Genomic DNA, 53750 nt, shown 5'->3' with positions numbered 1-53750 from the left:
GAACCGCGCTAGACAATTAGCCGGGTTTGCCGGGGGCACGGCATTGTTTGAGGGATTTTACAAAGTCAGGTTTCAGCTTGGCGCTTCGGTCGGCCGCAGCGTGATGTATGCGCGCGATAGCAAGATGCTGGGCGGCAATTCGGCCTTCGCCCATATCGGTACTTACGAAAAACGCGACGACGGCGTCGATATCGTGATCCAGACCGTGCGCCACAATCCGGACCCGAATTACCGCGCGATGGCCGGTACCGACGATGCCACCCTGCTGGCGAAGGGCAGGGCAGACGGCAGCCTCTACCGCTTTGAAGGGGGCTTGAAGGAGTTGCCCGGCGTGGCGTTCCATTCGGTGATGACGCCGCTCGAGCAGGAGGTCATCCCGATCGCCGGCAGCGTCGGCGAGGGCGGCATCGTCAACGGCCTCTATTCCATCCACGTTCGCCTGCTCGACGGCGTCGAGGGCGGCCTGACCGGCGTGATGCTGCTCAATGACGGTCGCATCCTCGGCGGCGACGCATCCTTCTACTATCTCGGCACCTACACCTCGGAGAATGGCCGCTGGAAAGGCCAGATCCTCAATCAGGAGCACACGCCCGCCATGGGCGAGAACCCCATCTTCGGCGGCCATGAAGTCGGCATCGGCTTTTCCGGTTCCTGCGATGAGCAAGGCGCGCTTTTGGAGGCGACCGCGCTCGCCGGCAAGCGCAGCCTTCGCATGACCGCAGTGCTCAAGCTGATGCGCCGGGTATAGTGGCCGATGGCTGATGCCGTGCGCATGCTCTCGACGCTGGCGTTGAAGGGCGCCGTGCAAGCCCTGGCCGGCCAGTATCAGGCGGCCGGAGGCGTACGCATCGACGCCGATTTCGCGCCCACACTGGCGCTGTTGGACCGGCTGCGGGCGGGCGAGGCCGCGGACGTCGTCATCCTGACCCGCGAGGGACTGGACGAGGTCGCGCGTGAGGGGCGGGTGGTCACGGAGACTTGCGTGGATCTGGCCCGCTCCTTCGTCGGCATCGCCGTGAAGGCCGGGGCGGCCCATCCCGATATCACGACCGAGGCGGCGGTGCGCGCGACGCTACTCGGCGCGCGCTCGGTGGCGTACTCGCGGCTTGGCGCCAGCGGCATTCTGTTCGCAAAGCTGATCGAACAGCTCGGCATCGCCTCCGACATCAATGCGAGGGCGCTGATCATTCCGCAGGGCTTTACCGCTGAGAAGCTAGTGACCGGCGAGGCCGATCTCGCCGTCCAGCAGATCAGCGAATTGAAGCAGGTCAGGGGCATCGAGGTGGTTGGACCCATTCCGCGCGAACTGCAAACGCCCGCGGTGTTTTCCGCCGGGCGCATGGCGGCGACGAAGAAGCCGGCCGAGGTAGACCGGCTGCTGCGATTTCTTGCGTCACCTGCGGTCGCACCGGCATTGCGCGAGAGCGGGCTCGAGCCTTGAATTTGGCGGCACGCCGACGCAACCTGCGCCTCATGAAGGGGGATGTTGCGAGGCCTGCTGATTGTTGCTGTCGTCTGGGCCGTGGCGCCGACGCCGGCGGCTGCGCAATCAGCCGACCTCGTGCTGTGCGATCGCATTGCCGCCGACCCGTCCGATCCCGACCGGCCGGCCGGCGTGAGGGGGACAAACGAGATCGCGGCTTCCGATATTGCTACTGCCATCAGATATTGCAGGATTGCCGCGAACGCGTCGCGGCGCGCGATGTATCAGCTTGGGCGTGCCTACGCCGCCAACGGGCAAGCGGCCGAAGCGATGGCGGCTTGGCGCAAGGCGGCCGACAAGGGGTCGACTTCGGCGATGGTCGAACTCGGCGTGCTCTACGGAACCGGCACCGGCGTTGCGCGCGACGAGGCGCAGGCGCGAAAGCTGTTCGAGCGCGCCGCTCAGGCCGGCAATCCGCGCGGCGTCAGCAATCTCGCCGCGGTGGGCGGCGGAGGCGCCTCATCAGACCCGGCGCGTGCGCGCGAACTGCTGTCGAAGGTGGCCGAGACAAATGCCGAGGCGCAGTATCAGCTCGGCATGATGCTGGCTGAGGGCAATGGCGGAACGAAGGACGATGCGGCGGCTCGCGCGCTATTCGAGAAGGCAGCCGCGCAAAACCATCCGGCTGCCCTGGAGCGGATGGGCGCCTTCGCGCAGGCGGGCCGCGGCGGCTCAAAGGATGCGGAAGCTGCCAAGGCCTACTATCAGCGCGCCGCCGCACTGGGCGATGAGGATGCGAAGAAAGCGCTGGAGCGGCTGCGCTGTCCCTACGCGATCAAGGACAAGCGCGGAAACCTGGTAACGAATCTATGCTTCTGAGGCGGCCGACCATCATTCCCGGATCAACACGACGCCGGCGATGAGGAGGACCGCGCCCGCTAAACGCGCGGTGCTGAGGGGATGCGGCGTCAGCCCGAACGCGCCGAAATGGTCGAGCGTCACGGCAGCGAGCACCTGGCCGGCAATGACCAGCGCAAACAGCGTCGCTGCGCCGAGCGAGGGCAACAAGAGGATCGCCAGCAGGATGAACGCGGCGCCGAACACGCCGCCGGACCACGCATACCACGGCACATCGGCCATTGTTTTCCAGGACGGCACGCGCTCGCGGAGTGCGATCACCGCAACGATCATAGTGATGAGACCGACGGCATAGCTGACCAGCCCCGCCCATGCCGGCGACGAAAGCGCCGTGCGCAGGTTGCCGTTGAGCACCTGCTGGGTCGCGACGCTGACGCCAGCGCAGAGGGCAAGGAGATAGAGGAAGAAATGTTGCACGTGAGCCCCCCGTTCATTCCATGCCGGCCGAACGATCCCGGCATTGCAAGGCAAGACAACGCGAATAGCCGGAGCGGAACAAGGGGACCGCTAGGGTCATTATTCGGACGGGACTCGCAAAAAAAGCGGTGCTGGCCATGATCCGAAAATTATCATCGGGCGAATACCGGCTCTATTCCCGCAAAATCAATCCGAAAACCGGCAAACGCCGTAATCTCGGAACCTTCAAATCGCGTGCTGCGGCGGAAAAGCACGAACGCGCCGTGCAGTATTTCAAACGGCATTGAAACTGCGGTAAAACGCGCGCTGGTTCCATCGTGGCGGTGGTGCTAAGCCCGCCGGACGGTTCGATATTGCAGGACATTTTCGTTGCTGAACGGGCTTTACAAGGTCGAGTACGGCGTGGACGACGCGTTCGGCCGCAGCATCATGTGCATGCATAATGGCAAGCTGTTGGGCGGCAATTCCGCCTTTGCCCATCTCGGCACCTACCAGGAGACGGCTGACGAGATTGTCGGCGAGGTCATCACCCAGCGCCACAATGACGATCCCTACTATAAGCCGCTGATGGATACCGACGTCGCCGCCATCAGCGTGCGCGGCAAGCTACAGGGCAACAAGATTCGTTTTGAAGGCAGTGCCGCGCCGCGGCCAGGTGCCTTGTTCTGGGCCGAGTTGACACGGCTCGACGACGAGGCGCTGCCGCCGGTCGGCACCGTCGGGCCGGGCGGCATTGTCAACGGGCTCTATTCCCTTCAGCTCCGCGCGCTCGATGGTGTCAAAGCCGGCTTGTCCGGCGTCATGCTGCTGCTGGACGGCCGCATCCTCGGTGGCGACGCCTTTTTCTACTACCTCGGCTCGTATTCCTCGGCCGACGGCCGCTGGAAGGGCGAGATCCTGAACCAGGAGCATACGCCGGCAAAGGGCGAAAACCCCGTGTTCGGTGGTCATGAGGTGGGCATCGGCTTTACCGGCACCTGCGACGAAGCGGTGGCTGAGCTGGAAGCCATTGCGCTCGCGGGGAAGCGCAGCCTGCGGCTGGCTGCCACGCTGAAGCTGATGCGGCCCGCTTAGCCGCGCTTGCGCCGAGCGAAAAACCAAACGGTGAGGGCGACGGGCGCGCCCAGCGCCAACCAGGAAAAATAGCGGCCGGGCCCCTCGGACAACAGCGCGCTTAACAGCCCAGCGACCGACAGCGCGCCGATCAGCAGCGGGCCACCATAGACGGTCCGCCAATTGCCGCTGGATCGCAATTTGCGGGCGTCGGTCATTCGGACGGCTGCAACAAAGGCTGCCCTGCGAACGCGTGGCTGCGATGCTTGCGCCGTTTGACGACCCACAGATAGAGCCCGCTGACGATGACGACGATAGTCATGATGTCGAGCAGGGCCCAGATGATCTTCAGCGGGATGCCGCCATAATCGCCGAAGTGCAGCGGTTGCGACACCAACAGTGCCTTGAGATATACCGGAAGATCGCGCGCGTCGGAGACTTCTCCGGTTTCGCCATCGAGCAGCACCGGCTTGAGCAGACGCGATGTCAATGGCGTGTCGCCACGCATGAACACGGCGAAATGATGCGAGCTCGTGAACGGCGTGCCCGGGAAAGCAACGAACGAGACGTTCATGTCCGGCGCGGTTTTGCGTGCATTCTCAAGCGTCGTGTCGAGGGAGGCAAGGTGTACTGGTGGCGGCTTGCCGGCATAGGGTTTGACCATATCGGCGAGCTCGGTGGCCTTCCACTGACTCAGCATCACTTCCGCAAGCGTGTTGATGACGCCGGTGGTGCCGACCACCAGCGCCCATGCGATGGTCACCGCGCCCAGAAGGTTGTGCCAGTCGAACCAGGCGATGCGGCGTGACTTGTCCCGGAGGGTGCCAAAGCTCAAGCGCCGCGTGAATGGCCAGTACAGCACCACGCCGGAGACGATGGCGACCAGGAACAGGAAGCCCATGGCGCCGAGGAACAGTTTGCCGGGCTGACCGGCAAACATATCGACGTGGAGTTTGAGGAATATCAGCATCGGGCCGCCACCGACCGAGCCGAGCGGCTTGGCGGTGTGCGCATCGTATGCCCTGAGCGTTGCCGCATCCGGATCGCCATCAACCTTGTTGTTGGTGAAGGCGATGATGTTGTTCGGCTCGTCCTTGTCCCACAGGATATACTGCAGGACGCGACCGGGATCATTCGCAAGTGCCGTGCGGGCGATCTCGTCGATGCTCCGTTTCACCGCGCCCGGCTGTGCGATCTCGGGCTTCGGATCATAGCCGAGCAGCTCATCGATCTCGTGATGAAAGATCAGCGGCAGACCGGTGACGCACAGCAGCAGCAGGAACAGCGTCGATATCAGGCTGCTCCAGGTGTGGACCACCGACCAGATACGAACTGTCCTTGCCTTCAGGGTAGCCTCCCTGCCGATTGCAAGTTGTTACCATTTGTAGGCTAGGCTTGCCGTCACGCGACGGCGATCGCCGTAGAAACAGGAGGTCTCCGACGCGCAACTGGCGACATAAGTTTTGTCAGCGATATTGATAACGTTCAATGCCGCGCGCCAGTTTTGCCATTCGTAATGGATCGTCGCGTCACCGAGCACCACCGAAGGAACCACAAGTGTATTCGCGACATTGGCGAAGGACTTGCCGACGTAGCGCACGCCGCCACCAAAGCCAAAGCCCCTCAACGGTCCCTCCTGGAAGGTGTAGTCAGTCCAGACGGATCCAACCTGCTGTGGCGTGTTGGTCGGCGTCAGGCCGAGCAGCGCCGGATTCGCGTCCTTGCTGATAAAGAGATCGTAAGTGGTGAACGCGCCAACCATTTTCAGGCCAGGTGCGAGATTGGCTACGGCCTCCAACTCGAGACCGCGCGATGTGACCTCACCGGTCTGGTTCTGAAGAACCGGCGTGATGCCCGGGACTGTCGTCGGCGCGTTTTGCCGCTTCAGATCGAACACGGCAATGCTGAAATGGCCGTTAAAGCCGTTAGGCTGAAACTTCAATCCGATCTCGGCCTGCTCGCCGGTTTCCGGCAGGAACAGCTGGTTCGAAGCGTTGACGCCGATGATCGGATTGTAGCTGGTCGCGTAGGCGACATAGGGAGCGAGGCCATTGGCGAAATTGTAGATCAAGCCGGCACGGCCGCTAAACTTGCTGTCCTCGCGGCTGATCAGCGTGGCGCCCGTCGGGCGATCGCCTTGGCTCGTCGATACCCAATCATTGCGGCCGCTCAACACCAGCGTGAAACCGCCGAACTTGATCTGGTCCTGAATATAGGTGCCGAGTTGATTTTGGGTCAGGAGGAAATTACGGAACGGAGCGCCCGTGAACGGTATGTCGCCGACACCGTAAACCGGATTAAACGCGTTGATCGAGGGCACGCCGCCAAAGGCAAAGATCTGATAGTCGTCGATCCGATAGCTTTTCAGATCGAGGCCAAACAGCATCGTGTGCTGCACGGGGCCGGTGTCGAAACGATACTCCAACTGGTTGTCCAAGTTGCCTTGGTTGGCGGTGTTCTTCGCATACCAATTGTAGCGACCAATGTCGCCGGCGGCGATATTGGTATAGCTGTTGCCGACGAAACCGCGATAGGTGAGGTCAACATGCGCGTAGCGGGCATTCTGCCGGAATGTGACGCTGTCGGAGAGGTTGCGCTCGAATTGATAGCCGATCATCTCCTGTTCGCGCTTGAACGTATCGACACTAGGGTCGCCGACGAATAGTTTTGTCGGGATGCGGCCAAAGGGTGCATCGACCACCGTTCCGACATAGGGCAGGAAGTTAATGCCGCGCGTATCTGTCTTCGACGCTGAAGCCAGCACGGTGAACGTCGTGTCTGCATCCGGCCTGTAGGTGACGGACGGCGCGATGAAATAGTTATTGTCGGGCGTAAAGTCGACTTGCGTGCCGCCGTTCTGGACCTGGCCGACCACACGATAGAACAGTTTTCCGTTCTCCGGTTGGGTCGCAACCGGGCCGCCAAAATCGAAGGACAGATAGGCGTTGCCGAAATTGTTCACGCCGGTCTCGAGATAACGGATCGGCTCTGTTGGAGGCATCTTGCTGACGGCATTGACGATACCGCTTGGGCTGGAGCCGCCATACAGCACGGCGGAAGGACCGCGCAGCACTTCGACGCGCGCGAGATTGAACGGCTGCAGCTTCCAGCTCGCATAGGACGAGTAGAATAGCTGGAGACCATCGAGGAACAGGCCGACATCGTCCGACTTGAAGCCGCGGATCAGGAACCAGTCGTTGCGCGTATCGGCGCCGAATGTTCCGGCGACAACGCCCGGGGTGTAGCGCAGGATCTCGTCGAACTTGCCGGGCTTCTGGTCGCGAATTTGCTCGCTGCCGATCACCGACAACGACTGCGGCGTCTCCATGATCGGCGTGTTGGTCTTGGTGCCCGCCATCGAGCGGCCGGCGACATAACCCTGGACGGCGCCGCGCGGGTTTTCGACGAAGCCGACGCCGCGTTGCGGCTGCGGTCTGTTGGATTGCGCTGCCTGCGTTGCACGCCTTGTTTGCCGCCGCTGCGGCGATGCGGCGCGACGGCGAGCCTCCGGCGATGCGACAACGACGGGGGGCAACGACTGTGCCCCGGATGACGGCGAAGAACTTGACTGCGCGAACGTCGAGTGTGGCCATAGCGCCAATACGGACACGGTCGCCAACGCGGCGATGCGGAACAAATTTCGAGACTTCAAGGTTCACCCCAAACCTGCGAGCACTCACGTCGCGCTTTCAGGAAGTTCAGCAGCGCAACTTGGTGACGCATACGCGAGGGATTACGATTCCTCTAATGGAATGGTTCTTAGAGAGGCTCTTAGAAAACTTCCAGCAAACGCGCGATGATTGATTGATCCGGCACCGACAGTCGGAAGCTGTGACACCGGAAAAGGCTGCAATGCTGGTTCCACGGCGTGCGCGATGCGCCCGACAATGCCCGCAATTCTGGAGCGCGTATTGCCCTCGAACAGGAACAGGTGTTCTGCCTGAGGCATTAACAGCCTGAGCTGATGTTAGAAGAAAGCAAGTTCCGTCAGCGCATTTCAAGAGTGGCCGTCGGCCACTTGACGGCGAGGCTTATACTTGGAGATACCCGTTCAGCCATGACCCGAAATCGCGAGCCCAATGGCGTCGAGCCCGAGAAGTCGGAAGACGATATTCAGCGAGAACAGCTCGGACCGCGCGGTGTGCCTGGCGCCCCCGATCCTGCGAGGATGACGCCTCAACGGGAGAAGAAGACGCCAAAGCACATCGATCCCGGACACACGGCATAGCGCGAAGCGGGAACGCTCGCGTTCGGGGCGAAGAAACCACACGGCCTGCCCATCAGGCTAGTTCCCGAACGCGATCTGAACTCCCAGATTGGATTCAACCGATCCAGGAGTTCTGTCATGCCCGACCCTACCGCAGCTATCCTTCCCTCGTTATCCTCCGCCCTTGCCGATGTCATCGCCCGGACAAAGTCTGCGATCGTCTCGGTGCATTCGCACCGCTCACGGGCCTCGGGCTTCATCTGGAAACCCGGCCTGATCGTGACGGCGGATGAAGCGCTGGCCGACGAAGGCGAAGTCTCAGTCAAGTTTGCCGACGGAACGACGCAGTCGGCCAAGATCGCAGGACGCGATCACACTACCGACATCGCGCTGCTGCGGCTCGATACCAAGAGCGATGCCGGTAATACTGTCTCCAATACTGTTTCCGTCGCGCTCTCGCCGTCTGTTCCGGATCTGGGCTCGCTGATAGTCGTGGTCGCTGCCGAGCATGGCGTTCCTGCTGCGGCGCTCGGCGTTGTCTCGCTGATCGGGGGCCGTTGGCGCAGCCTTCGTGGCGGTGAGATCGATGCCAGGATCGAGCTCGACGTGCGGCTGCGCAGTAATCACGAGGGAGGACTTGCCGTCAGCGCTTCCGGCGAGGCGATTGGCATGGCAGTCCAGGGGGTGCGACGCATTCTCGTGATTCCCGGTGCGACGATCGAGCGGATCGCGGGAAGGCTTGAAACCCACGGCCGGATTGCACGGGGCTATCTCGGGGTCGGATTGCAGCCGATCAAGCTCGATGATGGCGTCGGTGCGATGGTGATGAGTGTCGACAAGTCAGGTCCCGCGGCCGCCGCCGGTATCTTGCAAGGCGACGTGATCGTCGGCTGGAACAACGAGAAGCTGACCGGCGTACGCTCGCTGATGCAATCGCTTGGCCCGGACAGTATCGGAACGGTCGTCGACATTACTATTCGCCGCGCCGGCCAATCGGTGCAGGTTAAGCTCACGGTCGGCGAAAGGGCAGAAGCGTGAGCGAAGCGGCCTCACCGGTCATTGTGGTTGCTATCGAGATCGCCGATCCGGTGCTGGCGGACAGGCTCGCGTCGCTGCTCGGCGCCGTGTCCGGGCTTCGTCTGGCGGCGCCCGGAGAGGCAGCGACGGTCGCGCTCGTGTCACGGGACGCGCCGACGGTAGTCGACGCGCCCGATATCGATCTCACGCCACGCGAGCGCGACGTACTTGTCCTGATGGCCGAAGGCGCATCCAACAAAGCCATTGCGCGACAGCTCGGAATATCCGTGCACACCGCCAAGTTCCACGTGGCTTCGCTGCTCGCCAAGCTCGATGCAACCGGCCGTACCGATGCGGTAGCGCACGCCGCGCGACTTGGTGTGATCAACCTGTAAATCTCCGCGCGTGCTCGACCGACAAACTCTCGTCTTATCCGCGGCCCCTGTTTGCGGCGTGGTCTTTCAACTGCTCGGTTTGGGACCATTTGCTGTCCTGGCCACGATCGCGCGAATGCTCGGCCTTGTCGCGGTTGGAAAGCACCGTGTTGTCGCCAATCAGGTCGTCCTGCACGTCCGTCATAGCGCCGGTCCCGGCGCCTTTGCCCTTCGCGCCAGGGCCGAGATGCTTGCCGTCTCCGTGTGCTCCACGTGTCATGATACTATCCCTCTGGCTTTTGAGGCTTGTGGCCCGACTGGCCCGGACGATTGTGCTTGTTGTGCTGGCTTTCCTGGTTGAGGCCGCCGCGGCTTACCGGAAATTCCGATTGGCGTGCTCCGCGCTTGACGGTTTTTGCACCACCAGTCTGTTGCGTGCGCGCGATCTCCTCCTCCATCTGTCTCGCGTCGGGGACATCAGGCCTCCTTTCAAGGATGCGCAATTGCTGCTCGTGCGTCTTCTTACCCTGCAGCGGCATTCTGCGCGGGCCGCTGTCCCGATCGTTTTGCGGGGGTCCGCGGCGTCGGTCGCGAACCTCCGCCTTGTCGATACCACCTTGCGGATTGGTATCATTCTCGATGTCGCCCTCGAAAGTGTTGGCGCCTTCGAACTCCTCCAACTCGTCTGGCGTCACTCCTGCCATCGTCGTCCCCTTCGAGCCTCCGATCAGCGGATTGCGAACAAGATCGACGTTAGTCGGCCGATTCAGTTTCACGTGCTTGGTGCTCATGGCTTAACCTTCGAAGCGGGGTGAGTGCCGCCGCCCTTTCGTTCCGGATGATGAGTGTGATGGGTATCGTGTTCGCCACCGCCGCCGGAAACGTGGCTGTGGCGGCGTTTCGGATCGTCAGCCGGTGGTTTCTTAACGTGAAGCGGCTCCTTGGCGTTCTCATGGGAAGCGCCCGGGCCGCCTTGGCGAATGCTCGCGGGCGTCTTGGTTGATGTCGACATGGTGCTCGCTCCTGGACTAGCGATCCTGCTGATAGCCCTGATGAGTCGTGTTTTGGGCGGTGTTGCCCTGTTGGCCCTGCTCACGGGGATTTTCAACGCGGCCGTGGCCCTTCCGAACTTCATGGGCGTTGCCGGATTTGGGATCGCCGGTACCCTTGTGGCTTTGATTGTCCTGCGGCACGGGCGGAGGTCTGGTCATTGCTGGCTCCAGTTGTTGATTGCCTTTGTGCTGCAAGACAACGCCCGGCGAACATCAGGGTTCTTGTCGATGTTCGGAACCGCGATCAGATGCCGCATCAAGCCGCCGATGAAACCCGGTTGTTACCGGGCCACAACGCCTGAACGTCTTCCGGAAGCGCGTGGCGCACCTTCTCAACCTGATTGGGATCGACATGATGGTTCAGAACGCGGAACACCGCCTGCGCTGCATCCTTGGCATCGACCGGTTTCTGCGAACTAAGTTCTTCCGAGATGATGGAGAGAAACTCATCTGCCGATCGCCACGCCTTCGGCGCTTCACTCGGCCGCCATTGGTCGTAATAGGTGCCGCGCACCAATAGCGGAAGCTGCGCGCCCAAATGTGCGGCAAGATTAACTGGAACCCGGTCGCGGATGGTTCGCAACACCGAACCCAGAATATGCCATGCCAGCTTGCGATCGCGCGGCAGCGTTGCCATCACTTCGTCCAACCACGTGTTGGTGATCTGGAGCGTTCTGTCGAATACTTCGAGACCTGTTGCGCTCATGGGAACTCTCCGTCAGTTCAATTGGAGATGACGGGCTAACGATGCTGGTACAGATCGGTTCGCAGCGCTTGAAGGTTTTACGGCCCACACGCGAGTTCATTCGGCCACCCCATTATGTCTCCTGGATGTTATGTCTCCTGGGATGCAGTTGCAGCGACAGTCCAGAACGCCGTCAGGTAGCGCTCGCTTGTTGCGGCGGGAATATTTCGGAACCGCTTCCACAAGCACGCCAGATGTCCTAAGCAGCGGCCACATCGATTTCCTCCGTTCAGGGCCCAATGATCCGTCTCGATAACGTCAGCAAGCAAGTCGGCCACCAGATCCTCTTCATCGAAGCCTCCGCAGCCCTTCAGAAGGGCGAGAAAATCGGCCTCGTCGGCCCGAACGGTGCGGGCAAGACCACGCTATTTCGGATGATTTCAGGCCAGGAACTACCCGACGAGGGCCAAGTCTCGCTCGATCGGGGCATTACGATCGGCTATTTCAGCCAGGACGTCGGCGAGATGTCGGGCCGCAGCGCCGTAGCCGAGGTGATGGACGGCGCCGGGCCTGTCAGCGTCGTGGCAAACGAGCTCAGGGAGCTCGAGGCCGCGATGGCCGATCCGGATCGCGCCGACGAGATGGAAGATATCATCGCGCGCTACGGCGAGGTGCAGCACCGCTTCGAGGAGCTCGACGGCTATGCGCTTGACGGCCGGGCCCGCGAGGCGTTGTCGGGCTTAGGCTTCAGCCAAGAGATGATGGAGGGCGATGTCGGCGCGCTTTCCGGCGGCTGGAAGATGCGGGTCACGTTGGCGCGTATCCTCCTGATGCGGCCTGACGTGATGCTGCTGGACGAGCCGAGCAACCATCTCGACCTTGAGAGCCTGATCTGGCTCGAGCAGTTCCTGAAGGGATACGAAGGCGCGCTGTTGATGACCTCGCATGACCGAGAGTTCATCAATCGCATCATCAACAAGGTCGTCGAGATCGACGGCGGTACGCTCACGACATATTCCGGCAATTACGAATTCTACGAGCAGCAGCGCGCGCTGAACGAAAAGCAGCAGCAGGCCCAGTTCGAGCGCCAGCAGGCCATGCTGGCGAAGGAGATCAAGTTCATTGAGCGCTTCAAGGCGCGCGCTTCGCATGCGGCGCAGGTGCAGAGCCGGGTGAAAAAGCTCGACAAGATCGAGCGCGTCGAGCCGCCGAAGCGCCGCCAGACGGTGGCGTTCGAGTTCATGCCGGCGCCGCGCTCGGGCGAGGACGTCGTCAGCCTGAAGAACGTCCACAAGGGCTATGGCAGCCGCACCATCTATCAGGGCCTCGATTTCATGATCCGCCGCAAGGAGCGGTGGTGCGTGATGGGCGTCAACGGCGCCGGCAAATCGACGCTGTTGAAGCTGGTGGCGGGCTCCGCCGAACCCGACGATGGCACTGTGGCGATCGGCGGCAGCGTCAAGATGGGCTACTTCGCCCAGCACGCCATGGACCTGCTCGACGGTGAACGCACGGTGTTCGAATGGCTGGAAGATTCCTTTCCGCAGGCGGGACAAGGTTCGCTCCGCGCGCTCGCGGGCTGCTTTGGTTTCTCCGGCGACGACGTCGAGAAGAAGTGCCGCGTGCTCTCGGGCGGCGAGAAGGCACGGCTGGTGATGGCAAAAATGCTCTACGATCCGCCGAATTTCCTGGTGCTGGACGAGCCGACCAACCATTTGGATCTCGCGACCAAGGAAATGCTGATCAATGCGCTGTCAGAGTTCGAGGGTACCATGCTGTTCGTGTCCCACGACCGGCATTTCCTGGCGGCGCTCTCCAACCGCGTGCTCGAGCTGACGCCGGAAGGCATCCACCAGTTTGGCGGCGGTTACACCGAATATGTCGCGCGCACCGGGCACGAGGCGCCGGGGTTGCGGAGTTGATGCGGAGCCGTCACATGCGCTCAAACGTATCGGCGTTAGTGCTGATTGAACGCCACCAGTTTAGTTTTTCCTTTTTGCCGGGTGGACCTTCTCCCGACGCCCGGATCGCACTGTCAACGACAACGAACCACATTGTTTCCATTTTTCCATCGCGCAGCAGGCCGGTGTAGGAGACCGCGGCATCTCCCGCCGCCGTTTCACCGCCGGCGACAAAACTGATGCAATCGCCCTGATGGATACCGACGACGGGAATTTCCTGTCCGTAGAATCCGCTGTCCCTAAGCGCGGTTTTGAAGGTGCCGCTGATCCTGCGATTGGCGTCGTCGGTAATGTCAACGATGGAGCCGTATTGATTTCGCCATTTGCCTTTCCACGTCATGGGTGCATTCCCTTCCGCTAATGCCGGCTAACGACAACAAGTGACGGATGTTCCGGCTTGCACGAGGTGGGTTCCGCGTTCTGCACCAACCCCACAAATGCTATTTGCGCGCGAGCGGGGCGATGGCCTCGATCTCGTTGGTCCAGATCCCAGCCGAATAGTTTTGCGGCAGCCTTGCAAACTGCTCTGCCGTATCTATTCCGGTAGAGAATTCACCGCCGCGGTACGGGCCGAGCACGAAAACCTCGCTGTTGGCTGCCTTCATGCGGTTGAGGAAGCGGTCGGGCCAACCCCACATCCACGGCGCGACATTGATCGGCAACATTACCATCGCGTTGCTGCACGCTTTCGGCACGATGCCGGTCCAGCCATAGCCGATGTAGCCGAGCAGGCAGCTCTTGATGGTCGAGCGCGAGATGGTTCGGACATCCGGCAGGCGCCGGCGCACGATCTCGACCGGCTCGTCGCCGCCATAGACCATGATCTGCACCCGGCGTTCGCTGGGAAGCTTGTTCAGCACGGCTGCCAGCTTCTCTCCCTCGGACGCGTCCCGGCTCTTCACGTTGATCAGCAGCCGCTGTTGCGGAAAGGTGGCCAGCACCTCGGCGAGTCTCGGCATCCGGCCGATGCCCTTGCCGCGAAACGGAAAGGTCTTGCCTCCATCGGCTGTATAGCCATGGCCGATATCGAGCTTCTTCAAATAGGCCATGGAGTGTTCGCGCGTGACGCCGTGTCCGTTGGTGCGGCAATCCAGCGTCCAGTCATGAAACACCGCGAATTCACCGTCGGTCGTCGGGTGAACGTCGACCTCGACGATATCGGCGCCAGCGGCAAAACTGGCCCGCATCGAGTCGATCGTGTTCTCCAGGTATTGATGCGTTGACGGCAGCATCTGCGCTGCCGTGCAGGTGTCGTTCTTCAGCTCGCGCTCGTTGAAGCGCTGGGCAATGCCGCGGTGCGCGAGCAGGACGGGTTTGCCCTCCCGATGGGCGGCGAGATGATTGGTGTTGTTGAGGTAGATGGCTGCGCCAAGGACGGCGATCGCCGCCGCCGCATATTTCAGTTTCTTGTTCAAGGCTCGCCCCGTGTAAGAGGCGCACTGGCTAGGCACAATTTCTGGTCGATTTGCGGCAGCGGATGCGGGGAGGCGCGGAACACATGGCGCTGCGCATCGCGCGGCTTCTCAGATTGCGAGCCGGATAGGGATTCGTCCGTTATGTCGGGTTCGCCGATTGAAGAGCGAATTTACGCCGCGCGCACCTCCGAGAGGAAGCGGTTGACCTGCCCGGCGAGATCCTTGGACTGCGAGGATAGTTGCTCGGCCGCGCCGAGCACCTGATTGGCGGCAGCGCCGGTATCATCAGCGGCCTTCTGAACGCCCGTGATGTTGGAATTGACTTCCTGGGTGCCGCGCGCGGCTTCCTGCACGCTGCGGGAGATTTCCTTGGTCGCGGAGCCCTGTTCCTCGATCGCGGCGGCAATCGCGGTTCCGATCTGGTCGATCTCGGCGATCACGTTGGCGACGTTCTGGATCGCCGTCACGGTCTGGTCGCTTGCCGCCTGAATGGACGCGATCTGCTCGGAGATTTCGGTGGTCGCCTTGGCAGTCTGGCCGGCCAGCGATTTGACTTCGGAAGCGACGACCGCAAAGCCGCGGCCGGCATCGCCGGCGCGCGCGGCTTCGATGGTCGCATTCAGCGCCAAGAGGTTGGTCTGCGCGGCAATGCTCTGGATCAGCGTCACGACGTCGCCGATCTTCTGCGCGCCCTCGGCGAGCGAGCGGGCGGTCTCGCCGGTGCGCCGCGCATTATCGACAGCGCGGGCGGCGATTTCGGTCGATTGCGCGACCTGGCGGCCGATCTCGGAGATCGAGGAGGTCAATTCTTCGGTGGCGCTCGCAACCGTCTGCACGTTGGCCGAGGTCTGCTCGGAAGCCGCGGCAACGATCGCCGCCTGGCGGTTGGTGGCGGTCGCTGTCGACGACATCGACTGCGCGGTGTCTTCCATGACGGACGAGGCGGCCGAAAGTCCGCCCACGAGTTCGGTGACCTTGGCTTCGAACGCGCGGGTGAGTTCGTCGAGCACCCGGGCGCGGCGCATCTTGCCGTCATTCTCGGCGGCCTTTTCTGCGGCAAGACGTTCCGCCTCGATCAAGTTGTCCTTGAAGACGCGCACGGCTGACGCCATCGCGCCTATCTCGTCGCCGCGGCCGGCGCCGGCGATTTCACCTGAAACGTCGCCGCTGGCCAGCCGCGACATGGTGGCGGTGAGGTCGACGATCGGCCCGCAGACGCGGCGACGCACCATCACGATCAGCGCGGCGCTGGCAGTGGCGACGGCGATCAGACCTGCGAGCGCGATCAGGAAGCTGAAGCGCGCGGAAGAATAGGCGGTGCCGAGGATGTGCTCGGCGTTGTCGTAGAAGGCGTTGCGGACGTCGACGACGGCGCCGAGGCCCTTCTGGGATTCGGCGTAGAAGAAATCGACATCGTGCTCGTATTTTCCCGACGCGGCGCCTTCCTTGACGAGTTTCAGTTCGTTACCGAAACGACCGACATAGGCTTCGTTCATCTTTTCCAGCGCCGTGACCACGTTGGGCGGCGTCGCCAGGTTGCCGCGCAACTCCTGCAGCGACATCAGGATCTGGTCGGCGCGCCCTTGAGAGCGGGAATATTCCATCTTTTCGGCTTCGGTGGCGGCGCGCTTGGCGCCAACGAGATTCTTGTGAATGCTGGCGTTGTAACCACCGACGTCGCGCAGGTTCCAGGCGATATTGGCATAGACGGCCTGCCGGTAGGCATCGCCGTCGAGCTGCGCCATGCGGCGCACCTGCTCGTCGAGCAGCTTGGTGACGGCGGCGTTGAACACGGCATTGTCGGCGACGATCTTTCTGGCGGCATCCTTGCGCGCTTCGGCCGGGCCATCGATCGCCTTGTCGATGGCGTCGCGCAGGGCGTTGAATTTCACGTTCAGCTCGTCGATGCCGGTGCCGATCGCTGCGGCATCGTCGAGCCCGCCGGACAGGTTCTTGCGGACCGCGTTCATCTTGTCGCGCGCGGCGTCGGTGTTCTTGCGAAGTTTTTCGTTGAGTTCTTTCCGGATCGCCGGATCGACCGCGGGCGGGCCGTACAGGATGTTGGTCGAGAAGCCGCGCTCGGAGTTCATGTAGCGCGGGATGTCCCCGACGGCGCGCACCACCTCCAGCCGGCTCTGCGCGACCGAGACCTTGTCCATGGTCTGGTACTTCGAAACTGCCACATAGACGGCGAGCCCGCCGCCGATGGCGGAAAGTGAAACGATGGCAGCGGTGAGCAGGGTGCCGATTTTCATGGAGTTTCAGGCCATTTTGCGCTGGTACGGATATGCGGACCACCAGTATAGGTGGTGCAAATTAATCCAGGGTTTACGGTTGCGCGTGTCATACCGGCCCGTTCCAGTTGGTCTTGGTGATGGCGCGTGGCCGCGGCCTTAGAGACCGAGGAGAGAGGAATGAAGATCGTCATCATCGGCGGTACAGGTCTGATCGGTTCGAAATTGGCCCGTTGCTCGCCTCGCGCGGTCACGAGGTGCTGCAGGCGTCTCCGAGCAGGGGCGTCAATGCCGTGACCGGCGAGGGGCTCCAACCGGCGCTCGTGGGCGCCGACATTGTCGTCGACGTCTCGAATTCGCCCTCGTTCGAGGACGAGGCGGTGCTGCACTTCTTCGAGACCGGAACGCGCAACCTGATCGCGGCAGCTAAACAGGCCGGTGTACGGCACTGCATTGCGCTGTCGATCGTCGGTACCGACCGACTCGAGAGCAGCGGGTATTTCCGCGCCAAGCTGGCGCAGGAGCGGCTGATCGAAAATTCCGGGCTGGCCTACACGATCCTGCGCGCCACCCAGTTCTTCGAGTTCGTCGGCGCGATCGCGGATTCCGGACGCAGGGATGGCGAGGTCCACGTTTCCAGCCAGTTGATGCAGCCGTTGCTGTCGGACGAGGTGGTTGTTGCGCTGGCCGACGTGACTCTTGGAGAGCCCGCCAATGGCATACGCGAGGTCGCGGGTCCCGAAGCGGCGCCGCTCGCGGATTTCGTCGGCCGCTGGCTCCGCAAGCAGGGCGATGCCAGCAAGATCGTGGCGGGTGCGGACGTGCCGTATTTCGGCGCGCCACTCGCGTTGCGCACGCTGGTGCCGGACGACGGCGCGCGCATCATGCCGACGCGTTTCGATGATTGGCTGGATGGGGCTGTCAAAACGGCCTGAGCTGCCCGAGGTTTATCATTTCCACGAAGGCGGCGTGTTGAGTACGCCGCGCTCCATCCACGTCATTGCGAGCCAACGGGTCGCGCGAATGCGCGCCTGATGACAGGCTCCGCGAAGCAATCCATCTTGCGCATGAAGTGACAATGGATTGCTCGCTGCGCTCGCAATCACGGGGAGATAGCGACGCCCGCCATTGTCATCCCCGAAAGGCGGGGATCCAGTACGCCGCGGCTTTTCGGTTCAATCACTGGCGTCCCTGGAATACTGGATCACCCGCTTTCCGCCTTCGTTGAGCTTCGGCGGACAAGTCGCGGGTGATGACGACTGAATATCATATCGAGCGGCCTTCCCGCGGCGGTTTGCGCCGGAGGTCTGGCCGCATCAGTCACCAGCTAAGCACTCAGCGCGTTTCCTCGGCCGCGTTCTTCGATGCGGATTTCGGCTGCGGCGCCTTCGAACCCGTTTCCTGACAGGGCAGTTGCGTCCATGAGCCGTCGGCCGCCTGCTGATAGGCATGGCAGGAGGCGGAGGCGGGCGCTTCGCTCGTCTTTGCCGGTTGGGAATTCGTGTTGGAGTTCGTGTTAGAGTTCCTGGCGAGCGTCGGCGCTGCCAAAGTGAGGAGGGCGGCCGCCGAACCGAAGAAGATCGCTTGCCCTAACCGCATGGGAAATTCTCCTTTTCTCGAAGAGATGCCTTTTTCCTAAAAAGGATTGTGGAATTTTTTGGGAATGCTGATGGACGTACCGGCATTTGCTTAACGTTCCGCAAACGCCTGACGGCCGCCGACGCGCCGCAGCGCAGGACGGATTCTGTTCTCGAGCGCAGGAACCAGTTTCTTCGGCCGTGCGTTGGCTTGGCATCATGCCGAAGGCACGGCCTCCATGCGTCGGGAAAAGTCTTTCTTCAATGCACTGCTCACCCATTTCCTGATGGGCGTGGCACTTGGACTATCGCTGGTCCTGTTGCTCGGCCTCATCGATGCCTTCCATGTCAGGGACCTCGTCGCCAAGAGCGACGCACCTGTTCAGACAACGGTGATGCTGGTGACGACCTACGGGCTCATGTTCGGCATCGGCGCGGCGCTGACAGGCCTGGTGCTGACGCTGGAAGACGAGAGCTGAGGTCGGACGGGCCGCCCGATCAGCGGCGCAGGCGGGAGATCGTGCCGGCGGTGATCTGCATGGCGACGCCGACCACCCATCCGGCCATGATCATCCAAATCCATGCCAAATGCGGATCGTGGCGCAGCACGATGACGCCGACGCAGGCGAACGCCGAGAACGCAGCAAGGAAGGTCCCGAGCGCGCCGAGCAGTTCCGGCGTGTCCACTTTGCCGACCCAGGCGTCATCGGTAGGCTGGCCATCCGATGCGGTGAAGGGCCGGGGCGGCGTATCGATGCCGAGATAAAAGCCGAGGGCGCCACCGATCATCATCAGCAGCAGGAAAGCCTGATTGGTGAGTGCGGCGTGGCTCGTTCCTACCAGAGCCGCCACAAACAGCCCGCTTGCCGCGCCAGCCATGGCAAGCCCAAGGCGTTCCAGGACATGGGCGACTTTCCGAACGCGGGTTTGCATGACAGTGAGCCCGCCGGTTATGGAAGGGAGCTTAGGACGGTTTCAGGCAAGGTGGAAGCAACTTAGCGATGCAGATGGCGCGCCGAATTGATACAGCGCAAGATGCGGTCGGTCTGTAGAATTGGCGATGCCTGCTTCGATGGGAGACACGAACATGAGCCTGTTGGGTATGCCATTCGATCCTGCGCGCGAGGCGGCGCTCGTCACCGGCGCAGGCAACGGGATCGGCCGCGCGATTGCGCAGGCGCTGGTGGGCGAGGGCGTTCGTACCGTGTTTGCCGATGTGAACCGGGACACGGTCACGGCGGCAGCCAAAGCATCGCCGCGTCCGGAGCTGGCGGTGCCCTGGGTCGGCGATCTTGCCGATCCCGCCGCGCGCGAGGCGCTGCTGGCGCAAGCCGCGTCTGCCGTCGGGCGCGTGACGCATTTCGTGCACAGCGCCTCGCCGCCGCGGCGCGAGGCCGATCATGTGCTCGGCGTCACCACGGAGATGTGGGCGCAGATGCACGCGGTGAATCTGGACGCCGGATTCCACCTCTCGCGCGAACTGGCGCGAAAGCTGATCGCTGACAAAACGCCCGGCTCGTTCCTGCTGCTGACCTCGCTGCACGCCGGCACGCCGCGCAACCTGCCGCATTACTCGACGGCGAAGGCGGGGCTTTCGATGCTGGTGAAGGAATTGGCCAAGACGTTCGGCCGCTTCAACATTCGCGTCAACGCGCTGGTGCCGGGTGCGATTGCGGCCGGCGGCTTCGTCGCCGATCCCGCGCTCGCAAGACACATTCCGCTCGGCCGGCTCGGCCAGGCCGATGATCTTGCGCCGCTAGCGCTGGCGGTGCTGTCGAATCGGATATCAGCCTACGTCACGGGCGCGGCGATCGTGGTCGATGGCGGGTTGTCGCTGACCAACTGGTTCGAGCCGCCGGAATTGGGGGATTTGTAATTCTTTGGGCGTAGCCCGGGTGGAGCGCAGCGTAACCCGGGATCAGTCCATCCGTTGTGAGATCGTTCCCGGATTGCGCGGAGCCTGTCATCGGGCGCGCATTCGCGCGACCCGTTGGCTCCATCCGGGCTACGCAAATACTAAATGGCGCCGCCCTGATGCTTCGCGTGCCATTTCGGGCCGGGGCCGCGCATGTAGTGCAACTCGGGGCGGTAGGGATTGCGGGCGATGTCGATCAGCCCGAGCCATCGCGCGGCGATCAGATTCAGATATCGGAGAAGCGGTTGCATGGCCAGCATGGCGACCTCTCAATGCGGCCCGCCGAGCACGGACGAAAACGGCAGGGCGAAGATTTCGTCGTCGAGATCGTCGCTGACATGCAGCGTCCAGTCGCGCCAGTCTTCCGGACCCTGCGCCGTGATCAGCGATTGCACGACACGGGTGGCGTGGTCACGCGCCTCGGCCAGATTTCCGACGGCAAGGCCACGCTGATCGATGCGTACGCCTTCGGAATTGGAGCAGTGGAAATAGACTTGTGCCATGTCCGACTCCCGCGATTGCGATTCACGCCGAAAAAATAGCAGGCGGAGGAGCGACTTAATATTCGGGGAAATTGCGGACGGGATAATACGGGAGGTATCGCGACCACAGGTGGAACCGGCCAGTCAACTTGTCTGAAAATTATCGGTCATAGCGCGAGGAACGGGACTTTCGGTTCGGCCGTTTTCATCAGGAAGCCGCCACGATTGAATCGCTGCGGCGAGGACTGATGCAACCCCGGGAGAGCGACATGATGTCGGAAATGCAGATCCACACGATTGCACGCCAGATGATGGAGAAGCACGGCCTCACCGCGATCGCGCAAGCCGCACACAATGCGCAGGCTTGCGAGAGCAAGGGCGATACCGAGGAAGCCAGGGAGTGGCGTCATATCGAAGACGCCATGAAGCTGATGCGAGGGCCGCATCAGAGCTAGCGAACCCGTCGCGGATGCGGCGCGGCGCGCAGCATCCAGGATACCCCATTACTTACCGTAGCGGCATCGGCGGGCGGACCACCGGCTCGCCGTCATCCGCCATGGTTTGCTGCGGCGGTGCAGGCGGCAGCGGCGCGGGGGCGGCGGCTGGCGGTGGAGGGGGGACGTAAGCGGCTTGAGCCGGCGGATAGTAAGCCGGCTTCGGCTTCCGGACCGGCGCGACAGGCGCATTCGCGGTTCGGGGCGGCGGCGGCGCGGTTGTGACCCTCGGACGAAAATTCTGTTCGGGTCGGACCTCAGCAGCCCTTGCTTCGGAAGCTTTCATTTCGCCAGCCTTGGCAAATTCCCGCGCCATTTGCGCCTGGCTTGCCTTGAGCTGCGCGATGGTGGCTTTGAGCTCCTCGACCTGCTGGCCCATCGCGGCGAGATCCTGCGCCATCGATTGCAACTGGGTCGATTCCGCGGAGGGAGCGGCAGCGGCGGTCGCGACGGGTTCGGATTGAGCCGGTGCTGCCGTTGCCGCCGGCTCCGCAGCGGCCTGATCTGTTGCGGCGGCGGGTGCGGCCGGCGGTTGCTCGGCCACGGCGGGCTTGGCCGCCGAAGGCAAGGCTGCCAGCACGAAGGGCGGCGCCCACTCGACGGCCATCGCCTTGGCCTGATCGCCATAATGCTGCCAGCCGGCGGCAGCAATGGCGCCGACAAGGGCCAACAGCGCCATCACCAGGCGCTTCGCCCATTTGGCCACTGGCCGCTCGCCGGCGAGTTTTAGGCCATCCAGCTTGATCTCCTCGCCCGGCCTGATGTTGTCGACCTCGACATCACGCATTTGGACATCGCGCAGGTCGGTGGCGCGAAACGTCGGTTCGACCTGCGGGGTCGGCGCGCTGACCGAAATCGCGGGCGCGACGTGAATCTGCGGCTTGGCCGCGGCTTGCACTTGCGGTGTTGCGGCGGCTTGCACTTGCGGTGTTGCGGCGGCTTGGACTTGCGGTGTTGCCGCGGCTTGGACTTGCGGCGTTGCCGCGACTTCGACTTGCGGCGCGACATGAACCTGCGGCGCTGCCGGATGGACTTGCGGCGCTACGGGAGGGGTGGCCGGATCGTGGGCCAGCGGCGGCGTCTTGTGGGCGTGCGCGGCCAGCACCGTTTCAATCGCAAAAACGTCGTGCGGATCAGCCTCTTTCAGTGTCGGCGTGGATTGCATTGGCGGTCCCTTACTCAGTCCAATGTCGCCCGGATAGGGGCGGCGAGCTTGCTCTGCTGTGTGGAAAACCTCTGCCCAGGCCGCCACACGGCCAGCGAGGTTTGACTAAAGCAAGGCGATCTCGTGGTGAGGTTGGGGCCGCGGTTGCCCCCCGCGGGCTGGAACCCGCGCCGTGAGATCATACGACAGAGTCGGAGCCTGGCATACGCGCCTGCTTCGATGCGCTTGGCCAACTCGATGGCGCCGGCAGGGCCGTGCTGGACGGCGTTTTTCCCGCGATGATCTGGGAGGGGAAGAGCGATCCCGCACACGACCGCCGAAAGTTATTCGCCGATGCCAACGGTCTGCGCTTCCTGTCAACGGCCGGCGATCACCTCGGAATGGTGTTCGGCCATGGCGCCGAAAGCGCGAAAGGCATACGCAGGTTTCTGGACCTGGCGCAGAACGCGTCGGGTGCGCGGTCGGCCGCGCCTTAGGGGACAGCGCCTGCGGTGCCTGCCCGATGCCTGGCGTGCCACTTTGGACCGGGGCCGCGCATATAATGCCGCTCGGGACGATAACGATCGCAGGCGCGTTCGATCAGGCGGTGCCAACGCGTCATGATCGCATCCAGGCGGTAAAGCAGCATGGCAGCCTCTCAGTGCAGCTTGCCGAGCACGAAGGCGAAGGGCAGGACGAAGATCTCATCGTCAAGATCGTCGCTGACATGTACGACCCAGTCGCGCCAATCTTCGGCGTCGCGCCCCATGATCATCGAGCGGACGATGCAGGCGGCGCGGTCGCGCGCTTCGGCGAGGTCGCTGACGGCTTCGCCGGATCGATCAATCCGGACTTCCCGGGAGTTTGAGCAGTGGAAATAGACCTGGGTCATATCGGCCTCCTGTTGCAGGCGATCTGCATTGTTGGTTGCAGGATAGCCGGACAAGGTTCTGGCACTCTGTGATTGAGATCACGGTCGCTGCTTAAGATTTTATTAAGACTGGAGTGGTCAGACTTTAGGCATGGAATCGCAGCGGAACCGGACCTCCCGAGCCGGCAGTTGCAAGAGAAGGCCGGCGGCGTAACGCCCGCCGGCCTTTTCTCTTTGCGACCTGCAGCAAATCGCCGCCGATATTCACGGCGCTGTGAATTCTCCTCCGGAACCAGCATCTTACCTCGCCCGTTCGCTCTTCATGTTCACATGGAGAATGAGCGATGACGAAACTGACACTGCTCGGCGCGACCGCCATCCTTGCGATGGGGCTCGCGACGCCTGCGCTGTCGCAGGAAGCTACCCAGGAGCCCGGCATGATCGGGTTCAACTACCCGAACTCCGATTATCTGCTCGGCGGATACGGCGTGCGCACGCCGAGCCGCTATGACTACAGCTACTACTACGGGCCTCGCGCTTATTACGGCCCGCGCGTGTACTATCGCCCGGGCTATGTCGCCGGACCGGTCGGTTTGGCTGCCGGCGTAACCGCCGGAACCGCAGCCGCGATCGCGGGGGCGCCGTTCGTCGATTCATACGCCTATTATGACGAGCCCGGTTATTGGTAGAGCCGGAGTAGCAACAACAAAAAAGCGGCCGCAAGGCCGCTTTTTTGTTGGCTGCTTGGCCCTTCATCGGGTGGCTGCGGCGTAGGACGACAGCAGCGCGAGGAAGATGATCGTGTTCAGCACGGTCGCGCCAAGGACGAGCGCGAGGCAGGTCATCCTCAATCTATGCGGCAATCCGGAAAGATGCAGCTTTGTCCGGACATTATCAGGAGTCAATGAAGCTCGATCTTAGGTGTCGCGCGCGGACTTCAGGTTCATTCGAGGCGGCTCGGCCTTGCATGAGAAAGGCCCGCATGGTTCCAGTGTCATCATCCTCCAATGTCTTGAGGTTTGAGGTCTCATGAGCAACCGCATTCTCGTCCTTTACGGCTCCTACCGTTCCGACCGCATGGGCATTCGTCTTGCGCAGTTCGTCGTCGAGGGGTTTCGTGCGCGTGGCGATGATGTCGAATTGATCGACGCCAAGGCGATCGGCCTGCCGATGCTGGACCGGATGTACAAAGAGTATCCGAAAGGCGGCGCGCCCGCGGCGCTCGAAGAACTTGCGGGAAAGATCCGCAGCGCCGACGGTTTTGTGTTCGTGACCGGCGAATATAATTGGGGTATGCAGCCGGGGCTCAAGAATCTCACCGACCATTTTCTGGAAGAATGGTTCTGGCGGCCGGCGGCGATCGCGAGCTATTCGGCCGGCCGCTTCTCCGGCGCACGCGCCGCGCTCGCCTGGCACGGCACGCTTTCGGAAATGGGCATGGTAGTGATTTCGAGCTCGGTCGCGGTCGGGCCGATCGCGCAGACGCTGAGCGAAGACGGCAAGCCGATCGGCGAGGGCGGCAAGGCGCTGGCGCACGCGTTTCCGCGCTTCGCTGACGATCTCGTGTGGTGGATGGAGGCGGCACGGGCGCAGCGGGAGCGCAAGAAGCCGCCATACTGAGAGGCGCCTCGAATGAAGCGCAATGTTGGCGAAAACGCACCCACTTTTCGCCATGGCTGGACAGCAGATTGCGAATTGTCTGCCATCTCCCGCCTTTCTTGAGCTGCGGCAGGCAGCTCGTCCAATTGCTTCATGCATGGGTAGAATTGATGTCGCCAACGAAAGCGCGCTGCGGCCTGCTTGTTCTTGCGTTCATGGCCGCGCTCTCCGGCCCGGCTGTCGCGCAGAATCTCGATCAAGGCAAACCGGCGTCGAAGCTGTTTGCCGAAGGTTGCGCATCTTGTCATCGCAGCCCGCGCGGGCTCGCCAAGGGCCGCTTTCATCTGACGCTCTATCTCTTCCTGCAAAAGCACTATTCCAGCGGCGCGAGCTCGGCCTGGGCGCTGACCTCCTATCTGGAATCCATCGATAGCGGAAAGCGCGTCGCGGCGAAGCCACAGGCAGCCTCAGCCGCGTCGCGATCCTCAATGCGTCCACCGGCGCCAGTACCGGCGCGATAGGCCGCGCGCGCCGCCATCGCTTGCTCACGGCAACGCTGCGAAATCTCCCCGACGTGGCCATCTTTTCGACTTTTGCCGGCATAGCATCATGAGCATGTGTGGTGGCGGGGAGTAATGACGATGGTAGTGGCTGAACTTCAGACCAAGGTGGAGAAGTACGAGAGCCGGGCTGGCAAGTGCGAAGCAAAGGCCAAGGAGGCCACGGACAAGGCACAGCAGGCCTTCTACGAGGGGCTGGCCGGCTACTACGCGAGCCTGGCAACGGATTTCCGGAAAATTCTCGAGAAGCGGACCGCGTAAACGGTACGTAGGGCGGATCAGCGAAGCGTAATCCGCCGATCGGTCGCGAACCAGCGGCGGGTTACGCCTTCGGCTAATCCGCCCTACGCTCTAGAGATGGCATACGCGCGTTCACGCGCCGCCGATTGCGCGGGTGATCACTCCGCCGCCCCCGCAGTTCGGGCAGGGAGCGCCGCCGATGCGGCCCTTGCCATGACATTCGGGGCAGATGTCGTCGCCGGTGCCAGGCGTTCCGGGAGCTGCTTCATCGCCGGGATTGAGCATTGAATTCGCCGCCTGCATCTGGGCGTTCGAGCGCTTTTTTGTGCTTTGCGAATTTTGCGCTTTGTTCCGCATGGTGCGTGCCTCAAGAGATTTGCGACAACGCCGTTGCGGGGAGGAGGTTGCGAGAGATGCGCAACCTTCGCCGCTGCGAAAGCGTTGGCATGGCATGACGGAACATCCGACGATGCACCCCATGACGGGCTTCAATCCATCCGAGCCCGCCGTCCTGCACGACCGTGCGAGCGACCAGATCATCACCTGGATCGGCGATGAGGCCGACGACTTCCGCCGCTCCAGCCGCGCGCGCGACGACGGCACGGTGGCGTGGCGGGAATATGTGTTCGATGGATGGGGGAATGTGATGGGTGGGTGAGAAAGCGCGGACCAGTATGCGCGTCATGTAGCCCGCTACTGCCGTTGGCGCGATATCTCCTTACCGCGCTCCGCGAGCTTCACCATCACCTGCAGGGCCTGATTGGTCGGCGTCGCGATGCCGAGCTCGGCGCCCTTGCGCACCACATAGCCGTTGAGAAAGTCGATCTCGCTGGGCTTGCCGCGGGCGAGATCCTGCGCGGTGGAGGACATCTGGTTCGGCATCATGGTGGGGATGTTCAGGATATGCTCGATGAGGTCGTCTGCTATCGAGACGCCGCTTGTGCGAGCGACGGATATCGCTTCCTGCACCGCGCTTGTGACGACATCCCGCGTGCCTGCGACGTCCAGCATCGGTCCGTAGGAAATGCCGGCCACCGCAGACAGCGCGTTGAAGGCGCAGTTGATGATCAGCTTGCTCCAGAGCGTTTGGTCGATATCGTTGGCGATGGTGATGCGGACGCCGGTGGCCTGAAGCATCTCGGCCAGCCCTGCGCTCGCGGCCGAGGGGCCGATGGCGAGGTCGCCGCCGCCGTGATGCCTGACGTGGCCGGGTCCGGCCATCTCGCTGCCGACATAAACGACGACAGGAATGACGGCGTGGCCGGTGACGGCAGAAAGACGCTGCGCATTGTCGACGCCGTTCTGCAGGCTGAGCACGGATGTGTCCGGCCGCAGGTGTCCGACGAGCGAGCGTCCGGCGGCTTCGGTATCGGCCGATTTCACGCAGACCAGCACCAGATCGGGTGCGGCGAGGGCCGTCGTGTCGGTCGCGGCTTTGGCGGGCAGGTATTCCCTAAAACTCTTGGTGTCGAGCAGCAGGCCATGGGCGTTGATGGCGTCGACATGCGGCTGCCGGCCGATAAACGTCACGTCATGTCCGGCTTTGAGCAGCAATCCCCCGTAATAGCATCCGACCGCTCCGGCACCGACGACTGCGACTTTCATGATTGTCTCCTGATCGGCTGATGCGGTTCGAGTAGCTGATCCAAGCAGATGCCGCAATTCCGGGGCTGGCCTCGACCCGTTGGCTCATCCGGGCGATTTTCTGTGACACAATCACCACACTCGAACCGAATTGCGCTGAGGGAGCAATGCCTGATCGCGTCCGGCCACGCTTCCGCCCGGATTCGGGCCCGCGATTGCCGCGTGTTGGTTTTCGGCTTGGGCTGGGGCGCGAGCGGGGGATTGCAACATGTCTTCCATTGGCTGCACCAGTATTTCGTGCGTCGACGCCAGGTCAGGCCGTACTCAATTTAAAGCGCCACTAATCACGGCCGCGCCCGCGGGAAAATTCATACGGCTGCTTGCCGCCATGCTGGGAGCGGCATCGCTCGCCGCCTGCGCGCAGTCCTCGGTCGTCACGCAAAAATCAGAACTTCGCGCCAGCCGTCAGGCGTCTCTGGATCAGGATCGAACGACATCATCCATGATGAAAAGGCGGGTAGCCGCAGTGAGAAAACACACCGCGTCGCGCAAGGCTGCAGGCCGCGTCAAGCCGGCCTTGCATGGGATTGCCAGCTTCTACACGGAGGGAACGAAGACAGCGAGCGGCGAAAAGTTCAACACGCTCGAAATGACCGCCGCCCATCCAACGCTACCCTTCGGCACCAAGTTGCGCGTGACAAACCTCACGAGCGGCCGGTCGGTGACGGTACGGGTCAACGACCGAGGTCCCTATGTTCAGGGGCGCGTTGTAGACGTCTCCTATTCCGCGGCCGACGCGCTGGGAATGGTGGGGAAGGGTGTTGCAAAGGTCAAACTCGATGTCGTGGAGTAGCGGTAGGGCGGATTAGCGCAAGCGTAATCCGCCGATCTGGCAGGGATGAACGGCGGATTACGCTCCGGCTAATCTGCACTACGGGCCTCGAACTTGCGCTGCGGATGCGTCAGCCACTCCGCGCTCTCGACGATGCGCATTTCCTCGGTCGCACGGGCTGCGGTGCGTTCCAGTACCGCGAAGATGGCAGACGCTGCGTGGCTGAGCGCTTCCGGCGTGTCGGCGCCGCGGACGCGGGCAGCAACCAACAGCGCGGCAAAGAGATCACCGGTGCCGTTCGGGCTGATCGGAAGCTTTGGCGTGCGGACGCGAAAGGCTAGCGCGGGCTCGACGGCCAGCGTCTCGATCTCGCCTTCCGGCGTATCGGCCAACTCGGCGCTGGTGACGACGACCGTGCCGCGCGCCATGAACGCGCGCGCTGCCTTCAGCACCTGATCGATCGTTGCGGCCTTCGTTCCGCACAGCCATTCGAACTCGAAATGATTGGGCGTGATGATGTCGGCGAGCGGACACAGAAGATCGCGCACGAGCGGCGGGATGTCGGCGTGAACGAACAGGCCGCGGTCGCGATCCCCGAGCACAGGATCGCAGCAATAGTGCAGCGCGGGATTCTTCGCCTTGGCGCGCGCGACAAACTCCGCGACCACGTTGGCGTTGTCGGCCGAGCCGAGATAGCCCGATAAAATCATGTGTGCGCTATCTACCGCGCCGCGCTCCTCGATGCCGCGCAGGAGATCGGCAACCAGCGCCGCATCGAGCACGCGGCCACGGAGGGTCGGATAACCCGGCCGGTTGCTGAGCAGCGTGGTTGGCACCGCGACCACGTCGATGCCGTGCATCTGCATCGGAAACACCGCGGCGCTATTGCCGACATGGCCGAAAGCGACCTGCGACTGAATCGAAATCACGTTCATGCGGATAAGTCTGGGAAATGCCGAATTGCCGGGGCGGGAACCTGCCGAGGTTAACACATTGGTTATTTGTTTGCGGGCATTTTCACGATCCTATTCAACAAAGAGGCACCATGTCTGACATCACCATTCCCGGCGGGCGGATCCGTTCTTTCGTTGAGCGGATCGAGAACATCGACAGCGAATTGCAGGAGCTGAACGAGCAGAAGAAGGAAGTATTTTCGGAGGCCAAGGGCGAAGGGTTTGATATCAAGATCCTCAAGGAGATCATAAAGCTGCGAAAGCAGGACCAGGACGAGCGCGACGAGCGCGAAAGCCTGCTCGATCTCTACATGCGCGCAATGGAAACCGCGCCGCCGGAGAAGGAAGCAAAGGCCGCGTGATGCTGCCGGTACGTTCCTGAATACGGCTTTTACTTTTCGTCATGGCCGGGCATAGCCGTCCAAAGGACGGCGTCGCGTGCGCTCGCCTATGCCCGGCCATAAACATCGTTCTGCTTCCTCGCGCGTGGCGTAGCCGGGGAAATCACAGGGCGCAGCGCGAGTCGTAAGCTCCATTGGCAGCGGAGCAAGCGGCACCCCTCTCCCTAACCCTCTCCCGCAAGGGGAGAGGGAACCCATCCATATTGCGTCCCTGACGGTGCGGACCAAGAAGCAGCTGTACAAAGGTGAGCACGCCGTCGTGTGAGGTGAGCACGCAAGCCGGGCTCCCTCCCCCTTGCGGGGGAGGGTTGGGGAGAGGGGTAAGCCACGAGCTCCGCCCTCTCATGCTGCGTAATCCGCCGCTCTCACGATGAAAGGCATCGCCAACGCGGCGAATCCACCTAACCTTCACGGCTGATCGTGCGACCAACGGCCGGTTCCGCATTCTATCCTCGCATGTGTGCATTGCAACAGTGCGCTATTGCAGCGCAGCAAAATGCCTATTAGGTCCGTATTCCAAGCTACCTATGGAGAGTTAAAGTGAAGAAGATTTCCCTGTCCATCGCTGCCGCCGCTCTGCTCGCGCTCCCGGCTGCAACCGGCGCTCTCGCAGCCGAGTTGCCGGCTTATCAAAAGGCGGGCTTTCCGGTTTCGGCCGTGCAGGTTCAGGTGCTGGGCGCTGAAAACGTCCAGGAAGCATCGCCGGTCGCTACCTCGGCCACGCCGTTTCAACTCAGCGTTCTGACGCCGCGGAACAGAATCACGACCGCACAAGGCCAGATCGAAACCACCGGTCGCGCCGTTCGCTGAGCACAGCCGTTGGATCGGCGCTTGAGCTGGCGCCGGCTGAGCGCCTTGCCCCAAGTTTCAAAAGCCCGCGATCTCCTCGCGGGCTTTTTCGTGATGAGCGCGCTGTCCGTAGCGCGCGAAACAGATAGCAAACGTGTTATTAAGAATTAGCCCGCGCTGATTTGTACGATTCCGATTCGTTCCTTTCGAACAAAATGGAGTCGGATGGAGAACAAAGCTGTGGCGCTGCTTTTTCTCTGCTGACGCCGACGCCATCTCATCCGTCTGCGGAACATGCGGTGTCAAAAGATCGGCTCGCCGATCGCAACTTCGCTGCGCGGGCCAAGCACGATCACATTGCCTTCTGCATCCTTCGCGCCGAGGATCAGAAGTTCAGACGTAAAACCCGCGATGTTCTTTGCACCGAGATTGCAGACGCATACGACGAGCGAGCCGAGCAGGGCGGCCGGCTCGTAGTTCGTGATTTGCGCGCTCGACCACATGATCCGCTCAGCACCGACGTCGACGCCGACCTTGAGGGACGGATTGCGCGCGCGGGGAAACGGCTGCACGTCGACGACCTTGCCGATCCGGATATCGAGGCGGGCGAAATCGTCGTAGCTGGCTTGGGGCTTTAGCGGGGGCATGTCGTACGGCTCGATTGCTAGGTTGGATTTCAGGGACACGTGAGGAAGTCTCATATCGCAGTTGCCCTGCGGTTGGAACGTGCCGGCGCCTCGAGGCGGGTTGGTGATGTCAGGCCGAATGGGCTAGCCTCAACGAAAGCCGATCATCCTCCAGCGAGCGCTTCGCCATGCACATTCTTCGTCCCCAGTTTCGCATCGAGGAGAGCCGCGCGCTGGCGTTTGCGGCCGAGCGCGGGTTCGGCGTGATCGTCGCCGCGGACGAGCGCGGCCCGCGCGCCTCGCATGTGCCGTTTGTGCTCCAGCAGCGCGGCGATGGCGTGATCGTCCAGATCCACCTCACGGCCAAAAATCCGCTTGTTCAACTCGCCGACGGGGACAGGCGCTTCCTGCTGATCGTCTCGGGCGACGACGCCTATGTCTCCAACGACTGGTATGCCTCGCGCGACAACGTCTCGACCTGGCTCTACGAGGCCGTGCATCTTGCCGGCGTCGGCTACTTGCGTGAGCGCGACGAGAACCGCGCCCACGGCGACGCGCTGCTCGCGGTCGCCGAGGCGCGGCTGCCGAAACAGCCCTGGGATCTCGCGCAGATGGAGCCCACCAAGCGCGAGACCATGCTGGCCTCGATCCGCGTCATCGATCTCGTCGTCGATGAGATCGAGGGGCAGTTGAAGCTCAACCAGCACAAGAGCGATGAGGACCATGTGGCGGTGGCGAACCAGTTGGCGCGGGCGGAGGAGACGGGGAGTAGAAGACTGGCGCGGAAGATGAGAGCGCTGCGGCCGGGGCTGGGGTATGACTGCTAAGCAGTAGCGTGGATGAGCCAACGGGTCGAGCACGGCATCCGTGCTAGGCAAGCACGAAGCAAAGGCGTTGTTAAGAATTAGCTCGCGCCGATTTGCACGATTCCGATTCGTTCTTTGCGAACAAAATGGAGTCGGATGGAGAACAAAGCTGTGGTGCTGTTTTTTTCCTAACTCGGCAGAGTATCGGCTACACTTGTGCTCGTCCGGCAGCGCACGGCGCGAATTCATGGTGAAGAAAACCGGCAAGCGTGCATCGCGACACACGATCCTGGCGATCGACATCGGCGGTTCGCGCGTGAAGGTCATGACCGACAGAGAGCGAACCAGGCGCGCGTTTGCGTCCGGTCCCGACCTTTCCGCGAAAGTGATGGTAAGGAAGGTCAAGGCGCTGACGAAAGACTGGTCCTATGACGTCATCTCGATCGGGTATCCGGGACCGGTGGTCAACAACCGGCCCTTGTCGGACCCTCACAATCTCGGTCTCGGGTGGGCCGGTTTCAATTTCGAAAAGGCCTTCGGCCGCCCGACGAAGGTCGTAAACGATGCGCTGATGCAGGCGATCGGCAGCTACCAGGGCGGCCGGATGCTTTTCCTGGGCCTGGGAACGGGTCTTGGCTCCGCGATGATCGTGGATGGCATTCTGGAACCGATGGAGCTAGCCCACCTGCCGTACCGCAACGGCAAGACGTTCGAACAATGCGTCGGCGCCGCAGCCCTCAAGCGAATTGGCAGGAAGAAATGGCAACGCGCGGTCGATGACGTCCTGAAGCGTCTGCTCGCGGCACTGGAGCCGGATTACGTCATGCTGGGCGGCGGAAACGCCGACAAGGTCGACAAGCTGCCGCGCAAGGTCCGCCTCGGCGCCAACACCAACGCGTTCGAGGGCGGATTTCGACTGTGGAAGAAGGGGGCGGTCAAACCGCCCGGCGTACGCCGATTAGCCGCGAGCAAACGTGGCGGCGGATTACGCTGACGCTCATCCGCCCTACGACTTGCTACATCGGCAGCCTTTTTGTCGCGATAAACGCACTTTGCAGTTTCGCACGTAGCTCATAAGCTGGCGTCAGCCGAACGCGCCCCACCTCCGGTCAAGAGATCGAAAGACCGGAGGGAACGAGAAAAGAACAGCAGCAAAACTGCGACACGGCACGTGGGCCTAAAGGGGAGGACACCGATGCCGCTGTCTATCGACCGCCGTCGCGCACTCGCGACCATCAGCTCTCTTGTTGCCGCGCCATTTCTGACGCCGCGTGTCGGTCGCGCAGCAGAGGCCTGGCCGCTCCGGCCCGTAAAATATGTCAACGGCTTTCCGGCCGGCGGCGCCACCGACACGCTCTCGCGGCTGCTCTGCCAGAAGATGAGCGACCTGTCCGGCCAGTCCTTCGTGGTCGAGAACAAGGCCGGCGCCGGCGGCGTGTTGGGCGCGGACGCGGTCGCGAAAGCGCCGCCGGACGGCTACACGGTCGGGCTCGGCGGCATCGCGTCCAACGTGCTGGCGATCGGCAGCTACGCGAAACTGCCGTATCGCCCGCGCGAGGATTTCACCTTCATCTCGGGCATGTGGCAATTGCCGAACATCCTCAGCGCGAAGAAGGACCTGTTCTCCGCGGACCTGAAGGAATTGCTCGCGGCGTTCAAGAAGGAGCCGGGCAAATACACCTACGCTTCCGCGGGCTTCGGCACCACGCTGCATCTCTCCGGCGAGATGCTGAACAGCATGGCCGGCGTCCAGGTTCGCCACGTGCCCTATCGCGGCGCCGCGCCGGCGCTGAACGACCTGCTCGGCGGCAATGTCGATCTGTTGTTCGACAACCTGCCGGGCTCGCTGCCGAGCGTGCGCTCCGGTGCGATCCGGCCGGTCGCGGTCACCGCGAAGAAGCGGATCGCGGAGCTTCCCGACGTGCCCGCAATGGCCGAACTGTTGCCCGGCTACGAGATGACCTCATGGACCGCGCTGATCGGCCCCGCCAACATGCCGGGCGACCTCGTCGCCCAGATCAACGCGCTCACCGCAAAGGCCCTGAACGATCCCTGGCTGAAACAGCGCTACGCCGACTTAGGCGCCACCACCTGGCCGACCACGCCGCAGGAGATATCAGCCTATCGCGACAGCGAGGAAGCGCGGCTGTTGCCGATCATGAAAGCGGCTGGGATCAAGCCGGAGGGTGGATGAGGGGATGCTGGTGGTCTCCGAGGCTCGCCTGCCAAGATCGGCCTGAGGGTTTGCGCAGATGGAGCCCATGACAAGCAAGAGCGGTGCGTCTCGCGCCTGCGAGACGCCTGCATCCTTCCGCTAACGCTATCACTCCTCAGGGAACGCCTGTTTCGCTACGGCGTTCCTGCTCGTGAGGAGGAACTTACCATGAAATTAAGAGCATTGTTTATTGCAGCAGCCGTGCTGCTGATGCCGGCCGCCGCACTCGCGGCGCCGGGTATCGTGACCACCACGGTCAGCCTGAAGGCAGGGCCCGGTGAAGGCTTTCCCACGGTCGACCGCATTCCAGGCGGCGCCCGTGTCAACATCCACGGGTGTTTCAGAGGCAAGGCCTGGTGCGATGTGAGCTGGTTGGATGATCGTGGCTGGGTGTCGTCGCGATATCTCCAATATCTCTACCGTAACCGCTACGTCTATCTGCCCGACTATGTCGACGAGATCGACGTTCCCATCGTGCCGTTCGTGCTGACCACGTATTGGTCAAGACATTATGCGGGACGTCCCTGGTATCACCGCCGCACCCACTGGAGCGGCTACTGGCGATCGCATGGGCATGTCGCGACGCGGTTGACAGTCGATCGCTCGGCGGCCCGGATCGGCCGCGCGGCGGCAGCGCGCGACGCTGCGCTCCCCGAGGCAAGGACGCGTGTCGGTGTCGAGGAGAGGTCGCGTGCCCGTATCGAGGAACGGACGCGCGCCGGTGTGACGGAGCGGAGCCGCGCCGGTGTGACGGAACGCGTGACGCGGGAGAGGGACATCGCGACGCCTGGCGCACGCGAAGGGCGCGAACGCGCGGTGGTGCAGGACCGCATGACGCGCGAGAACGCGCGGATGACGCGTGAGGGCGCACGGATGACGCGTGAGGACGGAAGAGCCGTGCGAGAGCAGCCGATGACCCGCGCCCGCCCGCAGACACCGCCGGTCATGGCCCGCGGTCATGACGAACCGCGTGCGGCTGCACCGCGGATCGATCGTGGCACGCCCCGCATGACGCAGCCCGATGCAGCGCGCGGCGGCGGTGGCCCGCCGAACGTACGCGCGCAGCAGATGCCAGCCCCGGCCGCCCCGCGCGCAGCGGCGCCCGCGATGCCGCAGGGCGGCGGCGCGCCGCAGATCAACGCCGCACCGCGCGGTGGCGGCGGCCCGGTCGGTGGCGGAGGCCCCGGTCAGGACAGGCGCCAATAAACGAAAAGCCCGGCCTTGAGCCGGGCTTTTTCTTGCTCAGGCCAACCGCGAAGGAGCATCCGATGAAATCGCTTTTGCTGCTCACGGCGAGCGGTCCGCTACTCATTCTCACATCGCACGAGTCCCTACGCGATCAGAAGCTTCTTGACGTGCTCAAGCAAAAAGGCATCGGCAAGTTCGTCGCGTTTGAGGTGCCATTGTCGCTCGCCAGGGAGCGCTACGGCGGACATTTTCAAGCCGTCGAAAGCAATCTGCACGAGACTGATGATTTGAGGATCCTCGACTTCAACGGCCAGCGGATCTTTCAGCTCTTCCGTTTCGATGAACTCGGTTCACCGATCCTGCAAGAACAGCGAGCGCAGGCCGGATGAGCGCACCGATAATCCGGGGCGGTGTTAGCGCAGTCCCGGATGTCGCGGAGCCTGTCATCGGGCGCGCATTCGCGCGTCCCGTTGGCTCATCCGGGCTCCTCGCTGCGAATTCCACGACTTCTCTGCATCATGCTTGGTGTCTTGCCTGCCACTTGATCTGCGCTCGCTCTCCTGAGAGGGCCATAGGGCGCAATGCGGAATGCGCCGCGCTATTCCGCCTTACGAGCTAGTCGCTGCAATCCGTGAAAAATGAAAAATAATGCGAGAGCCAAAAGGGCAACGCTGGGCCAGAAGTAGAGGGCGTGCGCCTCATAGTAGCGGCCAGGCAGATATGGGAACTGGCCTTGCAGTAGAAAGGTGCCGATCAGGACCATTGGAAATGTGTAGATTGCAATCCAGATATTGGCGAGGCCATCAGGGTTCGATCTGGAGAAGGTCAGCCAGATAACGATTGCTCCCGCGATATAGAGGGCGGGCACGATAAATTTCATGACCCTGAACAGTCTAGACAGCGTGTTTCTCATGTTGTTGTCCGACTCAAACTCATTCGCCCATAATCAAAAGCCCGCTCTTTCGAACGGCCTTCCATTCTTCCATGGATGCGTTAGCTAGGGTGGCTTAGCGCAGCTAACCCACAGACCTCCCGCGAGAGAGCGGCGGATTACGCTACGCTAATCCGCCCTACGCGCTGGCAGACCGACTTGACTGGGTGCGTCGGCAGGAACTTGGTTGAACGCCTCTCGTTTATACCATCCAGCCCGCGTCAGTTTGGAGCTGCGCCTGAATGTGGACAGTACATCCCCCAGATACCGTTAACATCGCGCTTAAGCTTGCGAGCTTCGGGCTGTTGCTGCTGGTCGGCGCCGTCTACTGGCGTGCATACGGACCCACCAATTTTCTTTGGTTGTCTGACATCGGGCTGGTTCTCACGGTTGGCGCAATCGTCCTGGAAAGCCGCGTGCTTGCGAGCATGGCAGCGGTTGGCGTGCTTGCGCTCGAGCTCGCATGGACTGCGGACTTTGTGTCAGGAGGCCGGCTTCTCGGGATCGCGAGCTACATGTTCGATGAAGCGCTGCCGCTGCACTTGAGGGCTCTGTCGCTCTTTCATCTCGCCGTGCCGCCCGCCGTTGTTTGGCTGCTTTACCGATTTGGCTACGATCCTCGCGCCCTGGGTCTGCAGACAGGCGTCACCTGGGTCGCTCTGATCATGAGCTATGCCCTGACCGAGCCGGCGAAGAACATCAACTGGGTCTTCGGCCCCGGGCGTGAGCCACAGCAGACGATCGCGCCGCTCGCCTACTTCGCGATCGAGATGGTCGTGATCCCGGTTTTGGTCCTGTTTCCCACTCACCTCCTTCTGAGGTGGATGTTTCCCGTCAGCAATTAAGGCGTGGCGCACGCCGGATCGACGCTGCCCGCTGCGATCAGCTCGTTTATCTGCTGCTTGAGCGTCGCCAGCTTTTCGTTCTGGCTGTCGACGACGACTTTGACATTGACAACATCGGTTTCGACAGTGATGCGATCCAACTCCTGATTGGCCTTCGCTTGCAGGTCTGAGTGCTACCGATGATGATCCTCTCCGTTGCTCTAGCGAGTAGCCCGCGTGAGCGCAGCGATATGCGGGAGCGAGTTATAGTCGGTCGACAGAGCAGCCCCGGATGTCGCGGAGCCTGTCATCACGGCGCGAGCGCAATTGCGCTCGTCGCTGGGCGCGCATTCGCGCGACCCGTTGGCTCATCCGGGCTACGCTTGCTATCGGCAAGAATGCGTCTGGCCGTCGTAGCCTCGGTAAGTCCCGGACGACGGATTGTAGGTGCGGAATTGGGTGCAGACCATGACCACGGTCCGCTCGCGCGGCTTGTGGGCTGCCCTGGCCGGTTGCACCGGTTCACTGTGCTCTGCCCCTTTGCTTTGGACAGCGCTTTTTGATTGCTTGGCGACAGATTTCTGCTTCAAGGCGGGCTTCTCGAGCGCAACCGCTGGCTTTTCCTCGGTAGGAGCCGGCTTCTGCCCGACGACCGCAGGTTTCGCGTCCGGGACGGCCAGCTTCTGCGGCGCGGCCGCCGGCTTGTCCTGCACGACAGCTGGTTTCTCCTCCGTGGGCGCCGGCTTCTGCTCTACGATGGCAGGCTTATCGTCCGTTGCAGCCGACTTCTCCTCCATCGCTGCGGGCTTGTCCTGCGCGATTGCTGATTTCTCCTCCACGGGCGCCGGCTTCTGCTCTACGATGGCAGGCTTGTCGTCCGTGGCAGCCGACTTCTCCTCCACCGCCGCGGGCTTGTCCTGCGCGATTGCTGGTTTCTCCTCCGCGGGCGCTGGCTTCTGCTCGACGATGGCGGGCTTGTCGTCCGCGGCAGGCGGTTTCTCTTCTGCAGCGGCCGCAGGCTTTTCCTGCGCGGGCACTGAGGGCTGCGCTGCGGTCGGGCTCGGATCGTCCGTGGCCGACGTCTGCGCGAGCGCTTGAGCGCTTATCACCATGAACAAGACACAACATAGCACGCCGGCGCGCTCAGCGACGGCGGCCGATAGAGCTGACAAACGCATGGATGATACTCAGCTAATTGTCCCCATGAATGCTCCACACGCATTTGCGGCAAGTCTGTGAACAGTGCGGCTCTTTCGCGAGCGACGACGCGCTTGAGACCGTGAGTGTGTGCCGGCTGCCACACCCGCGTATTAAGGGCGATATCGCCTCCCGGACGCGGTGCAGATACTCTTCCGCAGTACACCGCAGGGGCCCAGGCGCAAAATCGCGAAAACAACCCCATGCAAAGTAGCGAGCCTAGGGCGGATGAGCCACCGGGTCGCGCGAATGCGCGCGCAGCGACGAGCGCGCCCGGCGCCGTCGTGCCGCTGCACGAGCACACCGCGCTCGAACAGACGTTTATGCTCGAAGGCTCGCTGGAAGACGCCGAAGGCGCTTGCCGTGCCGGCGACTTCGTCTGGCGCCCGGGCGGCAACATCCACGTAGCGCACGCGCCTGATGGCGCGACGTTCCTGGCGATATTTAACCGGCCGAATAGGTTTTTCGATGGGACGAGGTTTTTTACGGCGGGATCGTAGGGCGACTAGCGCCACATGCCGCGCATGCGCTCACGAATATCCATCTGCACGTTTTGATTTGGCGTCGCGCGTGCCGCCGGGGCCGCTGCCGGCCATGTCTGCCGATCGAACAGCTTCACAAGATGGTCCGGGATGAACCGCGTCCGCGACGCATAGACATGGCGGTCGCCGCGCGCCTGCTGACCATGCACGAAGAAGCGCTGCGGCACGATCAGGTGCAGATCGTCCTTGGCGCGCGTCATCGCGACGTAAAGAAGACGCCGCTCTTCTTCGAGTTCGGCCGTGGTGCCGGCGCCGAGATCGGACGGCATGCAGCCGTCGACGACGTTCAGGGCGTAGACCGACTTCCACTCCTGTCCCTTTGCAGAATGGATCGTGGACAGGATCAGATAGTCTTCGTCTCGCAGGGGCGCGCCGGAGCGATCGCTGGTGGCATCAGGCGGATCGAGCGTGAGTTCGGTCAGGAAGCGCTCGCGCGACGGATAGCCCGAGGCGATCTGCTCGAGCTGCAAGAGGTCGGCGAGCCGCACTTCGGCATCCTCGTGGATGCGCTCCAGATGCGGGGTGTACCAGAGCCTGATGCGTTCGATGTCAACAGGCCATTCCGAATAGCTGATATTGCCGAGCGTTTCGACGAAGGCGGTCCAGTCCTGGCCGGCGCGGGGCGGCGTCGGCAGCGCCGCGAGCGCGGCGATCGGATCTGATGTTATGGTCGTTTGATCGAGGATGCGCTGCGCCGACGCCGGGCCAATGCCGGGCAATAGATGCAGCACGCGGAATCCGGCGACGCGGTCGCGCGGGTTCTCGACGAACTTGAGCAGCGCCAGCACGTCCTTGACGTGAGCGGCATCCAGAAACTTCAGGCCGCCGAACTTGACGAAGGGAATATTGCGCCGCGTCAACTCGATCTCCAGCGGACCGCTGTGCGACGACGTCCGGAACAGGACGGCCTGCTCCTTGAGCCGCGATCCCTGTTCGCGGTTCGCCAGCACCTGCTCGACGATGTAGCGCGCCTGGTCGGCCTCATCGCGAACCGTGACGAGACGCGGAAGCTGCGCCGAAGTGCGCTCGGTCCAGAGATTCTTGGTGAAGCGTTCCCTGGCCAATCCGATCACGCCATTGGCGGCGGCGAGAACCGGCTGGGTCGAGCGATAGTTGCGGTCGAGCGTGACGATCTCGGCCCTCGGACTGAAATGGTCAGGGAAATCCAGAATGTTCCGGACAGTGGCCGCACGAAACGAATAGATCGATTGCGCGTCATCTCCCACCACAGTCAGGCCGCGACCATCCGGCTTGAGCGCCAAAAGAATCGTCGCCTGCAGCCGGTTGGTATCTTGATATTCGTCGACCATGACATGATCGAACCGGCCGCCGATCTGCTGCGCGATTGCGGGCTCGGATACCATCTGCGACCACCACAGCAGGAGGTCGTCGTAGTCGAGCACGTTCTGCTTCTGCTTGGCCTCGACGTAAGCAGCGAACAATTGCTTGAGTTCGTCAGCCCATCCCGAACACCAGGGATAATGCTGGCCGAGTACCGTCTCGATCGGCGCCTGCGCGTTCACGCAACGGGAATAGATCGCAAGGCAGGTGCCCTTGGTGGGAAAGCGGGACTCGGTCTTTGAAAATCCGAGCTCGTGACGCACCAGGTTGAGCAGGTCTGCCGAATCCTCGCGATCATGGATGGTGAAGGCCGGATCGAAGCCGATGCTCTCGGCGTATTCGCGCAGCAACCGCGCCCCGATGCCATGAAAGGTGCCGGCCCAGGTCAGCGCCTCCGTCATGATACCGGCCTTGTCGCCGAGCACGCGGCGCGCGATGCGCTCGACCCGCTGCGTCATCTCGGCGGCGGCACGGCGTGAAAACGTCATCAGCAGCATGCGGCGCGGGTCGGCACCTCTGATGATCAGGTGGGCCACACGATGAGCCAGCGTGTTGGTCTTTCCGGATCCCGCGCCCGCGATGACGAGAAGCGGCAAGCCGATGGTTCCATCCGAGCCGATGCCGTGCTCGACAGCCCTGCGCTGCTCGGGATTGAGGCTTTCCAGATATTGATCGGTAGTTTCAGCCAGCACGAATCACCCCATGTCATCGGAGGATCGGCGGATTCGCTGACGGTCGCAATGAGGGTGTCCGAACAAGCTAAGCCCCAAATCGACGTGGTTCGAGCCGGTTTTCGGTGGGACGAAGTTTTTTACGGCGGCGGGCCAGTCCTGAGGCGGCGGCTTGCGGCGGCGCGCCCGTCAGCCCTGCATGCGCGTGGGTTGAACAGTGGTGTGGGCTGACGTAAGCGTCCGCGATGGACCAGCCGACCAGCGGCGGCGATGCTCCCCAGAAACCTGACACCAAACCGGCCCTGCTTGGGGTCGCATGCGGCGTGGGTGCGGCGCTGTTCTGGGCGCTCGGCTTTGTCGCGACCCGGCACGGGCTGAAGGTCGGCTTCACGCCGCCGGACCTGCTGATGCACCGCTTCGTGTGGTCCGGGCTGGTGTTCCTGCCGCTCGTGCTTCGCGCCGGCATCGCCAATCTCAGCGGCATCGGATGGGGCCGCGGACTGGTGCTGATGGTGCTGGGCGGGCCTGTGATGTCGCTCATCAGCTATACCGGCTTCCTGTTCGTGCCGCTCGGCCATGGCAGCGTCATCCAGCCCTCCAGCGCGACGCTCGGCGGCCTGCTGCTGGCAGCGGTGTTCTTGCGCGAGCGGGTTCCGCCCTCGCGCGTGCTCGGGGCGTTCGTCATCGTCGGCGGGCTTGCGGTGATCGGCGCCGAGTCGATCGGGCATATCGGCGCCGATGGCGTGCTGGGCGATCTGCTGTTCGTGATGACCGGATTGATGTTCGCCGTGTTCGGCACGCTGCTGCGCCATTGGCGCGTCTCCGCGTTCTCGGCCGCCACCGTCATCAGCGTGCTGTCGCTGGCGCTGCTGCCGCTCTATGCGGGCCTCAGTGGGTTTGCCCGTGTGGTGGCGCTGGGCTGGGCTGAAAACGCGCTGCAGGCGCTAGCACAGGGCATCCTGGCCGGCCCCGCCGCGCTGTATCTGTTCGCGTTCTCGATCCAGACCATCGGCGTCGCCCGCGCCGCGGTGTTCCCCGCGACCGTGCCGGCGCTGACGATCCTCGCCGGCTGGCTCCTGCTCGGCGAGCCCCCGACCGCGCTGCAGGCGGCGGGACTGGTCACGGTGCTGTTCGGCTTCTATCTGGCGCAAAGGCAGCGGTGAGGTTTGTGGTCGGGATTACCGTGACAGTGCACTAAACAGCACTTCGCCATCGGCAGATTAAGCGCACTGTCACCGTATCCAAAGGCGAGGTGAGGGTGAGGGGGCGTCGACCGCGGGAAACCACCGAAACTGAACGAGAGGAGGCCTCGCAGCGACAAAGGTTTATCGAGTTGGCGAGAAAGCATCCCGGCAAGTCCGAAAAGGAAATCGCTGCCATGGTGACCGCATGACGAGGCTTCAGCTCTTTGCCGCCCTCGGGCCGTTTCTTGCCTGGCTGTACTGCATCGCGTTTCTCGCCGCCCGGACCGACGGGCCGATTTTCGAGGATGGGCGATATTGGCCATCGTTCATGGTCTGCTACGTTCTCGATTCTTCCCATGCTCTTTACGGCGTGGGTGGACCGCCGACTGTCAGATAGATGGTGGCGTTCACTCGCCTGTGGCTTGGCGGGCTTCGGAATCGCTTTCGTTCTGTACTACGGCCTCATGCACGAAGGCCCCTCGGCGGCAGAGAATGCGAAGATCTTCCAGCAGGATTGGTTCTATGTGGGACTTGTGTGGGCGTTACCCGCCGTTGTCTGTTCGTGGGTGATGGGAATGATGAACCGTAAGGAAAGCGTAGATGCACGATAACGCATCATGGCAACCGCACTGTCACAGAAATTATCGTGTCTCATTCCAGGGGTGCAGTCCAGCACTGTCACCGTAATCGAAAAAAGTTGCACAATCGAAGCGTGTATGCCTAATTGAGTGCTTGGGGCGAGGAAACAACAAGGCGATTGCCAGCCGTTGTTGTTTGCCGTCGATTTGGGGACTGGGCACTTTCAATATCGAGACGGGGCATATGGGGTCGAAGATCGGGGCGCTGCCCCTTGTGTTTGTCGGATTTTTGCTGGCCAGTTGCGCGAGTCCACGCGGCGTCGATGAACCGCCCTTGCAGATCCCGGCATTGAAGCCGGGTTTCGGCCGTGTCTACTTCACCCGGCCGTCCGAATTGACGGGGGCGGCTATTCAGCCCGAGATTCGGATGAACAACGAAGTCGTCGGCAGATCTGTGCCCGGCGGGTTCTCTTATGTCGACCGCCCCCCGGGGAAATACGCCGTAACAACGGCAACCGAGGTCGAAAATGCGGTTACGTTCCAATTGGCAGCGGGCGAGACGAAGTACATCAAGACAAGAGTGACGCCCGGCATACTCGTCGGCCATGTCACGCCGACACTCGAATTCCCCGAGCAGGGACAATCCGACGTAAGCCGCCTCAGGTACGTCGGCCCCTAATTCTGATCCCTCCCGCTGGACTAGAACTGGTGACGGTCCGGGCGGGTGCATCGCCCTTAGCGAGTAGGGTGGGTTAGCGCAGCGTAACCCACCGACTTGTCGCGAGAGCGGCGGATTACGCGCGCTAATCCGCCCTACGCGCTGATCAGGTCAACGGGGCACAAGAGCCAACGCGTCGCGCGATTGTGCGCCCGATGATAAATTCCGCGTACTGCACTGTCTGGCGTGCTGATGGCGGATTACCCAGCGCCAATCCGCCCCAGGCTTGCTTCCCCTTGACATGTTGGCCCTCCGCCGCCCGAATGGCGAATAGCGCATAAAGCGCCCGTCGCGGTGTCTCACCCGGCGCATAAAAAAAATAAAGCGGGAGGGTTTGCGAATGTTTCGCCAAGTGAGAAATCATGTCAGAAATTTTGCGCTTGCGGCGCTTGCGGCCGCAAGCCTGCTCGGTGCCGGAAGCGCGCAAGGAGCCTTCCCGGAGCGGCCGATCACGCTGATCGTGCCGTGGGCCGCCGGCGGCGGCACCGACGCGGTCGCGCGCCAGATCGCCCACATGCTGGAACGGGATTTCAAGCAGCGCGTGAACGTCGTGAACCGCACGGGCGGGTCGGGCGTGGTCGGCCATCAGGCGATCGCCACCGCCGCGCCTGACGGATACACGTTTGGTCTCATCACGCTCGAGATCAACCTGATGCACTGGGTGGGGCTGACCGATCTCACCTGGGAGAAGTATACGCCGATCGCGCTTGTCAACCAGGACCCCGCCGCGATCCACGTGAAGGCGGACTCGCCTTACAAGACCGTCAAGGAGCTGTTCGCGCATATCAAGGCGAACCCGAACAAGGTGGTGGCCTCAGGCACGGGGCAGGGCGGAAGCTGGCATGTCGCGCTCGCCGGCCTGATGCAGGCCGACGGCGTTTCGCCCGGCTCGATCCGTTGGGTGCCGTCCACCGGCGCGGCGACCGCGCTGACCGATCTCGCGGCCGGCGGCGTCGACTTCGTCGCGTGCTCGATGCCGGAAGCCGAGGCGCTGCTCAAGGCGGGGCGTATCCGCAGTCTCGTGTTCTTCTCACCCAAGCGCGCGCCGAACTTCCCTGACGTGCCGACCACCGAGGAGGCGACGGGTCACAAGTGGCACAAGGGTGTGTGGCGCGGCTTTGCGGCGCCCAAGGGCCTGCCGAAGGAGATTGCCACGCAGTACGAGACCGCGATCAAGAAGATCTGGGACAGCGCGGAGTTCAAGGAGTTCATGAACAGGCGCGGCTTCGACATGATCTATCTGGATTCGGCTGGCTTCGCGGAGTTCATGAAGGCGGACAACGAGGACAACGGCAAGGCGCTGAAGTCGCTCGGGCTGGCAAAGTGAGGGATGAAGTAGGGTGGGTTAGCGCAGCGTAACCCACCGACCTGTTGCGGGAGAGCGGCGGATTACGCGGCGCTAATCCGCCCTATTAGTTCATCGGGCTCCTCGCTCGTATTCGATCTTCTGCGCTTGTGCGGCTGTCGCTTCGTGCAAGCACGGCAGCGCCTGCGCCGATCACACAGGAGGCGCAACCGGCAACGCTTGCGGCTCATGCAAGGCGACTGAGGCGCTAACGCCGAATTAATCTGATCAGCCTATAATTTGAGGCAGTTCTAGTTGGGTGCCGCGTAAAAGGAGCCGTCGCGAGGGACGATCCGGCGACGGCTCCTTTTCAATTTGAGGTTATTGCCCGTGACCAAGACATCGGAAGAGCAGAGCCAAAGCGAACAACCCGCATCCACGGCGCCGAGCAAGCCATCGAGCCGGAAATCGATCCTGGCGCTGTCGGTGATCGCGCTTGGAATAAACAGTGCGGCGGCCGTCTATACGATGACGCCTTCCGATTTTGCCCTGCCGAATGTCAGCATGTTGGCCGAGCTGATTCCGCACCAGAAAATTTCCGATCTCATGGCCGATTTGGCGGCATCGAAGGATGTTCCGTCGGCCCAGCAGCAACACGCTGCCGCCCTGCAGGAGAATACCTCGCTGTTGCAGCAAAACGCAGCCCGTCTTCAGCAGGATTCAATTGCGCTTGCTTCTCTACGACAGAGCGTCGCGGACGAGCAGGTCGTCGTGAAGAAGATATCCGCTCAGATCACGGATGAACATGAAGACGTGAAGAAGATGTCTGCTCAGATTTCCACGTTGATCGCGAAGGTCGACTCGCTGAAAAATGCACTAACCCCGGAAGTAACTTCGTCCATTTCAACAAGGCACACTCGCAACCGGCTATCCCGAGCAATGCGCAAAAAGATGGCCCGTCAGGATAAGCCTGTGGGACCCGTTTCGGTGGGAGGAGCAATCCTGAGTGCCCCGGCTACCACGCCAGCCCCACAAAGCTAAAGACAGTAGGGCGAGGCGAGGGGCATTGGTCCCGCGGTCCCACGGTATTACGGTCCCAGTGCACTCAATGAATTGTGCCTTGATCAGCGTACCGAATAGTTGAGTGCACTGTCACCGTAACACTCTGTCACCGTAACACCCACGCAGCACGAGACCGCGATCAGTATTACAGATCAGTATTACGGTGACAGTGCTGGAATTCACTGTTGGGCACCACTGCGCGGGAACCGCCACCAAATCGCCCCAACTGCTGAAGTTTCATGCTGTTTCGGGATCTCCAGTGTCGGAACACATTGCCTCTGCCGCTTGTTCTAACCAGTGTAACAGCTCAATGCGTTCGGACAGGAGTAGTCTATGCGAAACGTCATTCTTCCAATCGTCACCGCTTTGGCGCTTGGCGCAGCGACACCTGCCATGGCCCAGGATTCCGGTGGTCGAATCTCAATGCAGGTCGCGCTCGACGTCGCGACCGATCTCGGCGTCATGACGGTGTCCTATACCCAGTTCCAAGGCGATCAGTGGGAGATCAAAGGGCGCGACCGCGCAGGCCGCTGGATGGAGGTCTATGTCGACTCGCGAACCGGCGAGGTGCGCCACCTCAATCGCGGATGGTAGTCGCGTTCGTCATTTCGCCGTTCAGCGAGTAGCCCGCATGAGCGAAGCGATATGCGGTGGTAAGTGTGATTGGTCGATAGATCAGGCCTGGATGTCGCTGCACTCATCCGGGCTACATGTTAAGTCTTTCCTTCGTCCGTTACCGCGTGTTGAGCCTCCAGTATTCCTGCGGGAACTATTTCGTTCGCTAGCGCTAATAGTCGATTCGAAAGGTCCTGGCGTTCGACCCAATATTCTCGAGGGACAGAATGGTCGAGCACCAGCCACATCATAGAGCCGCGACCTGACATTCCAGTCGGCATAATGTGGGAGCGTGTTGGGTCTTTCTTGTCGTAGATATGCTTGTCCGTGGCGTCGTTATTTGGAGGGATCGCGCGCATCGTCAGAGGTTCTTTCATCTGACTATCTTTTGCAATTTCATACTTCGCAAGTGGCATGCGCAGCAACTCTAAGTCAGCGAACATAGATTTGAATGCTGCCATAGCGGAGACGCCATCGATACCCAGATTGGCTTCATCATCACGTTGGCGAAAGGCCCGCAAGATTTCGTAGCAGGCAACTACCCAATTCTCGGAGAGCATGACTTGGTAGTGAAATGTGAGGTCCAAGCCCAGTCTGTCCGCCGCCTCAGTAGTCTTGTTCGTCTGGAATTCATCCTCCATGCATCGCAATAGTAGATCTAAGTCACCTAGCCGCTGTAAGCTCATTGTTGCGATAGGCAGAGAGAACCTTCCCGCGAGTCGAGCGGAGAGGTTTATCCACGAGGCGTGTTTTACGTCATATTTTGCTCTCGCTATTTGGAAAGCGCTCGCGATGTACGGCGAGACCGGAGGCAAGTTTGGGGCCTTCATTCGCTGATCTCGTCATTCGCTCGTAAGTTAAGTTTCGTACTTTACAAGTGCGTGGGGTGCGTTAGCCGCTCGTGCGAGCGGCGGATGACGCTGCGCTAACTAACTAATCTGCCCCACGAGCTGACGTCGTCTAATTTGGCGTTTGGCAGCATACAGATAGGCCATTGGGTGTCGTTTCATAATCGCTTTTCGTTCCTTGACGTACTTGCTTCCAAGAGCGACAAGCCCGCCAATGGCAACGGGCGCACCGCCTAGAGTAACTACATTCTCTAACGGGAGTTGAGCTCCGTTAATCCAACTGGCTGCTGTAGCAGCACTCGCCACAATAGTTGTGACGAATTCTTTTGAGGCGAGAATGTTTGTGCGCGCAAACCCTAACTCGGATTTCAGGTCGTGTAGATCCTGCTTCATATCGGACTCGAATTGCCGTTGAATTTCCTTCACGTCCGCGCGGGTCGTTTGTGGATCAGCCAACTGGCTGACATAGCTTTCTAACCCGCGTACGTAACGATGTCGTAGATCACGAAGCGTGTCGCCTCTTTCTTTGCGTTCCCGGATCCTTAGGTCAACAAGGGCTCTGATGCTAACTTTCGAGGCATTGATGATGCGCACGCTTATTGGAACAAGATGGCCGTGAGCCTCCGCTCTCTTGAGGTCAGATAGGTCAGAGTTGTTCTGCAAAAGACCTGTGATTGTCGCGTAAGCGTCTCCTCTGTCGGTGACTCGGCTTCGTGTGGTCCCGGCACAGCTATCAGCGAGTATCGACATGACAGTCAGCCCCGCATACTGCGTCATTGGGGAATGGGAGCTGTAGCGCAGCCGTCCAGCTAACTGAGCTTCTTCCAGAAGCCTCCAAGAGTCTGGAAGGAGCTTTTCGGGATACATCGAGTAGGGGTCTTCGTAAATCTGCAAGCCGTCGCTAGGATGGTTCAGAGCTAGATAAAATTGAGGCGGCAGTGGTCCGCTCACAAATTCCTTGAGTCTTTGATGTGCCTGCGGCTGCTCATCCATGGTCGGGCAGTGGGGATGTCCAATGATCTCCATTGCTTCGGCGATGCTGCGATCTGCATATTGTGTATCGAATGCCCTCCAAGGAACGATGTATTCCAGTCGATCCCACAAGAGGAGAGCTGTCTTGATCAAGCCGGCGTTCGAGATATGAGTATGTGGGTAGTAGAGCGCGCTTCTCACGACATTCCTCTCAATGTGCCTTTAGAAACATCTTCTTGGGGTCTCGGAGCTGTCGTAAAATCCTTTAGGCTAAAAAAACGGGCGGTCTAACTGACCGCCCGTTCGCCCTGCTTCTCTCAAGAGTAGAATAAATTCCAACGCTCGGCGCAGCTCACGAACACCCCGTCGTGCTGCCACACGTATCACACTTCATACACGTCCCGTTCCGCACCAGCGTGAAGTTGCCGCACTCCGAGCACATCTCGCCTTCGTAGCCCTTGGCCTTGGCTTCTGCCCGACGTTCGGCCTTGCTTGGGGCGACCGCGACTGCGGCGCTGCCGGACTTGCTCCATTGCAGGGCTCCCAGCTTTTCTGTCGGCGACAGATCGTGCTGGGATTCTTGCCTTAAGGCGACGGCGCCTTCATGCGCGTCTGAGGCGCGGGCGCTGGGGCCGTGGCCGGCGATCGCGGTGACGTTGTGGGAGCCGCGGGCGTCCGTATCGCCGCCGCGCATGACGACGAGGTTATCCGTGCGCGAGCGTGTCAGGCCCTTGGACAGATACTTTGTGGCCTGCTGGCCCTGGTCGGACGGCTCCTTGCCTTCCTCGACGCCCTTGCCGAGCGCGTCGAAATTCGACTCGGTCGGATCGACATGGGCCAGGTCGAAGCGCGACATGTAGCTGACCGCGAGCTCGCGGAAGACATAGTCGAGGATCGAGGTCGCATACTTGATCGAGTCGTTGCCCTGCACGGGGCCCGCCGGCTCGAAGCGGGTGAAGGTGAAGGCGTCGACATATTCTTCCAGCGGCACGCCGTATTGCAGGCCGAGCGAGACCGCGATCGCAAAGTTGTTGATGAAGGAGCGGAGCGCCGCGCCCTCCTTGTGCATGTCGATGAATATCTCGCCGAGACGGCCGTCGTCATACTCGCCGGTGCGCAAGTACACCTTATGGCCGCCGACCACCGCCTTCTGGGTGTAGCCCTTGCGTCGATCCGGCATCTTCTCGCGCTCGCGCATCACGACGATGCGCTCGACCAGTTTTTCGACGATCTTTTCCGAGACCTGCGCGGTGCGCGCGGCCATCGGCTTCTCGTAGAGCGCCTCCACCGCATCGTCCTCGTCGTCATCATCGGAGATGAGCTGCGAGTTCAAGGGCTGGCTCAGCTTCGAGCCGTCGCGGTAGAGCGCGTTGGCCTTCAGCGCGAGCTTCCAGGACAGCATGTAGGCTGCCTTGCAATCCTCCACCGTGGCGTCGTTCGGCATGTTGATGGTTTTTGAGATCGCGCCCGAGATGAACGGCTGCGAGGCCGCCATCATGCGGATGTGGCTCTCGACCGACAGATAGCGCTTGCCGATCTTGCCGCAGGGGTTGGCGCAGTCGAACACCGCGTAATGTTCTGCCTTGAGGTGGGGAGCTCCCTCGACCGTCATCGCGCCGCATATGTGCACGTTGGCGGCCTCGATCTCGCGCTTGGTGAAGCCCAGCGCTGCGAGCAGGTCGAAGCCGGGGGCTGCGATCGCTTCCGGCGCGAGGCCGAGCGTGTCGCGCAGGAAGTCCTCGCCGAAGGTCCACTTGTTGAAGGCGAACTTGATGTCGAACGCGGTCGGCAATGCAGCTTCCACTTTGGCCAGCGCTTCATCGGTGAAGCCTTTTGCCTTCAGGGTGGAGACGTTTATGCCGGGCGCGTTGGAGAGCGAGCCGTGGCCGACGGCGTAGGCCTCGATCTCCGCGATATGCGCTTCGCTGTAGCCGAGCGCGCGCAGCGCTGCGGGAACGGCCTGGTTGATGATCTTCCAGTAGCCGCCGCCGGCGAGCTTTTTGAACTTCACCAGCGCAAAGTCAGGCTCGATGCCGGTGGTGTCGCAATCCATCACGAGGCCAATGGTGCCGGTCGGCGCCACGACAGTCGTCTGCGCGTTGCGGTAGCCGTTGAGTTCGCCGAGTTCGAGCGCCTTGTCCCAGGCGGCCTTGGCGTGGGCGATGACATCGGCTTGCGGGCAGGAGGCGTGATCGAGCGGCACGGGATTGACCGCCAGCGCCTCATAGCCACGGCTCTCGCCATGCGCCGCGCGGCGATGGTTGCGGATCACGCGCAGCATGTGCTGGGCGTTCTTCTTGTAGCCGGGGAAGGGGCCGAGCTCTTTCGCCATCTCGGCCGAGGTGGCATACGCCACGCCGGTCATGATGGCGGTCAGCCCGCCGCACAGCGCGCGGCCTTCCTTGGAGTCGTAAGGGAGCCCCATGGTCATCAGGAGGCCGCCGATATTGGCAAAGCCGAGGCCCAGCGTGCGGAACTCGTAGGAGAGTTCGGCGATCGCCTTCGACGGGAATTGCGCCATCATCACGGAGATTTCCAGCACGATGGTCCAGAGCCGGCACAGGTGCTCATAGGCCTCGACGTCGAAGCGCTTGGTCGTCGTCGAATAGAACGTCAGCAGGTTGGCGGAGGCCAGGTTGCACGCCGTGTCGTCCAGGAACATGTATTCCGAGCACGGATTCGACGCGCGGATATCGCCGGACGCCTTGCAGGTGTGCCAGTCGTTCATGGTGGTGTTGAAGTGCAGGCCGGGGTCGGCCGAGGCCCAGGCGGCGTGGCCGATCTTTTCCCAGAGCTCGCGGGCCTTGAGAGTCTTGGTGATCTTCTTGTTGGTGCGGCCGATCAGATTCCAGTCGCCGTCGGTCTCGACGGCGCGGAGGAAGTCGTCCTTCAGCGAGACCGAGTTGTTGGAGTTCTGGCCGGAGACGGTGAGATAGGCCTCCGAATCCCAGTCGGTGTCGTAGATCGGGAAATCGATGTCCTTGTAGCCCTGCTTGGCGAACTGGATCACCCGCTTGATGTAATTGTCGGGCACCAGCGCGCGGCGCGCCAGCTTGATCTCGCGGCGGAGCGCTGGGTTCTTCTCGGGGTCGAAGCAGTCGTCGCCGGAGCCTTCGCAGTTGACGCAAGCCTTCAGCACCGCCTTGAGGTGCTTCTGGTTGATCTTGGAGCCGGTGACCAGCGCCGCAACCTTCTGCTCCTCCTTCACCTTCCAGTCGATATAGGTCTCGATGTCGGGGTGATCGACGTCGACCACGACCATCTTGGCCGCGCGGCGCGTGGTGCCGCCCGACTTGATGGCGCCGGCTGCGCGGTCGCCGATCTTCAGAAAACTCATCAGACCGCTGGAGCGGCCGCCGCCGGACAGGCGCTCGCCTTCGCCGCGCAGGCGCGAGAAGTTCGAGCCGGTGCCGGAGCCGTATTTGAACAGGCGCGCCTCACGCACCCAGAGGTCCATGATGCCGCCCTCGTTGACGAGGTCGTCCTCGATGCCCTGGATGAAGCAGGCGTGCGGCTGCGGATGCTCGTAAGCGGACTTCGATTTCGTCAGCTTACCGGTCTTCCAGTCGACGTAATAGTGGCCCTGGCCGGGGCCGTCGATGCCGTAGGCCCAATGCAGCCCGGTGTTGAACCATTGCGGCGAGTTCGGCGCGACCATCTGCTTGGCGAGCTGGTAGCGGAGCTCGTCGAAAAACGCCTGCGCGTCCTCATCGGACGAGAAATAGCCGCCCTTCCAGCCCCAATAGGTCCAGCAGCCGGCGAGGCGATCGAACACCTGCTTGGCGCTGGTCTCGCCGACATAGCGCTCGCTTTCGGGGAGCAGGGCGAGCGCCTCGGTGTCGGGCACCGAGCGCCACAGCCACGACGGCACGGTCTCTTCCTCGACCTTCTTCAGGCGCGCGGCGACGCCGGCTTTCCGGAAATACTTCTGGGCCAGCACGTCGGAGGCGACCTGCGACCAGAACTGGGGCACTTCGACGTTCTCGAGCCGGAACACGACCGAACCGTCGGGGTTGCGGATCTCCGATGTCGTCAGCCTGAAATCAATCCCTGCGTAGGGTGACTGGCCGGAAGTGGTGTTGCGTCGCTCGATTCGCATAGTTGTCGTGCCCCGTCTTCTTGCCCGGTCCGCATTTCCTGCGGTTGCCGGATGTTTCATTGAGCGAACCTTCGGCACCAAGGTTGAAGACAACCTTGGGCCTGAGATCCGCAAGCTCTACCGGTGGACCCGGCCCTGTTTCTGTCTTCGCCACCCCAAGGGTTCGTCCCGCCGTTTCGGCGGGCCAACCCCATCCTTCGGTTTGAGCATCACCGGTACCCACGTTTTTCCGGATCATGCTCCAACTCAACGCCGCAACTCGTCGCCTGAGCCATTCGGCTCGTTTTTTAAGGCCCCGGATCACCCCCGGATTTTGGGCAGACAAGCCCTCGATCCGTGCCTCAACCGGCTGACGGAGTGCTCGTTCGGAACCCATTTGGGAGCGATCGGCGGGACCCAGAACTTAACTCGCGCCGTCCAGCAATAAGGCTAGGCCAAACCCGTTGCGCCCGTCAAGGAGTAGTACGAGTTCCTGAATCAAATACTAAATATGGTGGAAAGTGAGGGATAACAGGGGGAGTTCCCGCGCCTGTGATGATGCCAAGTATCGGTGAGTCCTCAGGGATTCCCAATCAAAAAATTTGTTCCTGCGGTGTGGAAACAGGCTTCGTCCCGCTGTTCACAGGGCAGGTATTTTTTCAGCTATCGGGATTGCGTTCGAAAGACTCACGTATGGCTACGGAGCGGGAGGGCTGGCATGTCCCCGAGCCCGTGGCGGGAAGGCCCGATACGCGGCAAGGTGAGGGCCGATTCCACCCCTTTGCCGGGCTCCATGACAGAATCAAAACCCACCGCGCCGGCGCGGATCGCGCCCGCCGGCCTGATGTTCCTCGCCATCACCTCGGTGGGCTGGGGCTTCAACTGGCCCGTCACGAAGTATCTCCTGAGCGAGCTGCCGCCGTTGACGCTGCGCGGCTCGACCGGCGTGATCGGCGCGGCGCTTTTGGCCGTGCTGGCGCTGGCGCGCTCGCAAAGCCTGAAGGTCGAGCGGCATCTATGGCCGCGGCTGATGCTCGCCGCGCTGCTTAACGTCACCGGTTGGATGGTGCTGATGGGGCTGGCGCTGCTCTGGCTGCCGGCGAGCGAGGCGGCGCTGATCGCCTACACCATGCCGGTCTGGGCCTCGCTCTTGGCCTGGCCGGTGCTCGGCGAGCGGCCGACTATCTTGCGCACGGTGGCGCTGGTGATGGCATTCGCAGGCCTCGCCGCCATCATGGGCGGCAACGGCTTTAGCGCGACCGCCGCAAAGCTACCGGGCATGGTGATGGCGCTGGGCGGCGCGTTCGGCTTTGCGCTCGGCACGGTGCTGGCGAAAAAGCTGCCGGTGCCGCTGCCGCCGATCCCGGCCGCCGCCTGGCAGATCGGGCTCGGCTGTTTTCCGATCGTCATCATCGGCCTCGCCGTCGAGACCACGCATATCGAGAAGGTGACACAGCTCGGCTGGTGGCTGCTGATCTATTCGACCGTGATCCAGTTCTGCATCGCCTATGTGAGCTGGTTCGCCGCGCTCGCCCGTTTGCCGGCCTCGGTCGCCGCGATCGGCACCATGGCGGTGCCGGTGATCGGCGTCGTGGCGTCGGCGGTTGCGCTCGGCGAGCCGCTCGGCCTGATCCAGATCGTGGCGCTGGTGTTTACGCTGGCGGGCGTGGTGCTGGCGACGCGGTCTTAGCTTCGAGGCATTTTGAAGCCCGAGACCTTGGCGCTGCGCGTCGCTACCGCGAAATCCTTGAGCAGTTCCCAGATGACAGCGTTGCGAAATCAATGCTCGTTACATGTTTGCCGGGCGCTCTGGCGGCAGAAGAGGTTGCGACGATTACGGCGCCATGATCGGAGAAAGAAATCAGGCTTGGG

Annotated in this window: 65 protein-coding genes and 1 pseudogene; 36 read left to right on the top strand and 30 right to left on the bottom strand. The window is 62.2% G+C overall.

Annotated elements, in window-relative coordinates; all coding sequences use genetic code 11:
• Nucleotides 1-43: 43 nt before the first annotated feature.
• The 3 genes from RX328_RS27615 to RX328_RS27605 are packed head-to-tail and all read left to right on the top strand — an operon-like array spanning nt 44 to nt 2302.
• Nucleotides 44-748: a GrlR family regulatory protein gene (locus tag RX328_RS27615; protein ID WP_213247598.1), complete on the top strand. Its 705-nt coding sequence runs from the start codon at nt 44-46 to the stop codon at nt 746-748.
• 6 nt (nt 749-754) lie between these two features.
• Nucleotides 755-1441: a substrate-binding domain-containing protein gene (locus RX328_RS27610; protein WP_213247596.1), complete on the top strand. Its 687-nt coding sequence runs from the start codon at nt 755-757 to the stop codon at nt 1439-1441.
• A 42-nt stretch (nt 1442-1483) separates the two neighbouring features.
• Nucleotides 1484-2302 (top strand): tetratricopeptide repeat protein, encoded by an 819-nt coding sequence (locus RX328_RS27605; RefSeq protein ID WP_213247594.1) that lies wholly within the window; start codon nt 1484-1486, stop codon nt 2300-2302.
• A 12-nt stretch (nt 2303-2314) separates the two neighbouring features.
• On the opposite strand, the gene RX328_RS27600 is transcribed toward RX328_RS27605, so the two are convergent.
• A complete protein-coding gene (locus RX328_RS27600; protein WP_213247593.1) occupies nt 2315-2758 on the bottom strand; it encodes a DMT family transporter in 444 nt (147 codons plus the stop codon).
• Between the two features lie 137 nt (nt 2759-2895).
• On the opposite strand from RX328_RS27600, the gene RX328_RS27595 reads away from it, so the two are divergent.
• Entirely contained in the window at nt 2896-3045 is a 150-nt protein-coding gene (locus RX328_RS27595) for a hypothetical protein (RefSeq protein ID WP_156908518.1), read from the top strand.
• A gap of 82 nt (nt 3046-3127) precedes the next feature.
• Entirely contained in the window at nt 3128-3832 is a 705-nt protein-coding gene (locus RX328_RS27590; protein WP_213247591.1) for a GrlR family regulatory protein, read from the top strand.
• On the opposite strand, the gene RX328_RS27585 is transcribed toward RX328_RS27590, so the two are convergent.
• Genes RX328_RS27585 through RX328_RS27575 form a run of 3 tightly spaced genes read right to left on the bottom strand, consistent with a single transcriptional unit; the run spans nt 3829 to nt 7448 of the window.
• Nucleotides 3829-4029 carry a hypothetical protein gene (locus RX328_RS27585; protein WP_213247589.1) on the bottom strand — a complete coding sequence of 67 codons (201 nt, stop codon included), beginning with the start codon at nt 4027-4029 and terminating at the stop codon, nt 3829-3831. The genes RX328_RS27590 and RX328_RS27585 overlap by 4 nt on opposite strands.
• Nucleotides 4026-5129 (bottom strand): PepSY-associated TM helix domain-containing protein, encoded by a 1104-nt coding sequence (locus tag RX328_RS27580; protein WP_312017949.1) that lies wholly within the window; start codon nt 5127-5129, stop codon nt 4026-4028. Before RX328_RS27580 ends, RX328_RS27585 begins: the two co-directional genes overlap by 4 nt.
• Nucleotides 5130-5186: 57 nt before the next feature.
• Nucleotides 5187-7448, bottom strand: a complete 2262-nt coding sequence (locus RX328_RS27575; protein WP_213247791.1) for a TonB-dependent siderophore receptor — start codon at nt 7446-7448, stop codon at nt 5187-5189.
• A 420-nt stretch (nt 7449-7868) separates the two neighbouring features.
• On the opposite strand from RX328_RS27575, the gene RX328_RS27570 reads away from it, so the two are divergent.
• The 3 genes from RX328_RS27570 (at nt 7869) to RX328_RS27560 (ending at nt 9430) form a co-directional block, all read left to right on the top strand.
• On the top strand, nt 7869-8039 hold the full coding sequence (locus RX328_RS27570; RefSeq protein ID WP_197427489.1) for a hypothetical protein: 171 nt from the start codon (nt 7869-7871) through the stop codon (nt 8037-8039).
• A gap of 117 nt (nt 8040-8156) precedes the next feature.
• Nucleotides 8157-9056 (top strand): S1C family serine protease, encoded by a 900-nt coding sequence (locus tag RX328_RS27565; protein ID WP_213247587.1) that lies wholly within the window; start codon nt 8157-8159, stop codon nt 9054-9056.
• Nucleotides 9053-9430 carry a response regulator transcription factor gene (locus RX328_RS27560; RefSeq protein WP_213247585.1) on the top strand — a complete coding sequence of 126 codons (378 nt, stop codon included), beginning with the start codon at nt 9053-9055 and terminating at the stop codon, nt 9428-9430. Before RX328_RS27565 ends, RX328_RS27560 begins: the two co-directional genes overlap by 4 nt.
• 34 nt (nt 9431-9464) lie before the next feature.
• Here the strand turns inward: RX328_RS27560 and RX328_RS27555 are convergent, their stop codons facing one another.
• The 5 genes from RX328_RS27555 to RX328_RS27535 form a co-directional block, all read right to left on the bottom strand.
• Nucleotides 9465-9689 (bottom strand): hypothetical protein, encoded by a 225-nt coding sequence (locus tag RX328_RS27555; protein WP_213247583.1) that lies wholly within the window; start codon nt 9687-9689, stop codon nt 9465-9467.
• A 4-nt stretch (nt 9690-9693) separates the two neighbouring features.
• The gene (locus tag RX328_RS27550) at nt 9694-10200 is read right to left on the bottom strand and encodes a hypothetical protein (RefSeq protein WP_317258514.1); all 507 of its coding nucleotides are present in this window, start codon (nt 10198-10200) and stop codon (nt 9694-9696) included.
• Complete coding sequence (locus tag RX328_RS27545) at nt 10197-10421, bottom strand: hypothetical protein (RefSeq protein WP_213247581.1); 225 nt, start codon at nt 10419-10421, stop codon at nt 10197-10199. Before RX328_RS27545 ends, RX328_RS27550 begins: the two co-directional genes overlap by 4 nt.
• A gap of 16 nt (nt 10422-10437) precedes the next feature.
• Nucleotides 10438-10620 (bottom strand): hypothetical protein, encoded by a 183-nt coding sequence (locus RX328_RS27540; protein ID WP_213247579.1) that lies wholly within the window; start codon nt 10618-10620, stop codon nt 10438-10440.
• 97 nt (nt 10621-10717) lie between these two features.
• Nucleotides 10718-11167: a DUF2267 domain-containing protein gene (locus tag RX328_RS27535; RefSeq protein WP_213247577.1), complete on the bottom strand. Its 450-nt coding sequence runs from the start codon at nt 11165-11167 to the stop codon at nt 10718-10720.
• A gap of 278 nt (nt 11168-11445) precedes the next feature.
• On the opposite strand from RX328_RS27535, the gene RX328_RS27530 reads away from it, so the two are divergent.
• The gene (locus RX328_RS27530; RefSeq protein ID WP_213247574.1) at nt 11446-13068 is read left to right on the top strand and encodes an ABC-F family ATP-binding cassette domain-containing protein; all 1623 of its coding nucleotides are present in this window, start codon (nt 11446-11448) and stop codon (nt 13066-13068) included.
• A gap of 10 nt (nt 13069-13078) precedes the next feature.
• On the opposite strand, the gene RX328_RS27525 is transcribed toward RX328_RS27530, so the two are convergent.
• From RX328_RS27525 to RX328_RS27515, 3 genes are all read right to left on the bottom strand, one after another.
• Nucleotides 13079-13447 (bottom strand): avidin/streptavidin family protein, encoded by a 369-nt coding sequence (locus RX328_RS27525; RefSeq protein WP_213247572.1) that lies wholly within the window; start codon nt 13445-13447, stop codon nt 13079-13081.
• Between the two features lie 100 nt (nt 13448-13547).
• Nucleotides 13548-14522, bottom strand: coding sequence for a glycerophosphodiester phosphodiesterase family protein (locus RX328_RS27520; RefSeq protein WP_213247570.1), 975 nt, complete (start codon nt 14520-14522; stop codon nt 13548-13550).
• Nucleotides 14523-14692: 170 nt separating this feature from the next.
• Nucleotides 14693-16777 carry a methyl-accepting chemotaxis protein gene (locus tag RX328_RS27515; protein ID WP_213247568.1) on the bottom strand — a complete coding sequence of 695 codons (2085 nt, stop codon included), beginning with the start codon at nt 16775-16777 and terminating at the stop codon, nt 14693-14695.
• A 159-nt stretch (nt 16778-16936) separates the two neighbouring features.
• Between RX328_RS27515 and RX328_RS27510 the strand changes: the two are divergent.
• Nucleotides 16937-17691, top strand: a pseudogene (locus RX328_RS27510) (SDR family oxidoreductase).
• 400 nt (nt 17692-18091) lie between these two features.
• On the opposite strand, the gene RX328_RS27505 reads toward RX328_RS27510, so the two are convergent.
• Nucleotides 18092-18355 (bottom strand): hypothetical protein, encoded by a 264-nt coding sequence (locus RX328_RS27505; protein WP_213247566.1) that lies wholly within the window; start codon nt 18353-18355, stop codon nt 18092-18094.
• 217 nt (nt 18356-18572) lie between these two features.
• On the opposite strand from RX328_RS27505, the gene RX328_RS27500 reads away from it, so the two are divergent.
• Nucleotides 18573-18812: a hypothetical protein gene (locus RX328_RS27500; RefSeq protein ID WP_213247564.1), complete on the top strand. Its 240-nt coding sequence runs from the start codon at nt 18573-18575 to the stop codon at nt 18810-18812.
• A 19-nt stretch (nt 18813-18831) separates the two neighbouring features.
• On the opposite strand, the gene RX328_RS27495 is transcribed toward RX328_RS27500, so the two are convergent.
• Nucleotides 18832-19266: a hypothetical protein gene (locus RX328_RS27495; protein WP_213247562.1), complete on the bottom strand. Its 435-nt coding sequence runs from the start codon at nt 19264-19266 to the stop codon at nt 18832-18834.
• 154 nt (nt 19267-19420) lie between these two features.
• Between RX328_RS27495 and RX328_RS27490 the strand changes: the two genes are divergently transcribed.
• The gene (locus tag RX328_RS27490) at nt 19421-20209 is read left to right on the top strand and encodes an SDR family NAD(P)-dependent oxidoreductase (RefSeq protein ID WP_213247560.1); all 789 of its coding nucleotides are present in this window, start codon (nt 19421-19423) and stop codon (nt 20207-20209) included.
• Nucleotides 20210-20349: 140 nt separating this feature from the next.
• On the opposite strand, the gene RX328_RS27485 is transcribed toward RX328_RS27490, so the two are convergent.
• Both RX328_RS27485 and RX328_RS27480 read right to left on the bottom strand, forming a co-directional pair.
• Complete coding sequence (locus RX328_RS27485) at nt 20350-20508, bottom strand: hypothetical protein (protein ID WP_213247558.1); 159 nt, start codon at nt 20506-20508, stop codon at nt 20350-20352.
• Between the two features lie 9 nt (nt 20509-20517).
• Complete coding sequence (locus RX328_RS27480; RefSeq protein ID WP_213247556.1) at nt 20518-20751, bottom strand: DUF6894 family protein; 234 nt, start codon at nt 20749-20751, stop codon at nt 20518-20520.
• Nucleotides 20752-20999: 248 nt separating this feature from the next.
• Here RX328_RS27480 and RX328_RS27475 point away from each other — a divergent pair, with 248 nt between their 5' ends.
• The gene (locus RX328_RS27475; RefSeq protein WP_213247554.1) at nt 21000-21185 is read left to right on the top strand and encodes a hypothetical protein; all 186 of its coding nucleotides are present in this window, start codon (nt 21000-21002) and stop codon (nt 21183-21185) included.
• Nucleotides 21186-21237: 52 nt separating this feature from the next.
• Here RX328_RS27475 and RX328_RS27470 read toward each other — a convergent pair whose 3' ends face one another.
• Nucleotides 21238-22389 carry a hypothetical protein gene (locus tag RX328_RS27470; protein ID WP_213247552.1) on the bottom strand — a complete coding sequence of 384 codons (1152 nt, stop codon included), beginning with the start codon at nt 22387-22389 and terminating at the stop codon, nt 21238-21240.
• A gap of 254 nt (nt 22390-22643) precedes the next feature.
• On the opposite strand from RX328_RS27470, the gene RX328_RS27465 reads away from it, so the two are divergent.
• Nucleotides 22644-22865, top strand: coding sequence for a hypothetical protein (locus tag RX328_RS27465; protein ID WP_213247550.1), 222 nt, complete (start codon nt 22644-22646; stop codon nt 22863-22865).
• On the opposite strand, the gene RX328_RS27460 is transcribed toward RX328_RS27465, so the two are convergent.
• Both RX328_RS27460 and RX328_RS27455 read right to left on the bottom strand, forming a co-directional pair.
• Entirely contained in the window at nt 22862-23017 is a 156-nt protein-coding gene (locus RX328_RS27460; RefSeq protein ID WP_213247548.1) for a hypothetical protein, read from the bottom strand. The genes RX328_RS27465 and RX328_RS27460 overlap by 4 nt on opposite strands.
• A gap of 9 nt (nt 23018-23026) precedes the next feature.
• A complete protein-coding gene (locus RX328_RS27455) occupies nt 23027-23260 on the bottom strand; it encodes a DUF6894 family protein (protein WP_065729642.1) in 234 nt (77 codons plus the stop codon).
• 323 nt (nt 23261-23583) lie between these two features.
• Here RX328_RS27455 and RX328_RS27450 point away from each other — a divergent pair, with 323 nt between their 5' ends.
• From RX328_RS27450 to RX328_RS27435, 4 genes are all read left to right on the top strand, one after another.
• Nucleotides 23584-23928 carry a hypothetical protein gene (locus RX328_RS27450; RefSeq protein WP_213247546.1) on the top strand — a complete coding sequence of 115 codons (345 nt, stop codon included), beginning with the start codon at nt 23584-23586 and terminating at the stop codon, nt 23926-23928.
• A 340-nt stretch (nt 23929-24268) separates the two neighbouring features.
• Complete coding sequence (locus RX328_RS27445; protein ID WP_213247544.1) at nt 24269-24859, top strand: NADPH-dependent FMN reductase; 591 nt, start codon at nt 24269-24271, stop codon at nt 24857-24859.
• 149 nt (nt 24860-25008) lie between these two features.
• The gene (locus tag RX328_RS27440) at nt 25009-25359 is read left to right on the top strand and encodes a hypothetical protein (RefSeq protein WP_249726086.1); all 351 of its coding nucleotides are present in this window, start codon (nt 25009-25011) and stop codon (nt 25357-25359) included.
• Nucleotides 25360-25473: 114 nt separating this feature from the next.
• Entirely contained in the window at nt 25474-25659 is a 186-nt protein-coding gene (locus tag RX328_RS27435; RefSeq protein WP_065744956.1) for a hypothetical protein, read from the top strand.
• 111 nt (nt 25660-25770) lie between these two features.
• Here RX328_RS27435 and RX328_RS27430 read toward each other — a convergent pair whose 3' ends face one another.
• Nucleotides 25771-25923: a hypothetical protein gene (locus tag RX328_RS27430; RefSeq protein WP_317258513.1), complete on the bottom strand. Its 153-nt coding sequence runs from the start codon at nt 25921-25923 to the stop codon at nt 25771-25773.
• A gap of 193 nt (nt 25924-26116) precedes the next feature.
• Between RX328_RS27430 and RX328_RS27425 the strand changes: the two genes are divergently transcribed.
• Complete coding sequence (locus RX328_RS27425) at nt 26117-26296, top strand: hypothetical protein (RefSeq protein WP_249726085.1); 180 nt, start codon at nt 26117-26119, stop codon at nt 26294-26296.
• 35 nt (nt 26297-26331) lie between these two features.
• Here the strand turns inward: RX328_RS27425 and RX328_RS27420 are convergent, their stop codons facing one another.
• A complete protein-coding gene (locus RX328_RS27420; protein ID WP_213247540.1) occupies nt 26332-27243 on the bottom strand; it encodes a ketopantoate reductase family protein in 912 nt (303 codons plus the stop codon).
• A gap of 247 nt (nt 27244-27490) precedes the next feature.
• Between RX328_RS27420 and RX328_RS27415 the strand changes: the two genes are divergently transcribed.
• Nucleotides 27491-28075 carry a septal ring lytic transglycosylase RlpA family protein gene (locus RX328_RS27415; protein ID WP_409410729.1) on the top strand — a complete coding sequence of 195 codons (585 nt, stop codon included), beginning with the start codon at nt 27491-27493 and terminating at the stop codon, nt 28073-28075.
• A 68-nt stretch (nt 28076-28143) separates the two neighbouring features.
• On the opposite strand, the gene pdxY is transcribed toward RX328_RS27415, so the two are convergent.
• A complete protein-coding gene (pdxY, locus tag RX328_RS27410; RefSeq protein ID WP_213247537.1) occupies nt 28144-28989 on the bottom strand; it encodes a pyridoxal kinase PdxY in 846 nt (281 codons plus the stop codon).
• 110 nt (nt 28990-29099) lie between these two features.
• Between pdxY and RX328_RS27405 the strand changes: the two genes are divergently transcribed.
• Nucleotides 29100-29369, top strand: a complete 270-nt coding sequence (locus RX328_RS27405) for a DUF2312 domain-containing protein (protein WP_213247535.1) — start codon at nt 29100-29102, stop codon at nt 29367-29369.
• Between the two features lie 579 nt (nt 29370-29948).
• Nucleotides 29949-30218 carry a hypothetical protein gene (locus RX328_RS27400; protein WP_213247533.1) on the top strand — a complete coding sequence of 90 codons (270 nt, stop codon included), beginning with the start codon at nt 29949-29951 and terminating at the stop codon, nt 30216-30218.
• Between the two features lie 281 nt (nt 30219-30499).
• Here the strand turns inward: RX328_RS27400 and RX328_RS27395 are convergent, their stop codons facing one another.
• Complete coding sequence (locus tag RX328_RS27395) at nt 30500-30883, bottom strand: tRNA-binding protein (protein ID WP_317258512.1); 384 nt, start codon at nt 30881-30883, stop codon at nt 30500-30502.
• A gap of 128 nt (nt 30884-31011) precedes the next feature.
• Here RX328_RS27395 and RX328_RS27390 point away from each other — a divergent pair, with 128 nt between their 5' ends.
• From RX328_RS27390 to RX328_RS27370, 5 genes are all read left to right on the top strand, one after another.
• Nucleotides 31012-31650: an FMN-binding negative transcriptional regulator gene (locus RX328_RS27390; protein ID WP_213247529.1), complete on the top strand. Its 639-nt coding sequence runs from the start codon at nt 31012-31014 to the stop codon at nt 31648-31650.
• Between the two features lie 226 nt (nt 31651-31876).
• The gene (locus RX328_RS27385; protein ID WP_213247527.1) at nt 31877-32623 is read left to right on the top strand and encodes an ROK family protein; all 747 of its coding nucleotides are present in this window, start codon (nt 31877-31879) and stop codon (nt 32621-32623) included.
• Between the two features lie 201 nt (nt 32624-32824).
• Nucleotides 32825-33823 carry a Bug family tripartite tricarboxylate transporter substrate binding protein gene (locus tag RX328_RS27380; RefSeq protein ID WP_213247525.1) on the top strand — a complete coding sequence of 333 codons (999 nt, stop codon included), beginning with the start codon at nt 32825-32827 and terminating at the stop codon, nt 33821-33823.
• A gap of 189 nt (nt 33824-34012) precedes the next feature.
• Nucleotides 34013-35050: an SH3 domain-containing protein gene (locus RX328_RS27375; protein WP_213247523.1), complete on the top strand. Its 1038-nt coding sequence runs from the start codon at nt 34013-34015 to the stop codon at nt 35048-35050.
• A 74-nt stretch (nt 35051-35124) separates the two neighbouring features.
• Nucleotides 35125-35421, top strand: coding sequence for a cytosolic protein (locus RX328_RS27370; protein WP_249726084.1), 297 nt, complete (start codon nt 35125-35127; stop codon nt 35419-35421).
• A 209-nt stretch (nt 35422-35630) separates the two neighbouring features.
• Here RX328_RS27370 and RX328_RS27365 read toward each other — a convergent pair whose 3' ends face one another.
• Nucleotides 35631-35945 (bottom strand): hypothetical protein, encoded by a 315-nt coding sequence (locus RX328_RS27365; RefSeq protein ID WP_213247519.1) that lies wholly within the window; start codon nt 35943-35945, stop codon nt 35631-35633.
• 323 nt (nt 35946-36268) lie between these two features.
• On the opposite strand from RX328_RS27365, the gene RX328_RS27360 reads away from it, so the two are divergent.
• Nucleotides 36269-36808: a hypothetical protein gene (locus RX328_RS27360; protein ID WP_213247517.1), complete on the top strand. Its 540-nt coding sequence runs from the start codon at nt 36269-36271 to the stop codon at nt 36806-36808.
• Here RX328_RS27360 and RX328_RS27355 read toward each other — a convergent pair.
• Nucleotides 36805-36948, bottom strand: a complete 144-nt coding sequence (locus tag RX328_RS27355) for a hypothetical protein (RefSeq protein ID WP_213247515.1) — start codon at nt 36946-36948, stop codon at nt 36805-36807. The two genes, RX328_RS27360 and RX328_RS27355, sit on opposite strands and share 4 nt — an antisense overlap.
• Nucleotides 36949-37173: 225 nt before the next feature.
• Nucleotides 37174-37965 (bottom strand): BA14K family protein, encoded by a 792-nt coding sequence (locus tag RX328_RS27350; protein WP_213247513.1) that lies wholly within the window; start codon nt 37963-37965, stop codon nt 37174-37176.
• 222 nt (nt 37966-38187) lie between these two features.
• Here RX328_RS27350 and RX328_RS27345 point away from each other — a divergent pair, with 222 nt between their 5' ends.
• Entirely contained in the window at nt 38188-38484 is a 297-nt protein-coding gene (locus RX328_RS27345) for a cupin domain-containing protein (RefSeq protein ID WP_213247511.1), read from the top strand.
• Between the two features lie 5 nt (nt 38485-38489).
• On the opposite strand, the gene RX328_RS27340 is transcribed toward RX328_RS27345, so the two are convergent.
• A complete protein-coding gene (locus RX328_RS27340; RefSeq protein WP_213247509.1) occupies nt 38490-40559 on the bottom strand; it encodes an ATP-dependent helicase in 2070 nt (689 codons plus the stop codon).
• 224 nt (nt 40560-40783) lie between these two features.
• Here RX328_RS27340 and RX328_RS27335 point away from each other — a divergent pair, with 224 nt between their 5' ends.
• The 6 genes from RX328_RS27335 to RX328_RS27310 all read left to right on the top strand — a co-directional run bounded on the left by RX328_RS27335 (nt 40784) and on the right by RX328_RS27310 (nt 45959).
• The gene (locus RX328_RS27335) at nt 40784-41701 is read left to right on the top strand and encodes a DMT family transporter (protein WP_213247507.1); all 918 of its coding nucleotides are present in this window, start codon (nt 40784-40786) and stop codon (nt 41699-41701) included.
• 226 nt (nt 41702-41927) lie between these two features.
• A complete protein-coding gene (locus RX328_RS27330) occupies nt 41928-42119 on the top strand; it encodes a hypothetical protein (RefSeq protein WP_317258511.1) in 192 nt (63 codons plus the stop codon).
• Nucleotides 42120-42544: 425 nt separating this feature from the next.
• Nucleotides 42545-42979 carry a DUF2846 domain-containing protein gene (locus RX328_RS27325; protein ID WP_213247505.1) on the top strand — a complete coding sequence of 145 codons (435 nt, stop codon included), beginning with the start codon at nt 42545-42547 and terminating at the stop codon, nt 42977-42979.
• A 379-nt stretch (nt 42980-43358) separates the two neighbouring features.
• Nucleotides 43359-44345, top strand: coding sequence for a tripartite tricarboxylate transporter substrate binding protein (locus tag RX328_RS27320; RefSeq protein WP_213247503.1), 987 nt, complete (start codon nt 43359-43361; stop codon nt 44343-44345).
• 348 nt (nt 44346-44693) lie between these two features.
• A complete protein-coding gene (locus RX328_RS27315; RefSeq protein ID WP_312017948.1) occupies nt 44694-45344 on the top strand; it encodes a hypothetical protein in 651 nt (216 codons plus the stop codon).
• Nucleotides 45345-45698: 354 nt separating this feature from the next.
• Nucleotides 45699-45959: a PepSY domain-containing protein gene (locus RX328_RS27310; RefSeq protein WP_213247501.1), complete on the top strand. Its 261-nt coding sequence runs from the start codon at nt 45699-45701 to the stop codon at nt 45957-45959.
• A gap of 119 nt (nt 45960-46078) precedes the next feature.
• Here the strand turns inward: RX328_RS27310 and RX328_RS27305 are convergent, their stop codons facing one another.
• The 3 genes from RX328_RS27305 to RX328_RS27295 form a co-directional block, all read right to left on the bottom strand.
• Nucleotides 46079-46621: a hypothetical protein gene (locus RX328_RS27305; protein WP_213247499.1), complete on the bottom strand. Its 543-nt coding sequence runs from the start codon at nt 46619-46621 to the stop codon at nt 46079-46081.
• A 288-nt stretch (nt 46622-46909) separates the two neighbouring features.
• Nucleotides 46910-47953, bottom strand: a complete 1044-nt coding sequence (locus RX328_RS27300) for a hypothetical protein (RefSeq protein WP_213247497.1) — start codon at nt 47951-47953, stop codon at nt 46910-46912.
• Between the two features lie 199 nt (nt 47954-48152).
• Nucleotides 48153-51899, bottom strand: coding sequence for a vitamin B12-dependent ribonucleotide reductase (locus RX328_RS27295; protein WP_213247495.1), 3747 nt, complete (start codon nt 51897-51899; stop codon nt 48153-48155).
• 772 nt (nt 51900-52671) lie between these two features.
• On the opposite strand from RX328_RS27295, the gene RX328_RS27290 reads away from it, so the two are divergent.
• Nucleotides 52672-53568: a DMT family transporter gene (locus RX328_RS27290; protein WP_213247781.1), complete on the top strand. Its 897-nt coding sequence runs from the start codon at nt 52672-52674 to the stop codon at nt 53566-53568.
• Nucleotides 53569-53750 lie beyond the last annotated feature (182 nt).

The sequence above is a fragment of the Bradyrhizobium sp. sBnM-33 genome, from assembly GCF_032917945.1.
Lineage (GTDB): Bacteria > Pseudomonadota > Alphaproteobacteria > Rhizobiales > Xanthobacteraceae > Bradyrhizobium.
The sequence above is the reverse complement of the archived record's forward strand: the minus strand, read 5'-3'. Positions and strand labels throughout refer to the sequence as shown.

Coding starts and splice junctions, on each gene's coding strand:
- RX328_RS27475 (WP_213247554.1), top strand. CDS start 21,000: ATGATGTCGGAAATGCAGATCCACACGATTGCACGCCAGATGATGGAG.
- RX328_RS27420 (WP_213247540.1), bottom strand. CDS start 27,243: ATGAAAGTCGCAGTCGTCGGTGCCGGAGCGGTCGGATGCTATTACGGG.
- RX328_RS27450 (WP_213247546.1), top strand. CDS start 23,584: ATGACGAAACTGACACTGCTCGGCGCGACCGCCATCCTTGCGATGGGG.
- RX328_RS27500 (WP_213247564.1), top strand. CDS start 18,573: ATGCGTCGGGAAAAGTCTTTCTTCAATGCACTGCTCACCCATTTCCTG.
- RX328_RS27405 (WP_213247535.1), top strand. CDS start 29,100: ATGTCTGACATCACCATTCCCGGCGGGCGGATCCGTTCTTTCGTTGAG.
- RX328_RS27380 (WP_213247525.1), top strand. CDS start 32,825: ATGCCGCTGTCTATCGACCGCCGTCGCGCACTCGCGACCATCAGCTCT.
- RX328_RS27490 (WP_213247560.1), top strand. CDS start 19,421: ATGAGCCTGTTGGGTATGCCATTCGATCCTGCGCGCGAGGCGGCGCTC.
- RX328_RS27535 (WP_213247577.1), bottom strand. CDS start 11,167: ATGAGCGCAACAGGTCTCGAAGTATTCGACAGAACGCTCCAGATCACC.
- RX328_RS27320 (WP_213247503.1), top strand. CDS start 43,359: ATGTTTCGCCAAGTGAGAAATCATGTCAGAAATTTTGCGCTTGCGGCG.
- RX328_RS27445 (WP_213247544.1), top strand. CDS start 24,269: ATGAGCAACCGCATTCTCGTCCTTTACGGCTCCTACCGTTCCGACCGC.
- RX328_RS27515 (WP_213247568.1), bottom strand. CDS start 16,777: ATGAAAATCGGCACCCTGCTCACCGCTGCCATCGTTTCACTTTCCGCC.
- RX328_RS27455 (WP_065729642.1), bottom strand. CDS start 23,260: ATGACCCAGGTCTATTTCCACTGCTCAAACTCCCGGGAAGTCCGGATT.
- RX328_RS27290 (WP_213247781.1), top strand. CDS start 52,672: ATGACAGAATCAAAACCCACCGCGCCGGCGCGGATCGCGCCCGCCGGC.
- RX328_RS27485 (WP_213247558.1), bottom strand. CDS start 20,508: ATGCTGGCCATGCAACCGCTTCTCCGATATCTGAATCTGATCGCCGCG.
- RX328_RS27480 (WP_213247556.1), bottom strand. CDS start 20,751: ATGGCACAAGTCTATTTCCACTGCTCCAATTCCGAAGGCGTACGCATC.
- RX328_RS27440 (WP_249726086.1), top strand. CDS start 25,009: ATGTCGCCAACGAAAGCGCGCTGCGGCCTGCTTGTTCTTGCGTTCATG.
- RX328_RS27305 (WP_213247499.1), bottom strand. CDS start 46,621: ATGGAGGATGAATTCCAGACGAACAAGACTACTGAGGCGGCGGACAGA.
- RX328_RS27390 (WP_213247529.1), top strand. CDS start 31,012: ATGCACATTCTTCGTCCCCAGTTTCGCATCGAGGAGAGCCGCGCGCTG.
- RX328_RS27310 (WP_213247501.1), top strand. CDS start 45,699: ATGCGAAACGTCATTCTTCCAATCGTCACCGCTTTGGCGCTTGGCGCA.
- RX328_RS27335 (WP_213247507.1), top strand. CDS start 40,784: ATGGACCAGCCGACCAGCGGCGGCGATGCTCCCCAGAAACCTGACACC.
- RX328_RS27545 (WP_213247581.1), bottom strand. CDS start 10,421: ATGTCGACATCAACCAAGACGCCCGCGAGCATTCGCCAAGGCGGCCCG.
- RX328_RS27505 (WP_213247566.1), bottom strand. CDS start 18,355: ATGCGGTTAGGGCAAGCGATCTTCTTCGGTTCGGCGGCCGCCCTCCTC.
- RX328_RS27605 (WP_213247594.1), top strand. CDS start 1,484: ATGTTGCGAGGCCTGCTGATTGTTGCTGTCGTCTGGGCCGTGGCGCCG.
- RX328_RS27585 (WP_213247589.1), bottom strand. CDS start 4,029: ATGACCGACGCCCGCAAATTGCGATCCAGCGGCAATTGGCGGACCGTC.
- RX328_RS27460 (WP_213247548.1), bottom strand. CDS start 23,017: ATGCTGCTTTACCGCCTGGATGCGATCATGACGCGTTGGCACCGCCTG.
- RX328_RS27470 (WP_213247552.1), bottom strand. CDS start 22,389: ATGCAATCCACGCCGACACTGAAAGAGGCTGATCCGCACGACGTTTTT.
- RX328_RS27495 (WP_213247562.1), bottom strand. CDS start 19,266: ATGCAAACCCGCGTTCGGAAAGTCGCCCATGTCCTGGAACGCCTTGGG.
- RX328_RS27350 (WP_213247513.1), bottom strand. CDS start 37,965: ATGCGTTTGTCAGCTCTATCGGCCGCCGTCGCTGAGCGCGCCGGCGTG.
- RX328_RS27555 (WP_213247583.1), bottom strand. CDS start 9,689: ATGACACGTGGAGCACACGGAGACGGCAAGCATCTCGGCCCTGGCGCG.
- RX328_RS27565 (WP_213247587.1), top strand. CDS start 8,157: ATGCCCGACCCTACCGCAGCTATCCTTCCCTCGTTATCCTCCGCCCTT.
- RX328_RS27610 (WP_213247596.1), top strand. CDS start 755: ATGGCTGATGCCGTGCGCATGCTCTCGACGCTGGCGTTGAAGGGCGCC.
- RX328_RS27375 (WP_213247523.1), top strand. CDS start 34,013: ATGAAATTAAGAGCATTGTTTATTGCAGCAGCCGTGCTGCTGATGCCG.
- RX328_RS27330 (WP_317258511.1), top strand. CDS start 41,928: ATGACGAGGCTTCAGCTCTTTGCCGCCCTCGGGCCGTTTCTTGCCTGG.
- RX328_RS27525 (WP_213247572.1), bottom strand. CDS start 13,447: ATGACGTGGAAAGGCAAATGGCGAAATCAATACGGCTCCATCGTTGAC.
- RX328_RS27415 (WP_409410729.1), top strand. CDS start 27,491: ATGTCTTCCATTGGCTGCACCAGTATTTCGTGCGTCGACGCCAGGTCA.
- RX328_RS27570 (WP_197427489.1), top strand. CDS start 7,869: ATGACCCGAAATCGCGAGCCCAATGGCGTCGAGCCCGAGAAGTCGGAA.
- RX328_RS27325 (WP_213247505.1), top strand. CDS start 42,545: ATGGGGTCGAAGATCGGGGCGCTGCCCCTTGTGTTTGTCGGATTTTTG.
- RX328_RS27365 (WP_213247519.1), bottom strand. CDS start 35,945: ATGAGAAACACGCTGTCTAGACTGTTCAGGGTCATGAAATTTATCGTG.
- RX328_RS27550 (WP_317258514.1), bottom strand. CDS start 10,200: ATGAGCACCAAGCACGTGAAACTGAATCGGCCGACTAACGTCGATCTT.
- RX328_RS27540 (WP_213247579.1), bottom strand. CDS start 10,620: ATGACCAGACCTCCGCCCGTGCCGCAGGACAATCAAAGCCACAAGGGT.
- RX328_RS27295 (WP_213247495.1), bottom strand. CDS start 51,899: ATGCGAATCGAGCGACGCAACACCACTTCCGGCCAGTCACCCTACGCA.
- pdxY (WP_213247537.1), bottom strand. CDS start 28,989: ATGAACGTGATTTCGATTCAGTCGCAGGTCGCTTTCGGCCATGTCGGC.
- RX328_RS27530 (WP_213247574.1), top strand. CDS start 11,446: ATGATCCGTCTCGATAACGTCAGCAAGCAAGTCGGCCACCAGATCCTC.
- RX328_RS27385 (WP_213247527.1), top strand. CDS start 31,877: ATGGTGAAGAAAACCGGCAAGCGTGCATCGCGACACACGATCCTGGCG.
- RX328_RS27430 (WP_317258513.1), bottom strand. CDS start 25,923: ATGCTCAATCCCGGCGATGAAGCAGCTCCCGGAACGCCTGGCACCGGC.
- RX328_RS27345 (WP_213247511.1), top strand. CDS start 38,188: ATGCAAAGTAGCGAGCCTAGGGCGGATGAGCCACCGGGTCGCGCGAAT.
- RX328_RS27425 (WP_249726085.1), top strand. CDS start 26,117: ATGACGGGCTTCAATCCATCCGAGCCCGCCGTCCTGCACGACCGTGCG.
- RX328_RS27595 (WP_156908518.1), top strand. CDS start 2,896: ATGATCCGAAAATTATCATCGGGCGAATACCGGCTCTATTCCCGCAAA.
- RX328_RS27435 (WP_065744956.1), top strand. CDS start 25,474: ATGACGATGGTAGTGGCTGAACTTCAGACCAAGGTGGAGAAGTACGAG.